This window comes from Planctomycetota bacterium (assembly GCA_033763975.1).
In the GTDB taxonomy this organism is placed as follows: domain Bacteria; phylum Planctomycetota; class Phycisphaerae; order Phycisphaerales; family UBA1924; genus RI-211.
This window is the reverse complement of the sequence record JANRJM010000017.1, coordinates 114,776-172,446: the sequence shown is the minus strand read 5'-3', so window position 1 is coordinate 172,446 and position 57,671 is coordinate 114,776. Positions and strand designations below refer to the sequence as shown.

Here is a 57,671-nt window from a genome sequence, read left to right as displayed (position 1 = left end):
CTTCACGCTCGGCGTGGGGGTGTTCATCGCGCTGATGGCCGTGGGCATGCTGGGGCTGTTCACGGTGCAGCTCCCCGGCGTGGTGTACCTGGTGGACCCGAAGACCGAGTCGGTGCCGGGCTCGTTCCTGTTCGGGGTGATGACCGCGGTGCTCTCGACGCCCTGTACAGCCCCGTTCATGGCCGGCGCCGTCGCGTGGTCGACCAAGCAGCCGGTGTTCGTCACGCTCGCCACCTTCGGCGCGATCGGGCTGGGCATGGCCGCCCCGTACCTCGTGCTCGCGGCGTTCCCGCGCCTGCTGGCCCGCGTGCCCAAGAGCGGCCCGGGGAGCGAACTCGTCAAGAAGACCATCGGGCTGCTGATGGTCGCCGTCGCCGTGTTCTTCCTGGGCAGCGGGCTGGATCCCATGCTCCGCCAGCCGATCGACCCGCCGATCCGCCTGCACTGGTGGCTGATCGCCGCGATCGTCGTTGGCACCGTGATCTGGCTCATCGCGAAGACCTTCCGTCTCACGAAGTCCGCGCCGCTGCGCGCGGGCGTGGCGGTGGGGGGGGTGCTCTTCGCGGGCGCAACGCTGGCCATCGTCCGGGCCGTTACCGACCGGGGCCCGATCGACTGGGTCGCGTACACGCCCGAACGCTTCGAGCAGCAGACCGCCGAAGGGCGCGTCGTGGTCGTCGATTTCACCGCCGAGTGGTGCCTCAACTGCAAGGCGCTGGAGAGCGCCGTGCTGCATCGCCCGGAGATCGTCGGGCTGCTGAACGGGCCCGGCGTCACGCCCATGAAGGTCGACCTCACCGGCACCAACGTGCCCGGCCAGAACAAGCTCAAGGAGCTCAACTGGGTCGGGATCCCGCTGCTGGCGGTCTACGGCCCTGGCCTGCAGCAGCCCATCACCTACGACTCCTACACCCCCGAGATGGTCCGCGAAGCCATCGAGAAGGCCCGCGGGCCCCGGGTGGGCGCCACGGAGCCCGGCAGGGGCGGATAACGCGGTGGCGGGGAGGCTGCCGACACCGGGCGGTGCCGCTCATTGACAGTTGCCTTGTGCCCGGCTAGGTTTTTGCTCGCTCCCGACGGGCAACTGTCCGATGGGAGCCTGACAACTCGCGGGCGTAGCTCAGTGGTAGAGCGCTACCTTGCCAAGGTAGAAGTCGAGGGTTCAAGTCCCTTCGCCCGCTTTTTCGGCGTGACGGCCGCGGTGTACTCGCCGCCCGCTCGCCCCGGATCCTTCACTTCACACGCCGGCGCTCACGACCCAAGACGCGCCTTGGCCGCCGCGATCGCCTGCTTCACCGCCCGCGGCCCCGTCGCGCCGTGCACCTCTCGGGCCGCCAGCCCGCGCGAGAGGCTGATCCGCTCGAACACGTCCGCGTCCGATCGGGGTGCGATGGCCCGCAGATCGTCGAGCGACAGCGCGTCGAGCGCCACGCCCTTCGCCAGGGCCGCCCGCACCGCGCGCCCGGCCTGCTCGTGCGCTTCGCGGAAGGGCACGCCCTTGCCCACGAGGTAGTCCGCGAGGTCGGTCGCGTTCGCGTACCCGCCCGCCGCGGCCCGGGCGCACGCCTCGCGTCGCACGACCAGCGTGTCGAGAATCTTGGGCACTACCCGCAGGCACAGCGACAGGTGGTCCATCGCGTCAAAGAGCGGCTCCTTGTCTTCCTGCAGGTCCTTGTTGTACGCGAGGGGGAGGCCCTTGAGCGTCGTGAGCAGCGCGACCAGGCTCCCCACGATCCGCCCGCACTTGCCCCGCAGCAGTTCCGCGGCGTCGGGGTTCTTCTTCTGCGGCATCAGCGAGCTGCCGCTCGACACGCTGTCGTGGAACTCCACGAGGCCGAACTCCTGCGAGCCGAAGAGGACCAGATCTTCGCCCAGGCGCGAGAGGTGCGTGGCGCAGATGGACGCCGCCGCGAGCGTCTCGAGCGCGAAGTCGCGGTCGCTCACGGCGTCGAGGCTGTTGCGGGACGCCCCGTCGAAGCCCAGGTCTCGCGCCAGCGCGTCGCGGTCGATGGGGTACGCCGTGCCGGCGAGCGCGCCCGACCCCAGCGGGCAGACGTTCGCCCGCCCGCGCGCACCCAGGAACCGGGCCTCGTCGCGCTCCAGCATCTCCGCGTACGCCAGGCACCAGTGGGCGAACAGCACCGGCTGGGCCCGCTGGAGGTGCGTGTACCCGCTCATCACCGTGTCGGCCTCGCGCTCGGCCAGCGTTACCAGCGACGCGCGGCACGCCCGCACCTCCGCCACCCGCGCGTCGAGCGCCCCGCGCGTCCACAGGCGCAGGTCCGTCGCGACCTGGTCGTTGCGGCTTCGCCCCGTGTGGAGCTTCTTGCCGAGCGCGCCCAGCCGCTCGACGAGGCGTCGCTCGACCCAGGAGTGCACGTCCTCGTCGTCGCCCCCGAGGGGCGCCGCGGGGTTGGCGGCGACCTCCGCCGCCAGGTCGGCGAGCGCGGCCCGCAGGGAGGCGCCCTCCGCGGGCGTCAGAACGCCCGCGCGCTCGAGCGCGAGCGACCACGCGCGCGAGCCCTCGATGTCCTGCGGCGCGAGGCGCGCGTCGAAGGCGAGCGAGTCGTTCAGCCGCCGGAAAAGCTCGTCCGGGCCCGATTCAAACCGTCCGCCCCACAGCGCCATGAATTGCCGTCCTTGTGTCCGACTATTGGGCGTTCGCGGAGCGCACCGGGTGCTTCGCGAAAAACTCCGCCAGCCCGGCGCGGGGCACCGGCCCCCCCGTCCCAGCACTCGTCGCCGGACTGCGGCGGTAGTACCCGAGCAACTGCTCGGTGTTCAGCGCGTCCGTTTCGCGCTCGATCGCCTCACGGATCTCGTCACGCATCCGGATGCAATCAAACGCTTTTGTCCTCGCGACCATACCGCACCTCCGCTGGCGAGCAGATGAACACCGGAGCGTACCCCAGAGAACCGTTCACGGCGTTGAACCCGCGCATCCGGTCGAAGTTCACCAGATGGCGGAAGTTCCACGAGACCAGCACGTCCGCGCGATGCACCGTCGCGGTCGCCACATGGATCGCGTCCGCCCGCCACCGCCTGCCCACCACGCCCGCCGCGAGGTACGAGTCGGTGAGGAGCGCCACCGCGTCGGTCGCGGTGCATCGAACACACGCCTCGGGGGCCACCGCCGCGAGAAGGCCACGCACAGGTTCGGGCGCGAGCGACAGCTCTTGCTCGGTGACATCGCCGAGCAGAACAAACTTCGCCACGCTCAACCCGCAGGAAGAACCCGCGGCTGTGCTCCGCGAACTCGTCGTCGAAGACTCCGCCGAAGACGGAAGTGTCCGTGTATGCACGGATCGGCGCGTCGCTCACAAGTTCCCCCGCCGCCCCTGCTCCAGCTCCAGCGCCTCGAACAGCGCCTTGAAGTTGCCCTTGCCGAAGCTCTGGCTCCCGCGGCGGCAGATGATCTCGAAGAACAGCGTCGGGCGGTCCTGCAGGGGCTTGGTGAAGAGCTGCAGCAGATAGCCCTCGTCGTCGGCGTCCACGAGGATCCCCAGATCGTGGATCTTCTTGTGGTCTTCCTTCACCACGTCCTTGCCGTGCGACCTGAGCGTGCCGTTCACGCGGTCCCAGACCTGGTCGTAGTACGCGTCGGGCAGCGTCAGGAAGTCCACGCCCCGCGAGCGCAGCGCCGCGATCGAGTGCAGCTCGTCGTCGGTGCGCAGGGCGAGGTGCTGCACGCCCGGCGTGTTCATGTGCCAGTCCAGGTATTCCTGCACCTGGCTCTTCTTCTTGCCCGGGGCCGGCTCGTTGATGGGGATCTTGATCAGGTTGTTCCCGCTGGCCATCACCTTGGACATCAGCGCCGAGTACTCGGTCGAGATGTCCTTGTCGTCGAAGTGCTTGAACATGCTGAACTCCAGCACGTTCTCGTAGAACTTCACCCAGTGGTTCATCTTCCCCAGCTCGACGTTGCCCACGAGGTGGTCGACGTACTTCAGCCCGCACGGGTGCGAGCGGTTGTGCTGGTTGATCGCCAGCACGCTCGTGCTGGTCGGGCCGGCCGTCTCGTCGATCTTGCGGAATCGCGGCATGAACAGCGCGCCCTGCTTGACCTTGGTCAGTTCGTACGCGCCGGTGCGGCTGACGAACGTGTGCACCACGCGCCCGAACGTGCGGATGCCCGCCATCGTCACGGCGCCGTGCTCGTCGCGGTACGTCTTGGGCTCGTACGCGCTCTCCGCGCCGTTGCGGACGGCCCGCTCCCAGGCACGCTCGGCGTCGAACACCGTGAACGCGATGTCCTTGACCCCGTCGCCGTACATCGCGACTTCCATCGCGGAGGGGTGCTGGGGCGTCAGCCCGCTGGTGAGGATGAAGCGAATGTTCCCCTGCGTCAGGAGGTAGTGGGCCGCGTCACGCGAGCCGGTCGTGAGGTCCGACACCTGCTCGATGTGGAACCCGAAGCAGTGCGCGTAGAAGAACGCCGCCTGCTTCGCGTTGCCCACGTAGAACTGCACGTGGTCGACATCGATGAGCTGGAGCGGGTCGGTCGTGGTCAGGGCGCCCGAGGGGGGCTGCGGCGTGATCGTCGTCATGGCGCGACTCCTTCCTGAGGAATCGTAGAGGCGCGCCGGCGCCGGGTCGCGCGGTGCGGAGAGCCCGGGGCCCCCGACATGCCCTCCAGTGCAGACCGTGCTCAGCGGGGGGGCGGTGCGGGCGGGCCCATGGGCCCGTCGACGGCCGAGATCGTCGCCATCGCGTCCTGCAACGCCGAACGCTGCTCGGAGGTCAGCGCTTCCCCGAATCGCTCCTCGATCGCCGTCACGACGAGCGCGGCGTGGGGCTTGCGCAGCGACGCCGCGAGCCCGCGCAGCCAGGCCCCGACGCCCACGTCCAGCGACGTCGCTTCCTCCACGCGTCCGAGGGCCAGCAGCGCCTCGCAGCGCAGCGCGCTCGCCTCGGCCCGGTCGGGGCCCTCGAACGGCACGGGGTCGAGCACCGCGATCGCATCATCGGGCGTGTTGTCGTCGATGCGCATCCGCGCCAGGGCGAGGGCGCCCCGGCAGATGGCCTCCCGCTGGGCAGGGTCGCTCCATTCCGACAGGCGCCTGCCCTCGGACGTCAGTTCGCGCAGCAGGCGCCGGCGGTCGGCGGGATCCTCCGTCTGGGTCGAGACCGCCCAGAGATCGGCCGCGGGAAGCACCCCCGCGAGGCGCGCCCAGGCGACCGCCGCCACGTCGGGCGCGGGGCGGGGAAGGGCCAGCAGGCGGGCGTACCCCGCGCTGGTCGCGTCGTGCAGCACGAGCGATCGCGAGGCGACGTCGAAGAGTTCAACGTCGGCCTTCGCGGCCTCGAGGATGGCGTCCAGGTGCTCGGGATACCAGACCAGGGCCCGCGCCGCCGCCACCCGTCGCGCGGGCGAGGCACCTCGCAGCAGCGGCGCGATCCTCGCCCGGTCCTCTCGCCCGCCGAGGCTGGCGAGGATGCCCAGAACGGCGGGCTCGAGGGCGTCGTCCGGGAAGGACCGGGCCGCCTGGAGCGCTCGACGCTGGTTCTCGGGGTTGAGTTCGGCCGCCCGGTACAACTGCCACACGGCCTCGGCGGCTTCCTCCCGCGCGGGGCCCTCGCGCTCCATCCAACTGAGGGCGGCCTCGCGCATGCCGGCCGAGGGCCAGCGCGCGGCGGCGAGGAGCAGTGGGGCGGCTGCGTCGGGGTCGGACTCGCGTTGCAGCGCCGTCGTAACAGCGTCGGCCGCCCCGTCCGGGGCCATCTGTCGCACGATCCTCGCCGCACCGCCCCGCAACGCCGGGTCAGGGTCGCGGAGAAGGGCGAGCACGCGCGTGCCAACCTCCGGGCCGAGCGTGCCAGACCCGGAGAGTTCGCGGGCCGCCAGTTCCAGCCCGAGGAGGCGCGCCCCGCCCTCTGGGTTGTCGAGCAACCCCGCGACGAAGGCGCCGCGCTCGGCGGGCGGGGTCAGGGCGTGGAGTCGGCGCTGCGATTCGATCAACTGCTCGCGCAGGCGGGCGTTCTGCTCGCGCAGCGCGTCGGCGCGACGCACGAACGCCGCCGTCACCTGCCGGCGCCACTCCCAGTCGGCCATTTCCTCGGCCGTCGCCAGCCACGACGTCCACCCGCCGGGCGGGGGTGCGCTCAGCCCGCTCAGGCGGAGCAGGGCGGCGGCCGCGGCCGCCCGATCGGTCGCGGGACGCTCGGCCCCCAGGTGCTCCACCAGCAGCCGCGCCGCTTCGCGCGTGCGGATCGACCCGAGGGCATCGAGGAAAGGCGTGCACGCCCCCGCCGGCGCCTGCGCGAGCGCCTCGCCGAGCAGCGACGCGAGCGAGTCCGGCGCGTCGGGACTCGCGGCGATCGCCCCCAGCAGCGCGAGGCACGCGGGCGAACCGGCCTCGCCGAGCACATCCGACATCGACCCGGCCCATGCGGTGTCTTCTCTCTGCTGGAGCAGGCGGGCCGCCGCGTCGACGCGCACCTTGTCGGGCGTTGCGGGGTTCCGCATGAGACCGACGACTGTCGCGAGCGTCGCGTCGGGAGGAACGGAGATGACCTCGCCCGCGCCCGCCGGGCCGGCCGCCTGCGAGGGCGCACCGTGTCCCAGGCCGGCGAACGCGCCCGCCAAGACCAGCGCGAGATGTGCCCGTCGCCTGTTCCGCACCGACGTTCTCCGCCTCGCGCGCCGCGCGCTGTGTGTCTACCGCCCGGCGTCCCGTTGGGTTCGCCATTCGCTGCATCGGTCAGGGCGCGCCGCGATCTTCACCCGGGACGGCTGTTCCCGCGCGCCTCGAGCAACCGGGCCGCCTCGTCCACGTCCTTGTCGCCCCGCCCGGACAGGCACACCACCACGTGCTGATCGGCCTTGAGCTCGCGCGCCGTCTTCACCGCCTGGGCCAGCGCGTGCGCCGTCTCCAGCGCCGGGATGATGCCCTCGGTCCGCGCCAGCAGCGTGAAGGCCTCCAGGGCCTCCTCGTCGGTCGCGGTGGTGTACGTGACCCGTCCGGTGTCCTTCCAGTACGCGTGCTCGGGCCCCACGCCGGGGTAGTCGAGCCCCGCTGAGCACGAATGCACCGGGGCCGTCTGCCCCGATTCGTCCTGCAGCACGTAACTCAGCGACCCGTGCAGCACGCCGGGGGTGCCCAGCGCCAGCGGCGCCGCGTGCTCTCCGCCCTTGGCCGAGATCCCGCCCGCCTCCACGCCCACCAGCTTCACCCCGGCGTCCTCGATGAACGCAAAGAACGCGCCCGCGGCGTTCGACCCGCCCCCGACGCACGCGATCACCGCGTCGGGCAGCTTCTGGAACATCCGGATCGACTGCGCCTTTGTCTCGCGCCCGATGATCGACTGAAAATCGCGGACGATCATCGGGAACGGGTGCGGGCCCACCACCGAGCCCAGCACGTAGTGCGTGTCGTCGCTCGACGCCATCCAGTCGCGCATCGCTTCGTTCGTCGCGTCCTTCAGCGTCCGCGAACCCGAATCGACCTCGACCACCCGGGCCCCCAGCATCTTCATGCGCACGACGTTCAGCCGCTGGCGGCGGACGTCCTCGGCCCCCATGTACACATCGCACGCCAGCCCGAACCGTGCCGCGGCGGTCGCCGTCGCCACCCCGTGCTGCCCCGCGCCGGTCTCGGCGATGACGCGGCGCTTGCCCATGCGCACCGCGAGCAGCGCCTGCCCCATCGTGTTGTTGATCTTGTGCGCGCCCGTGTGCGCCAGGTCCTCGCGCTTCAGCCAGATCCGCGCGCCCTGCTCGCGAGAGAGCCCACGGCGCGCGTGCTCCGTCAGCCGGTCGGCGGCGTACAGAGGCGTGCTGCGCCCCACGAACGTCCGCAGCAGCCCGTGCAGTTCTTCCCAGAACGCCTCGTCGCGCGAGACGCGCTCGTACGTCGCCGTCAACGTGTCGAGCGCGTCGCACAGCGTCTCGGGAACGTACCGCCCGCCGAACGCGCCGAATCTGCCCTGCGGCGTGGGCGCGTCCGACAAGCGCACCGGCGGCGCTGATACATCGATCTGGGCGGGGGGAGGGCTCACGAGCGGAGCGTAGGGTTCGCGACCGGCGTCGGCGCGTCGCGCGGCATGGCCTGCGCGTCGGCCTTGGCCGCCGCCGCCGCCCCGCGCCGTTCGTCCACCAGCAACGTCAGCACCAGTCCGACCCCCAGGAAGCCCGCCAGCACCAGCAGCGCCGCCGGCGTGCCCAGTGTGTCCTTGGCCCACGCGAACGGGAAGGTCAGCACCGCCGCCAGTTTGAAGACCAGCCCCCACACCCCGAACACCTCGGCGGACTTGGATTCCGGCGCCAGGAAGCCCACGAACGCGCGGTTCGCCGTTCCCAGCGACCCCAGCCCGAACCCCAGCGCGTTGCCCACGGCCCACATCGGCCAGGCGGGGTACGCCGCCGGGTCCGCCGCCGCCTCACGCCGGAACGCGTACAGCGCGAACAACCCGACCGACACGATCCAGACGATCAGTAGCAGCACGGTCGACCGCCGGTGCCCCAGCCGGTCCTGCAGGAAGGTGGGGACGAACGTCCCGACGATCCCCGAGACGGTGATGACCGCGACGAAGATCACCAGGTCCGCCTGCTCGAACCCGTACTCGCTCGCGAGCTTGCTCGCAAAGAAGATCACGACGCTCATCCCCGTGCCGTAGAACATCGACGCGACCAGCAGCATCGTGAGGTCGCGGAACGAGGCGACGTTGCGGACCGACGAGCGGAGGCGTTCGTACGCCGCCCCGACGAGGGAGGCCTTGCCCGCGGGCTCGCGGACGTCGGGTTCGCGGAGCCAGATGGCCGTGGGCACCAGCAGGGCGAGGAACCAGACGCCGGCGAAGACGAAGAAGGGCCGCCACTGGGCCGGGTCTTTAAGTCCCAGGCCGATCATGCTCGCCGCGGTGATCACCAGCAGCAGGAGGGCCGCACCGTACGCGCAGCCCCACGAGAAGCCCGAGATCCCGCCCACGCGGTCGCGCGGGCCGAGGAAGGGCAGGAAACTCGCGAGCAGGTTCTCGCCCAGCGCGAAGCAGAGGTTCGCCGGGATGTAGAGCAGCACCGCCAGCCACAACTGCCCGGGCTGCACGAACGCGAGCCCGCACGTGAGCACGCCGCACAGCACGCCGGTGCCGATGAGCATCTCCTTGCGCCACGCGCGTGCGTCGGCGATGGCGCCCAGCACCGGCGAGAGCGCCGCGGTCAGCAGCATGCTGGCGCCGTATGTCAGGGCCCAGAGCCGGTCGTCGATGGCGTCGTCGTTCACCACGACCTTCGCGAAGAAGATCGAGAACAGGAGCGTGTTGATGATGAGCGTGAACGACTGGTTCGCGACGTCGAAACTGATCCACGACCACACCTGGCGTGGGCGGGCGAGTCCTCGCAGCGGGTAGATGTCGCGCAACCACATGGGCCGAGCGTATCGCCGGGTTCGAGGGTGTGCGCCGTGCAAACGGTGCGCGCGGAGCAAAACGAAGCACCGCGCCGGGACGGCCCGGCGCGGCGTGGGGATTCATCGGCCTGCGGGACGGCCCGTCAGTTCTTCGACGGCTTGTCCGCCGAGGCGGCCTGCATCGGCGCGTCGGGGTGCTTCAGGTTGAACTCCTGCAGCAGCGCGTCGATCTTCTCGGCTTCCTTCGCCGGGTCCTCGCCCGGGTGCAGCCCGCGGAAGCGGACCTTGCCCGCGGGGTCGACGATCGCGACGTGCGGGATGCCCTGCACGCCGTACTCGGGGTTGAAGACGTCGGACGTGCCGAAGGCGACGGCCCACGTCATCTCCTGGTCCTTGATGAACTGCTTCATCAGTTCCATTTCGCGCGACGGATCGCCCTCGGTGCTGATGCGCCGGTTCTTGGGGTCCTGGGCCTTGTAGTCGATGTGGAAGCCCTGCAGGCTCGTCACGCCGAGGATGACCACCGGGTACCCGTCGTAGCGGGCCTGCAACTGCCGGATGTTCGGGAAGCTCGCCACGCACGGGCCGCACCACGTGGCCCAGAAATCAAGCACCACCACCTTGCCCTTGAGGTCGGACAGCTTCGTGACCTCCGAGCCCAGCGTCGTCCAGGTGAAGGTGATGTCCGGGGCCTGATGCCCGACGAGTTCGCCCCGCGCGAACGCGCCGTTCAGGTAGTTCTTGGTCCGCACCACGAAGGACCGCATGCGCTCGAGTTCGGCCTTCTTGGCCTTCGCCTCCGCGTCCTCGGGCGAGGCCGCCAGCTTCGCGTCCGCCTGCGCCAGTTCGCCCGCGACCTTGGTGTCGACGCGCCCGTACATCGCGATCGTTTCGGTGCGGATGGTCTCGACCAGCGCGCGGTCGGCGCCGAACTCCTCGTCCGACACGGCCTGGAAGAGCCCGCCCATCGCGAGCGCCGCCCGGACCGGCAGGTCATCCGCCGCCAGCACCGCGCGGGCCGCCTCCAGCGTGCCAGGCTCCTTCAGCTGCGCGGGGCTGAGCATCTGGATCGCGCTGAGAATTCCCTGCCCGTACCCGGCCTTCACCGCGTCGAGGAACTTGGGGTGGCGCATGCCCTGGGCCACCAGCACCGGGAGCTGCTCCTGGTACGCCTTGATGTCCTCGGGCGACATCGAGCGGGGGCGGCTGGAGATCCCGACGAGCAGTTCGGCCGCACGCACGCCGTCCACCGAGTTGTCCGAGGCGAGCTGCGTCAGCCGGGCCTTGGCCTGGCCCCACTGATCCGTGAGCTGCGCAAGCACGCGCTCCTTCTGGAGTTTCTCGATCTGCTCACGCGACGCGTTCGTGAGGTTGATTCCCGAGAACGCCGCACGCGCCGACTCGGGGGACTGGCGGTCCGCCTTGTACTTCGCCAGCGCCGCGTCGATCTCCGCGTCCGTCGGCGCCGTCGCCGCCGGCTGCGCCATCGCGCGCGACTCGACCGACATCCCCACGACGCTCCCCAGGGGCACGCCGATCACGCCCAGCACGCTCGCCACCAACGCGGCACGTTTCATGAATCAGTCTCCTTGGTGTCTTCCGCACACTCAATCCACGGTAGGGCCGTCCTCCCGAACGGGACCCGCGGCCCCAAGATACCGCGCCAGGAACTCGACCTGCACGTTCTTTGCTTCGTGACCAAACTTCCCGAAGCCGGCGTGCTCTTCCGGCGCGCCCGTCTGCGACCACGTCTTCAGACGGATGAGATCCGGATCCGTTCCCGCGCGTTCATACCGGAGGCGCAGCGCCTCCAGGAACGTCGTCAGGCATCCGATCGGTACGATCCGGTCGGTCTCCGCGTGCAGGAACAACGCCGGGATCGGACGGAACGTATCCAGACGCGACATCGCGTCCGCCGCCAGCACACCCTCGCGGGCCATCGAGACCCCCCGCGGCGGTTGCCAGCTCTGGCCGCTCGGGAAGTACAGGCCCTCCAGCCAGCCGGTGGTTCCCTCCACCGCGGCGCACACGAAATCGTGGCCGTCGCACAGCCGACGCAGCGCCGCCATGCCGCCCGCCGACATCCCGCCGATGCCCATCCGGGCAAAGTCGAGATAGTCGCCCCATTCCGGGGCGGCCATGGCGTCAACGACGCGGTCGATCTCCGGCACCATCGCGTTCACGACGTCCATCGACCGCTCGTTCATCTGCATCGACGGATCGAATCGCTCGCCGTGCCCGGGCAGGTCGAGCGCGACCGCGGCGATCCCCGCGCGCACCCAGCGCAAGTACCGACCGGGATCAATCGCCTTGCTGACGGTGCGCCCGTGCATCCAGATCATTGATGGCGCTGGGTGCTCCCAATCCGGATGCGCGATCAACGCCGGTACTCCCCCGAGGGTCGCGCGGCGGGTGCGCCGGGCGAGGTCGGCGGGGAGTTGGGCGAAACGTTCGATCATTCGGATAGTCGACCAACCTCCACCTACAGCGCGAGCACCTGCCCGGGTTCGATGACCTTGGGAAGTTTCGCGTGACGCAGGTCTTCCGGGCCGTTGGCCGTGCGCGGCGAGATCTCCAGCACGCAGTCCGGGCTGGCGTCGGCGCGACGGGGGACCGACACGCCGCAGGCCTCGAGCCACCGGGCGGCCCGCGCGGTCTGCAGGCGTGCGCTGCTCTCGACGCTGTCCACGCCGCTCGCGTTCTTGATGGGCGCGAACTCCTCGACGCGGTCGGTCTCGACGACGATGCTCTTCTGCGCCAGCGCGAGCGCGTCGAACACGAAGCGCTCCAGCTTCACGGCGTTGTTCGTGCTCGGCGACACCTTCTCGCCCGTCGCCAGGTCCACGCAGGGCACCTTCTTCTCGGCCCGGTGGAAGGGCAGGCTGAACGACGGGTTCGTCGCGAGTTTCTCGAGGAACGACACGCCGATGATGTGGATCGCGATCGAACCGGCGTCGAACGCGATCGATCCGTTCGCGTGGCGCTGGTTCGCGAGGGCCGCGGGCATGTCGGAGTACTCGATCACCTCGGTGCGCCCGTCGGCGAGGCAGAAGACGCCGACTTTCTCGGCGGGGTCGGTCTTGCGCACCATCTTGCTGCTCATCTCGGCGGACGAATCCGGCGCGCCCGCGTGCAGGCCCAGAAACAGCGGGTCGAGGACTTTGACGTGCGGGTTGTCGACCTGGAAGTACGACAGGTGCTCGACGCCCCGCGCGATCAGGTCCGCGATCGCCCCCGACACGTGCAGCGCCCGGATGCACCCGCCATGCCCGTCGGGGTTGGTCGCGATCTCGTGCTTGTCGGCCAGCAGCATCCGCCCGTCGGAGATCGACAGCGACGGCATCACGCCCTGCGGAAAGAACCGCACGTCCGCCGCGTCGAGCCCGAAGTGCTTGTTCGCCTCGAAGAACGACGTCGTCGCCTCGTGGTTCAGCGGGCTCGTCATGATGTACCACGGCACGCGCACGCCGTAGCGGTCGCGCGCCCACAGCAGGTTCTCGGCGAAGATCTGGAACAGGGACTTACGAGTCACCGCCCCGGCCGGGAAGCAGCCCTTGGGCCCGTCGTATCCCAGGCGCGAGCCCTGCCCGCCGGCGACGACGAACGCCGCGACCTTGCCGGACTTGATGAGCGCCTCGCCCCGCGCGCGGGCCGCGCTCGCGTCCCAGGGTCGCGCGGCGTCGGCCGCGTCCGCCGGGTAGTACGGCGCGGGGCGGAGGTCCTTCGGCAGCGCGGGCGCCGGCGGGTGCTTCACGAACCGCTCGACGAGGTCCGGCAGCGCGGCGAGGTCCAGCGACTGGATCTGCGCGAGCAGCGCCCCACGCCGTGCGGCGTCGAGTTCGTCCACGAACCGGAGCACGTGGTCCTGGCCGACAGAAGCGAGTCGATCACGCAGGCGGGCAAGGTCGGGCATGGTGGGCCTCCGCGAGGATCGTACAGCCGGAGGGCGGCGCGCTGCGCGAAGGGTCGGACCAGAGAGCGCGCGCGAGCGGGAAGACGTCGGCTGCGTTGTCGGCGTGCGTAGTGACAGGGCGTCGGGGGCGGATGTCCGCGTGCGTCCACTACAGTGCCCGCGATGAACCTCTTGAATGCACCTTCGCGACTGCCGCTGGTTGCTCCGTCGATTCTGGCGGCGGACTTTGCACGCCTGGGCGATGAATGCCGCGATGTGCTGAGCGCGGGGGCGGACCTGCTGCACCTGGACGTGATGGACGGGCACTTCGTGCCGAACCTGACGATGGGGCCGGACCTGTGCCGCTCGCTGCGGCGTGCGCTGCCGGGCGCGTACCTCGACGTGCACCTGATGGTGACCGATCCCGGGGCGTACGTGGAGGCGTTCGCGAAGGCGGGCGCGAACCACGTGTCGTTCCACATCGAGGCGGTGGGAGCGGCGGGGGTCGGGCCGCTGGCGGCTCGGGTGCGCGGGCTGGGGATGCAGGCGGGGCTGGCGATCAACCCGCCGACGCCGGTCGAGGCGATCCTGCCGGTGGTGGGAGAGGTCGACCTGGTGCTGGTGATGTCGGTGAACCCGGGGTTCGCGGGGCAGGCGTTCATCCCCGGAGTTCTGGGCAAGACGCGGGCGGTGCGCGAGCGGCTGCGGCCCGACCAGCGGCTTCAGATGGACGGGGGGATCACGCCGTCCAACGCCGGCGAGGTACGCGACGCGGGCTGCGATGTGCTGGTCGCGGCGTCGGCGGTGTTCGGCGTCGCGCCCAGCGAGCGGGCGGGGGTGATGCGGCGGCTGCGGGGCGAGTGACCGGGGGGGCGGCTAGGCCGCGGGGCGGCGGGGCTCGGCGTACGGCGCGAGTTGGGCGGGAAGGTCGCGCAGGCCGCGGCGGCGGGCTTTCGCGACGGCGTAGCGCAGCGAGCGGTCGACGCGCCGGCGGACGCGATCGGTGATCGGCACGCCGCGGGCCTCCATGGTGCGCAGGGCGTAGTCCCACGCGGCCCATTCTTCGAGGCAGCGGGGCGAGATGGCGCCGACGCCCAGGACGTGATGCCCGATCTCGTGGAGGGCGATGGCGACGGACATCGGGCCGCGGGGGCGGGGGCATTCGATGTAGCGTCGGACCGAGCCATCGCGGTAGCGGAGGACGACGGCGATGCCGGAACTGCCGGAGCGCCACTTGCGCACGCGGATGTTGTGTTCGGCGAGGAGTTCGCGGACGAGGGCTTCGTAACGCTCGGCCGCGGAAGGGCGGCGGGCGGCGGTCTTCGCGGGGCGAGGACGGGCGCGCTTGACGGGCGCGAGTTTGGCCGGCGCGGGCTGGGTCGGCGCGGGCTTGGCCGGCGCGGGCTGGGTCGGCGCGGGCTGGGTCGGCGCGGGCTGGGTCGGCGGCTTGCGCGACGGCTGGCGCAGCACGCGGGCGACGGGCTCGATGAGATCCCACAGCGTCAGCACGACGGGCGGCCTCCTGCCAGCACTTCCTGGGATTCCACGCGCTGTCCGTTCGCGAAATCCCGCCAGGGCACCACCTTCCGCCCCGGCGCCTGCACCTCGAGCAGGCGCACAACCGTACCGCCCGCGCACCCGACCAGCCCCTCGGCACCCGACAGCAGCGTGCCCGGCGCGGCGTCGTGCGCGAGCGCGACGGCGGCGTGGGCGATCTGGGGCGGCACGCCCGCCAGCGACGTCGTGGCGCGCAGCAGTCGCAGCGGCTGGGCGCGGAACGTGACCGCGACGCCCGGCCAGGGCGACAGGCCGTTGATCCGTGCGCGGCATTCCTCCGCGGGGCGGGCGAAGTCCACCCAGCCGTCGGCCTTGGACATCTTGGGGGCGAGCGTGACGAGTGATTCGTCCTGCGTGACGGGCGCGAGCGTGCCGGCGGCGTGGGCGGCGAGGACCGAGTCGACGAGCGCGGGGCCGTCGGACGCGAGTTGGTCGTGCAACTGCCCGGCGGTCGCGTCGAGCGGGACGGGGCGGCGTGACTGCGCGAGCACGAGCCCGGCGTCCATGCGGTCGGCGAGGGTGATGACCGAGTTGCCGGTCTCGGCGTCGCCGGCGAGGACGGCGGCGTTGATCGGGGCGGCTCCGCGCCAACGCGGGAGGAGCGAGGCGTGGAGGTTGATGGCGAAGCGGTCGGCGAGCAGGGCGGGCCCGAGTTTCTGGCCGAACGCGATCACGACCCAGGCGTCGGCGGGCAGCGCGCGGATGGCGTCGCGGATGTCGGGGGTGTTGCAGGACTGGGGCGTGAGGACGGGCACGCCGGGGAGGTGCTCTCTCGCCCAGGCGGCGATCGGAGTCGGGGTGGGCGCGCCGCCGCGGCCGGCGGGCTTGTCCGGCTGAGAGACGACGCCGCGGATGCGTCCGGCGGCGGCGAGGTGTTGCAGCGTGGGCAGGCCGAACGCGCCGGAACCGAAGAAGACAACGCGTGCGGGCGGGGCGGGGGCCGGGTCGATGCTGGCGGGGTTCATCGGCGGGCGGGCCCTTCGAACTCGGCCTCGAGGTCCTTGAGTGCGGAGCGGTTCTTGAGGCGGTGGATGGGGGGCATGCGGTCGATGATGAGCACGCCGTTGAGGTGGTCCATCTCGTGCTGCCAGCAGCGGGCGAGCAGGCCGCTGGCGCGCCGGGTGATGGGCGTGCCGTGCTCGTCGAGCGCGGAGATCGTGACGGACCGGGGGCGGAGGACCGCGCCGTGAATCTCGGGGAGCGAGAGGCAGCCCTCGTCGAAGGGTTCGAGGGGGCCCTCGGGGTCGGAGAGGACGGGGTTGACGTAGACGCGAGCGGCCTGATCGGCCAGAAGCGGGGAGGCGTCGGCGGGGCGGTCGGCGGTGGGTGGGACGAAGGTGACGAAGAGGCGCCAGGGCAGCCCGACCTGCGGTGCGGCGAGGCCGATGCCCTCGTGCTCGTGCATGAGTTCGATCATGCGTCTGGCGACGGCGCGGAGCTCGTCGGAGACGGCGACGTCGACCGCGGCGCGGCGGAGGACGGGGTCGGGGTAGTGAACGACGCGCAAGAGAGAGGGATCCGCCGGCATCGGGCGATGGTATGAGTGGGCGGGGCGGGGCGCGACATGGGGCGCGCCAGACCCTATCATGGGGACTTGAGCACGGGCCGCGCCGGCCGCGCGGGCCCTCTGGCCGGGGCGCGGGCGGCGCCCGGGGCACGCGCCGAACGGCGCGGGGAAGGACGCAACGAGTGGGTCTGTTCGGAAACAAGAAGGACGAAGCGCGCAAGGACGAGCCCAAGAAGGACGAGGGTGCGAAGCCCACGTCCGAGCCGGGCGGGGTGCTCGAGCCGCAGCCGGAGAAGGCGCAGAAGTTCTTCTCGCACGCCCGGGCGGTGCAGGAGACGGGGAACGCGGAGTACGCGATGCAGCTCTGGCTGAGCGGGCTGCGGTTTGACCCGGGGAACATGCCCGGGATCGAGGGGTTCTTCGGCGCGGCGGCGGCGTTCCTCTCGGACCCCGCGAGCAAGAAGGGGCTGAGCAAGGAAGTCTCGCGCGTTGTGTCGGGAAAGAGCGAGATCGACCGCTACCTGCTCGGGCTGCTGGAGTGGTCGATGCGCCCGGCGGACGCGGTGCTCGCGGTGCGGGCGCTGGAAGTGACCGCGCGGATCAAGCTCGAGGAAGTCGCGGTGTGGGTAGGAATCCGGGCGACGGCGTCGGTGATGCGCGAGAAGAAGCCCCGCAAGGACCTGCTCCTCAAGGTCGCGCAGGCGCTCGCGAGCGTGGGCGCGGCGAACGAGGCGATCCAGGCGGCCGAGCACGCCCAGCGGATCGACCCCACGGACGGCGAACTGGCGGCGTACATCCGCAGCCTGGCGGCGCAGGCGACGATGTCGCGAGGCGGGTATGACAAGACGGGCCAGGCCGGGGGCTTCCGCGCGAACATCCGCGACGCCGACAAGCAGCGTCACCTCGAGGAGGCCGAGCGGATCGTGAAGACCGAGGACACGATCGAGCGCCTGCTGTCGGCGGCGGAAGACGAGCACATCAAGCGTCCGGGGGACGTGCCCTCGATCGAGAAGTACGCGAAGCTGCTGCTGGAGCGGGGGCGTGCCGCCGACGAGGAGAAGGCGCACGGGCTGTACATGCAGGCCTTCGAGATCAGCAAGGCGTTCCGGTGGCGCGAGCTCGCGGGTGGCATCCGCATCCGCCAGGCGCGGCGCAAGACCCTCGAACTGCGCCAGATGCTGGACAAGGCTCCCGACAGCGAGATGCTGACGCGCATGCACGACCAGGCGAAGCGCGAGGCGATCGAACTGGAGGCGAGCGAGTACAAGCTCCAGTGCGAGGCGTACCCGACGGACCTGACGCGCAAGTTCGAGTACGGCAAGCGGCTGTTCCAGCTCGGGCAGCACCAGGAGGCGATCGAGGTCTTCCAGGAGGCCCAGCACGAGCCCCGCAACCGCGGCGCGGCGCTGAGCCTGCTCGGGCAGTCGTTCCTCCGCATCGGCTGGAACGACGAGGGCATCGGCGCCCTCCGCACCGCGCTGGACATGAAGGACCTGCTCCCCGAGGTCAACCTCGAACTGCGCTACTGGCTCATGAGCGCGCTGCAGGCCAAGGCCGAGGCGGACCGCGATCTCGAGGCCGCCCAGGAGGCCGACCGGCTGGCGTCGTCGATCGCGCTCCAGCAGATCGGGTACATGGACATCCGGGCGCGGCGCGACTCGATCAAGAAGCTGCTCTCGGAGCTGCGGTCCGCACGCACGCAGGGCGCCTGAGCACGCCCGAGAGCGCGGAGTGCCTGTGCCGCCCGTCGTCGCGATCATCCCCGCCCGCCTCGGCTCGACGCGATTCCCGCGCAAGGTGCTCGCGGCGGAGACCGGCTGGCCCCTGATCCGCCATGTGTGGGCACGGGCGCGTCAGGCGTCGAGCGTCGAGCGCGTCGTCATCGCGACGGACTCGGACGAGGTCGCGCGCGTCGTGCGGGGCTTCGGGGGCGAGTGCGTGCTGACGGGTGAGCACGCGAACGGGACGAGCCGCCTGGCCGAGGCGTCGCGCGTGCTGGGCCTGCCCGACGACGCGATCGTGGTGAACGTGCAGGGCGACGAGCCGGAGATGGAGCCGGGGGTGATCGATGCGGCGGTGGGGGCGCTTCGAGAATCGCGCGTCGACGCCGCCACGGTCGCGTCGGCGTTCGCGCCCGGCGAGGACCCGGCGGACCCGAACCTGGTGAAGGTCGTGCTCGCGGGCGACGGCACGGCGTTGTACTTCTCGCGAGCGCGGATCCCGTTCGTCCGTGAGGGCGGCGAGGCGACGCCGCCGCTGCGCCATGTCGGGCTGTACGTGTACCCGGCGGGCGTGCTGCGTCGGTACGTGGAACTGCCGATGTCGCCCCTCGAACGCTGCGAGATGCTCGAGCAGCTCCGTCTGCTGCACCACGGGCTGCGGATCGCCGTCGCGGTGCGCGAGGTGCGATCGGGCGGCATCGACACGCCCGAGCAGTACGCCGCCTTCGTGCGCCGGCACGGCGCGGCGCGGGTGTGAGGACGCCCCGCACCCGGCGGGGCGAACTTCAGGGCGTGCCGGCCGGCTGGCCCAGCTTCGTGCGCAAGTCTTCGATCCAGCGTTGGGCCGTGCGACGATCGTCCGGCCCGCGGGCGGCGGCGGCCCGGGCCGAGAGCACGTCCAGCCCGCGCGGGTCGCCGATGGCGACGAGCGCTTCGCCGGCCGCCCGGCGCGACCGCATCTCGACGTCGCCGAGCATCGACGACGCGAGCTCGAGCGCGAACGGGACGTCGTGCTTCGCGAGCGTGCCGACGGCCTTGATGGCCTGGGCCCGCGTGCGCGAGTCGTGCCCGGGCTTGGCGAGCTCGCCCGCCCGGCGCAGCGCCCAGCGTGAATCGATGGACACGAGCGCGTCGAGCGCGGCGTTGCGGAGCAGGTCGCCCTGCGAGTTGGTTTCCAGCGCCTTCACCAGCAGGTTCTCGTGCTCGAGCGCCTGGCACTTGCCCAGCCCCCGGATCGCTTCGGCGCGGACCAGAAGGCTCTTGTCGATCGCGGCACGCTCGGCGAGCTGCCCCAGGATGCGCTCGCGCATTGCCGGGTCGGCGTCGTCGCCGGCGCGCGACAGGATGTCGGCGAGCGCGGACGTCGTCGCCTCGCGCACCTCCCAGTGGTCGACGGCCGAGGTGGCGACGGAGCGCAGATCGATGTCCGCCCGCCGCGCCAGCAGGGCGCGAACGCACTCGACCCGCAGGGGCGTGGGCTGCGAGGCGCTCTGGACGACGCGCACGAGGGCCTGCGTGCCGGCAACGGAGCCGGAACTGCCGTGCGCGAAGGTGCCCAGCACGCGAGCGCCCTGGATGCGGGCCGGCAGCGTGGGCCCGCTGGTGAGCAGCGCCATCGCGCCCGGCTCGTCGAGGCGCAGGTCGACGCGACAGAGCACGGCGAGGTCAGGGTCGATCGCGATCCACGCGGGGGGCGTGGCGGCGGGCAGCGTGAGCGTGGCGGTGCGCCCGCGGACCTGGACGGCGCCCGAGAGCGGTACGCCCGCGCTGGTATTGTCCGCGCCCGCGGCCGGCCCGACGACGACGGGGAGATCGAACTCGAACGCCGGGTTGTCGGGGTCGATGTTCTGCGTCTGCTCGACGGTGAGGGTGAGGGTGCCGTCGGCCCAGGCGGGCGTGACGGTGATCGCCGGCACGCCGGGGCGGAAGACCCACTGGGCGAAGAACTGCTCGAAGGTCTCGCCGCTGACGTCTTCGAAGGCGCGTCGGAGGTCGCTGGTCTCGACGGTGGAGAGCCTGTGCCGGTCGATGTAGGTCGCGAGCGCCTTGAAGAAGACCTCGTCGCCGAGCTGGGTGCGCAGCATGTGCATCACGCTGGCGCCCTTGCCGTACGGGTTGGCGGGGCGGGAGAAGGTCTCCCACGCCTCGCGGTAGACCTTGCTGGCCATGCCCTGGGCGGCGGGGGCTTCGGGGCGGTCGTTGAGGATGAGGGTGTCGTACGTCTCGCGGACGCGCGCGAGGTACGCGTCGCGCCCGTCGCGCTCCTCGAACCACAGGGTGTTCATGAACGTGGTGATGCCCTCGTTGAGCCAGATGTGCTCCCACGAGTTGCAGGTCAGGAGGTCGCCGAACCACTGGTGGGCGAGTTCGTGCGCGATGAGCCCGTCCTGGTCGTGGTCGAGGAGCGAGCCCGGGGTGAGCACGACGTTCTCGTGCAGCGTGGTGGCGCTGGTGTTCTCCATGCCGCCCCAGCCGAAGTTCCACACGACGACCTGGTCGTAGCGGGCCCAGGGGTAGGGCTCGTCGAGCACCTTCGCGAAGTACTCGATCATCGCGCCGGTGCGACCGAAGGTCGCGGGCACGTCGGCGGCGCGCCCGAGCGGGGCGTAGACCTTCGCCGGCACGGGCGAGCGCGCGAGATCGACAACATCGAACTTGCCGACCACCAGCGACACGAGGTACGGCACGTGGGGCTGTTCCTGGCTCCAGTGGAACGTCTCGTAGGGGAGCAGTTCGGTCGAGCCGTCGGCGCGGTCGCGCGTGCGGATGGCCTTCGTGTGCGAGACGAGCCGCCCGTTCGACGAGACCATGAAGTCGCGCGGCACGGTGACGACGAGCTCGGTCGTCAGCCGGTCGTTGGGGTAGTCGTGGCACGGGAACCAGTAGCTGTTCGTCTCGGTCTGCCCCTGCGTGTGCAGTTGCGCGGGGCGCCCGGGCCAGGCCGGGCTCTCGGGCGTCCACAGCAGGCCCAGCGGCGGGTTCTCGACCCGGTAGGACGTCACGAGCGTGACCTCCTGCCCGGCGGGGGCGGGCGGGTCGAACGTGACGCGCAGGTGCGAGCCGTCGGCCTCGAAGGTCGTCTCGTACCCCGCGGCGCTCACCGACTCGACCGCGAGCGCCTTGGCGTCGATCTGCAGCGTGCCGAGCGTGTCGCCCACGGGCACGAAGGTGAGCGTCTGGCGCGCCGAGAACGCGGGCGTGTTCATGTCCTCGATCACGACCTCGAGGCGCATGTGCCGGAAGTCGGCCGGAACGTCGGGCGGGTACGAACGCACGTCGTGCGAGGGGTGCTGGGGCGTGGTGTGGAACGGCGAGCCGCAGATGCACCCGCCGTCGCCCCCGGCGTACGCGGGCGAGGCGAGCGACAGGACCACGGCGGAGGCGAGCAGTGCGGGATGACGATGCATGGACTGGTGGCTCCTGGCGTGCTTGGCGGTGTGGCTGGCGGTGTGGCTGGCGGGCGGCGGTGCTTCCCGCCGGGTGGATTCTTCGCGGCGGGAACGGCCCGCGCCGCGTCTTATCCGCCGTCCTGTGTCTCGAGCGGCGTGCGGATGGTCAGGCGGCACGCCTGCGTGATCTCGGGGTCGATGCTGACCTGCCGGGGGCGCCCCGCGAGCGTGAACGTGCGCTCCGCGCTCGCCTCGGCGAGCGGCATCCGCACCCACTGGATCGTGCCGTCTTCGTACGTGATCCGCACCGGCAGGTCGAGGCGGTACGCCGGGTTCAGCCGGTCGATCACCTGCGTCTGTTCGAGCATGATCTTCAGCGTGCTCGACGCGCCGTCCCACGCGTAGTCGGCGGCGAGCGCCGGCAGCCCCGGGCGGTAGACCCACTGGTCGAAGAACTGCTCCAGGCTCTTCCCGCTCGCGCGCTCCAGCGCGCGGCGGAAGTCGCTCGTCTCGACGGTGCCGAACTTGTGACGCTGGATGTACGCGCGCACGCCGGCGAAGAACGCCGCGTCGCCGATCTTCATCCGCAGCATGTGCAGCACGACCGCGCCTTTCGAGTACACGTCGTCGGCCTTGCCGAACACGTCGTCGGGGTTCTCGTAGCGGTTCGACGCCATCGGGGGCTGCTCGGGCGCCCGCCCGCGGTTCTGCGAGCGCTGCTGGCGGACGTATCCAACGACCGCGCGGAGGTAGGCCCGCTTCGCCTCGGCCGGATCATCGCCGGCCTTGTGCTCTTCCCACAGGCATTCCGCGTAGCTCGCCCACCCCTCGTTCAGCCACAGGTGCTCCCACGAGTTGCACGTGAGCAGGTCGCCGGTCCACTGGTGGGCCAGTTCGTGCGCGATGAGGTCGTCGCGTGAGCCCGGGCGCGAGCCCCGGCTGGTCGTGTCGGTCAGCAGCGTGCAGCCGGTGTTCTCCATGCCCCCGGCCGCGAACTGGCGCACGCACACCTGGGCGTACTGGTGCCAGGGGTACGGCTCGGCGAAGAGGGTCTCGAAGAACGCGACCATCGCGGGCGTGGCGCCGAAGATCGGCTCGATGTTGTCCGCGTCGCGGTGATCGACGTACACGGGCATGGCCAGCCCGGGGCGGGCGGACTCTGAGCCCCCGACGTCCCGCACGTGCCACTTCCCGATGGCGAGCGTGACGAGGTAGTTCACGTGGGGCTGTTCCTGCGACCAGTGCCAGCGGACGCGGCCCGAGGCCGAGGCCTCGCGCGATACGAGCCGCCCGTTCGACACCACGTCGTACCCGTCCTCCACGTCGACGAGGATCTCGGTGGTCAGGCGCTCGTTGGGAAAGTCGTGGCACGGGAACCACATGGAGTTGAGCTGGGCCTGGCCCTGGGCGTGGACCATCGGGAACCGGCGGCTCTCGCTCTCGGCGTCTGGTCGCGGGCGGGCCCAGGTGAGCCCCTCGCCCCGGTTTTCGGAGAAGTCCAGCGTGTAGGCGATGGTGACCGTCGCCTCCTGCCCGGGCGGCAGCGGGGCCGGAAACTCAACCCGCAGGGTGCCCTGCCCGAGCGTGAACGCCGCGGGGGCGCCGTTGAACAGGACCGACCCCACCTGCGGCCCGCGGCAGTCGAGTTCCAGGAAAGCCCGCGCCCGACCGACGGGGGTCAGCCGCAGTGTCTGGACGCCCTCGAGCCGGGCCTCCTGCATGTCGGGGAACGCGAGTTCCAGGCGCATGTGGAGGAAGTCGAATCGCCGGGGAGTCGGCCAGACGGCGTTCTGGCGTCCGGTGATGGGGTCGATCCGGGGGTCGGGCGCGGGCGGGTCGTCCTGCGCGGCCGCGCTCCCGCAGGTGGACAGACACACGAGGATTGCGCCCAGCAACTCGCACCGACTTCGCATCGACGGCGTCTCCTGTCACCCCTATTCGCCCGCAGAGCGTACGGGGGCATCGGTTCGCGCCGAATCCTGTCGATTCCCGACGCGCGTCGCGCGCGGTTGTGGTACGATCGGACATGCCCCCCGCGCCGGAGAGCGACGAGTCGAAATCGAACCAGAGCGCCGCACGCTCGCCGGGCGTGCCTCCCGAGATGACCCGCGGCCATCGTCCCTCCTCGCTCACCGAGCAGGTCGAGGGCGGCGGCGGCGACTCGGAGTTCTACAGCCCCATCCCCGAGGGGTACGTCCGGGGGCAGCACAAGTACGTCATCGTGCTCGGCACCGTGATGTCGGGCCTGGGCAAGGGCATCTTCACCAGCAGCCTCGCGAAAATGCTCAAGGACAAGGGCCTCGTCGTCGCCCCCATCAAGATGGAGGGCTACCTCAACATGGACTCGGGCACGCTGAACCCGTACCGCCATGGCGAGGTCTTCGTGCTCGACGACGGGACCGAGTGCGACATGGACCTGGGCACCTACGAGCGCCTGCTCGACCAGAGCCTCTCGCGCTGGAACTTCACGACGTCCGGACGCCTGTTCGGCGAGATCCTGGAGCGCGAGCGCCGGGGGGCCTATCTCGGGCGCGACGTCCAGTGGATCCCGCACGTCACGGGCGAGGTGAAGCGCAAGCTCCGCGAACTGGCCCTGCGGGGCGACGGCGTGCGCTCGGCCGACGTGGTCTTCGTCGAGGTCGGGGGAACGGTCGGCGACTACGAGAACGGCGTGTACATCGAGGCGATGCGCGAACTGGCCTTCGAAGAAGGGCCCGGCAACGTCTGCTTCGTCGCGCTCACGTACATCATCGAGCCCCCCGCGCTGGGCGAGCAGAAGAGCAAGGCGGCCCAGCTGGGCATCAAGGCGGCGCTGGAGGCCGGCATCCAGCCGCACCTCATCGCCTGCCGCGCGAGCCGCCCCGTCTCGCCCAAGGTGCTGCAGAAGATCGCGATGTTCAGCAACGTCCCGCTGAAGCGTGTGTTCTCGCTGCACGATCGCGAGAGCATCTACACGATCCCCGAGGAACTGCGCCACGACCGGATCGACCGCGAGATCCTCTCGATCCTGCATCTGCACGAACGCGTGGACACCGCGCACGAGGACGTCCCGCGTGAGAAGTGGATGCACTTCGCCCGGCGGCTGACGGCCCCCAAGGCGCGCGAGGTCCGCGTCGGCGTGCTGGGCAAGTACGCGGGCCTGCGCGACGCCTACGCCAGCATCGACAAGGCGTGCGAACATTGCAGCGCGCACCTGGGGTGTCGCGTGCACCTCGACTGGCTCGAGACCACGAACGTCACCGACGCCGACGTGGGCGCGCTCATGGACGGGCTGGACGGCGTCGTGGTGCCGGGCGGGTTCGGCACGCGGGGCGTCGAGGGGAAGATCGCCGCCGTGCGCTACTGCCGCGAGAAGGGCATGCCCTACCTCGGCATCTGCCTGGGCTTCCAGGTCGCGGTGATCGAGTTCGCCCGCAACGTGCTGGGCCTGCGGGGCGCACATTCCACGGAGTTCGCGCCCGCGACGCCCGACCCGGTCATCAGCGAACTGCCCGAGCAGAAGCGCATCGAGGGGCTCGGGGGCACGATGCGCCTGGGCGCCCAGGATGTGCAGATCATGCCCGGCACGCTCGCGCACTGGCTCTGCGGCGGGCGCGCGCTGGTGCGCGAGCGGTTCCGCCATCGCTACGAGGTCGAGCCCGCGTACATCGAGCGTCTCGAGGCCGGCGGGCTCGTGTTCTCGGGGCGCCACCCGACGCGCCCCATCATGCAGGTGCTGGAACTGCGGCGTCCCGGCGACCCCGGCGCTCGGGCGGGCGCGCCCACGCACCCGTTCTTCATCGGTGCGCAGTTCCACCCCGAGCTCACCAGCCGCCCGCTGCGCCCGCAGCCGCTGTTCATGGGCCTCATCGCCGCGGCGATCCAGGGCAAGTACGGCCCGACGATCGACCCCCGCGACCCCTGGGCCGCGGACCTGCGCCGGTGGATGGTGAGCGGGCACGAGCGCCCGCAGCCGGTCTGACGCTCACACGCCGCGCTCCAGCCAGTCCGCGGCGTCCCACAGAATCACGGCGCTGAACACGTCCGGCTCGCTCCTGCCCGCGAGCGCGTTGTGCAGCAGCGTCTGGGCGTACATGTCCGCGTCGGGGTCGCTCGCCCCCATCGAGGCGAACACGTGCACGCCCCAAGGCCGCCCCGTCGCGTTGTCGGGCTGGATGTGCTCGATGAGCCAGCGTGCGGCGGCGTGCAGCCGCGCCTCCGCGGGCCCGCCCTTCGTCGCCAGCCACGACAGCGCGTGCAGCCCGCATAACTCGCCCTCGGTCCAGACCTCGATCGGCCCGTCGTGCGATTCCGGGAAGAGCGGCCCGTCGTCGCGCGAGAACGCCGGCCGCCGGTCATCACCCGCCGCCACCGCGCGCCAGAGCCGGAGCCAGCTCTCGGCGTCGGGCGGGAGGCCGGGGAGCGCGTCCACGTGCTCGGCAGGCAGCCCGAGCACGCGGGCGAGCAGGTACGGGTCGACCGCGCGTCGATGCCCGGCGCTGTCCGCAAATCCCCGCGCCCACGTCGCCGGCTCGCCGACTCCCGCGAGCGGGGTGCCGACCAGCCCGCGCCGTGCGGCGCCGCGGAGCAGGGAAACCCATCGTTCGTCGCCCACGTGATCCGCTCCGGGCGTCGCCGCCTCTACCATCGCCCCGTGATTGTCGCAACCTCGCTCGAGGAGTTCGACCGCTGGCGGCTTTCGGACGCCCCGTGCGTGCTCGTTCCCACCATGGGCGCGCTGCACGAGGGGCACGCGTCGATTATCCGCCAGGGCGCCGCCCTCGCCGCGAAGCACCCGGGCGGCGCGTGCGTCGTGACGATCTTCGTGAACCCCACGCAGTTCAACGATCCCGCCGACTTCGCGCGCTATCCCAAGACGTTCGACGCCGACGTCGCGTTGTGCGAGGCGGCGGGGGCCGGCGTGGTGCTCGCCCCGCCCGTGAACGAGGTGTACCCGCCGGACCACGCGCCGCGCGTGCCGCCCCTGCCGCGCGTGGCGACGGCGCCCGGCCTGGAAGACCGCTTCCGCCCCGGACACTTCGCGGGCGTGTGCCAGGTGGTGGCGCGGCTGTTTGACCTCACCCGCCCCGTCGAGGCCGTGTTCGGCGAGAAGGACTGGCAGCAACTGCGCGTCGTCGCGGCGATGGCCGAGCGGACGCACCCCGCCGTGCGGATCGTCCCCGGCGAGACGGTGCGCGAGCCCGACGGGCTGGCGATGAGCAGCCGAAACCGGTTTCTGTCGCCCGCCGAACGCCAGAGGGCGGCCGGCGTGTCGCGCGCGCTGCGGGAGTCTCTGCGAGCGCCGACGGCGCAGGAGGCGGAGACGACCATGCGGGGGGTGCTGGCGGAGGTTGGGGCCGACGTCGAATACGCCGTTGTGCGCGACGCGCTCACGCTGGAGCCAGGCGGCCCGGAGCCCAGCACACCCGGGGCGGCACCGGCGATGCGGGCGCTGATCGCGGCCCGGTTCGGCGCGACGCGCCTCATCGACAACGCGCTCTGGACGCCCGGCGCCGGCGGGGTGCCCCTCGCCCGGCATCCATAGACTCATCGCCCCACGAGGAGTGACCCTGTGCATCGCACCCCGCTGTACCAGTTCCATCTCGACCACAAGGCCCACATGGTGGACTTCGCCGGCTGGGAGATGCCTCTCACCTACTACGGCCTGATCGACGAGCACAAGCAGGTCCGCGCCTCGGGCGGGATCTTCGACGTCTCGCACATGGGGCGCGTGAAGTTCGCCGGGCGGGGGGCACGCAAGTTCCTCGAACGTGTGTGCACCCGGCGCATCAGCGACATGCAGCCCGGCCAGTGCCGCTACTCGCTGGTGTGCAACGACCAGGGGGGCGTCCGCGACGACGTGATCGTCTACCGCCTGGACGACGACGAGTTCCTGATGGTGGTGAACGCGAGCAACCGCGAGAAGATGCTCGGACACTTCGAGACGCTCCGCACGGCGTGGGACCTGTCGTTCAAGATGGACGACCAGACGATGGACACCGCGATGGTCGCGCTCCAGGGCCCGAAGGTGGTCGAGATGGTGGGGCAGTACAGCCGCGAGATCCCCACGCTGAAGCGGTACCGGTTCGCGCTCAAGAACCTGCTGATCGCGAAACTGATCGTGAGCCGCACCGGCTACACCGGCGAGGACGGGGTCGAGGTCATCCTGCCGTCGGGCGCGGTGGGGCTGGCGATGAAGTACCTGCTGCAGGGGACGGACATGAAGTCGGCCGGTGCGGCGCTGCGTCCGGCCGGGCTGGGCGCACGCGACACGCTGCGGACCGAGGCCGGCATGCCCCTCTACGGGCACGAACTGGGCGAAGACATCAACGCCCTCTCGTGCGGCGTGGACTTCGCCATCTCGCTCGACAAGGACCAGGGCGAGCGGGGCGAAGTCTTCGTGGGCATGGAGGCGCTCAAGAAGACGCAGGAGGCCGGCGGCACGCCCCGCACGCTCGCGGGGTTCACGATCGAAGGCCGCCGCGCCGCGCGACAGGGCGCCAAGGTGCTGCACGCGGGGCGCGAGGTCGGGGTGGTGACAAGCGGATGCCCGAGCCCGACACTGGGCAACTGCATCGCCATGGGATTTCTCGATCGGACGCTTACGGCACCCGGGACCGAGGTCGAGCTCGACACCGGCAAGGGCGTGCTGCCCGCGAAGGTCGCGCCGCTCCCGTTCTACAAGCTGCCCAAGGCGTCGTAATCCGGCGTTTCCCGCGGCGTGCACCGGGCCGCCCGCGCGAGATACTCCACGCCGAGAGATGTCGCCCCGCGCGCGTCTATCGTTGCTCCGTGCGGCGTGTGTACCTCGACAACGCGGCGACCAGCTTCCCCAAACCACCCGGCGTCTTCGACGCGATGCTCGCGTACGGGCGGGGCGTGGGCGCTTCACCCGGGCGGGGGCAGTACGCCGAGAGCCGCGAGGGCGCGCGGGTCATCCGTGAATGCCGCGAACGCATCAACCGGCTGATCGGTGGCGAGAGCGCGGCCCACGTGGTCTTCACGCTCAACACCACCGACGCGCTGAACCTGGCGATCAAGGGCGTCGTGCGCGGCGCGCGCCTGCGGGGCGTGGCCCACGGCTCGATCCGCCTCGTCACCACCGCCATGGACCACAACTCGGTGCTCCGCCCCTTCCAGGCGCTCGCCGACGAGGGCGTGCGCATCGACCACGTGCCCGCGGCCCCCGACACGGGGCTGGTGGATCCCGCGGACGTTGCGCGCGTGCTCGACGACGGGCCGCGCCCGCTGCTGCTCGCGGCGAACATGGCCAGCAACGTCGGGGGGAGCATCCAGGACGTCGCGCGATTCGGCGAACTTTGTCGAGCGCGGGGAGTGCTGTTCCTCGTCGACGCGGCCCAGGCCCTCGGGCACCTGCCGGTGGGCGTGCAGAGCCTGCACGCCGATCTGCTCGCCTTCCCCGGGCACAAGGGCCTCTTGGGCCCGCAGGGCACCGGCGGGCTGTACATCCGCCCCGCGATCGAAGAACAACTCGCGACGACGCGCGAGGGCGGCACGGGATCATGGAGCGAGTCGGACGATCACCCCTCGTCCATGCCCGAGCGGTTCGAGGCGGGCAGCCACAACACCATCGGCATCGCCGGTCTCTCCGCCGCCGTCGCGTGGCTGCACGAGCGGGGCCTCGACGCGATCCGCACGCACGAACTCGCGCTCATCGACCGCACGCTCGAGGGCCTGCGCGACCTGGGCGTGCGCCACGCGTCATGGCCCGAACGCGACGCGCCCGGGGCGTCGTTCCGCCTGCTCGGGCCGCCCGAGGCTTCGCAGCGCGTCGGCGTCTTTACGCTCGTGCACGACGAGCTCGACCCCGCGGAGATCGCGGGCGTGCTCGAGGCCCGCTTCGGCCTGCTCGTCCGCGCCGGGCTCACGTGCGCGCCGGGCGCGCACCGCACGTTCGGTACGCTCGAACGCGCCGGGGGCGTGCGGTTCTCCTACGGGCCGTTCGTCACCGAGGCCGACGTCGACGCGCTCCTCGCGGCTCTTGCACAGATTGCGGCGTCGGCGTCGGGCGCGTCGTTCGATCCGCCGCGTGCCGCCCGCACGGCCTGATCAGCGCACACCGGCCCGCCGCACCGCTATCGGACGCGGGATTCGCTTTCGACGCACCCCCGGACCGCCGACGTATGGGAGGGCAACCCGCCCGAGGAGTTCCCATGCGCAGACTCGCCGCCGCGCTCATCGCGCTCGCACTCGCCCTCACCGCTCGCGCCCAGGGTCCGATCTCGTCCGGGTTCACGTACCAGGGCGAGATCGTCCGCGACGGCGTGCGCATCACGGGCCTGGCGGACCTGCGCGTGGCGCTCTTCGACCGGGCCGCGGGCGGCACGCAGATCGGCCCCATGCTCACGCTCGTCAACGTCGCGGTCGTCGAGGGGCGCTTCAACGCGACGCTGGACTTCGGCCTGGCGCCCTGGGACGGCAACGCACGCTTCATGGAGATCGCGGTGCGTCATCCGTCGGGCAGCGGCGGGTACACGACCCTCACGCCCCGCCAGGTGCTGACCGCCACGCCCTACGCGCTGTTCGCGGTGCAAGGCACGGGCGGCATCGAAGGCCCGCCCGGTCCGCCCGGGCCGGCCGGACCTCAAGGACCACAAGGCCCCGCCGGGTGGCCCGGCGCGCAGGGCCCACAGGGCCCACAAGGCCCGCAGGGTGCGACCGGCCCGGCGGGTGCGACCGGTCCCGCAGGCCCGGCGGGCACGCAGGGCCCGGCGGGTCCGGCCGGTGCATCGCCCTTCACGCTGAACGCGGGCAACGCGGTGTTCACGAGCGGCAATCTCGGGGTCGGCCTGACTTCCCCGCAGTACCCGCTGCACGTTGAGACCTCCCAGCCGCGCGGCGGCTACGTCTACTCCACCTCGACCAGCGGCGCGGGCTTCGGGCTCTTCGCGCGGGCGAACAGCGCGCAGGCGATCGGGCTCGTGGGCATCAACAGCGCCACGTCCGGCGCGAGCATCGGCATCCAGGGCGAGAGCGTCAGCCCCACCGGGCGGGGCGTCTTCGCCTACGCGAGCGCCACGACCGGCGACGCGTGGGGGCTCTGGGGTGTTTCCGCCAGCACCGAGGGTACCGGCGGGGTGGGGCACGCCACCGCCAGCACGGGCGTCACGACCGGCCTGCTCGGCCGCGTCGACTCGAGCACCGACGAGGCGACGGGCGTGTACGGCGCCGCCTCCGCGTCCGCGGGCGTCACCACCGGCGTCTGGGGCGTCATCTCCAGCAGCACCGCCGGCGCGGCGGGCGTCTTCGGCTACGCCGCCAACACCACCGGGCAGACGTACGGCGTGCTGGGCATCTGCGACAGCGCCGAGGGCTTCGGCGTGGTGTGCATCGGCGATTCGATCACCACCGGCAACAAGCAGTTCCGCATCGACCACCCGCTCGACCCGGCGAACAAGTACCTCAACCACTTTGCGCTCGAGGGCCCGCGCCCGTTCAACCTCTACCGGGGCAACGTCACGCTCGACGCGAGCGGCGGGGCGGTCGTCGAGCTGCCCGCGTACTACGAGTCGATCAACCACGACGAGACGTACAGCCTCACGCCGCTCGGTGCGCCCATGCCGGGCCTGCACGTCGCTGAGACTGTGCGCGACGGGCGGTTCCGTATCGCCGGGGGCCTGCCGGGCGGGCGCGTGTCGTGGGGCGTCACCGGCGTGCGCCACGACGCCTGGGCCCGCACGCACGGCGCGCAGGACGAGCTCGAGAAGCCGGCGTCGCTGCGCGGGACCTACCTGCACCCGGAGCTGCACGGCGCGCCGCCCGCGCAGGGCGAGTTCCGTCGGTCGCGCCCGCTCGCGCCGTTCCCCGGAGCAGGCGGTGGACAGTGACGATCATCGCTACACTGGTGCTCAACTGGTCGACGCATCGCGGCGAGCGTGTTGCGTGCGTCGGCCGGCACGCTCGGGGCGCACGCCGGGTCGCGTCGAGCCTGTCTCGTGTCGGGGCGGCTAACCCGGGGCAGGGCCACGGTTAACATGAAGAAGCTGTACGTCGGCAATCTCCCTTACAGCACGAACGACGCAGAACTCCGCCAGATCTTCGAGGAGCGCTGGCAGGTCGCCTCGGCGCAGGTTGTCATGGACCGCGAAACAGGGCGCTCGCGCGGGTTCGGGTTCGTCGAGATGCCCAACGACGCCGAAGCCGCACAGGCCATCGAGGCGCTGAACGGCGCCGACTTCGGCGGCAGGCCGCTCGTCGTGAACGAGGCCAAGCCCCGCGAAGGCGGCGGCGGGCGCGGGTTCGGCGGCGGGGGCGGCGGGCGCGGGTCTGGCGGGGGCGGCGGGCGGGGCGGCTGGTAAGCCCCTCACCGGCTCCGCGTGCGATTGCGCAGCACCCGCGCAGGATCGAGCACGACCCGGAAGGTCGGCAGCGGCTGCGTCTCCAGCATCTCGAGCTTGCTGATCCGCCCTTGCACCGTCGCGACATCGCCCTTCTGCACGCCCTGGTCGTTCGCGGGCACCACGGCGATGACGTAGAACCCGCTCGAGAGCATGCCGCCCTGCGCGTAGAACAGCCGCAGCGCGACGCCCGAGCGCTCGTCGGTGACGTCGACGACTTCGCCCTCCCAGCCGCGATTGGGCGTCCACGTGCCGACGTACGAAGCCTCGATCGCGCGCCGGTCGGCCTCGCGACGCACGCCGACGATCGACCCGACGACCATGCCCGGCTCAACATCGTCCTCGAGGATGCGTGCGTCCGCCGGGGGCTCGACGGGCGGCGGCGGGGGCGCGGGCTTCAGCGCCTCCGCGAACTTGTCCTTGCTCTTCACGAACGCGAGCACGCCAACGCCCGCGAAGAGCCCGACCGCCACGACGCCCATGCCGATGACCACCGCCTTGCCCATGGTTCCGCCCTCCCGAGCCGCGGGGGCGAGCATACCGCGCCGCCGTCCGCGCACCGGCCCGCCCGAGGCAGGGCCGATTACTCGGGCGGCAAGGGCGTGAGCCCGAAGACGTTGCGGATCGTCCAGCGCCCCGCGTAGATGAGGGGCGTGAGCGCGACGGCGATCACGAACTTGAGCACGTAGCCGGTCGCGGCGGTCTGGGCCGTCCACTCGAGCGAGGGCGTCTCCTGGCCCATCCACCGCTGGAGGAGTTGGAAGAACACGAAAGTCACGATGATGCTGTCGAAGAACTGCGAGACGACGGTGCTCCCGCTGGCCCGGAGCCAGACCAGCCGCCCGCCGGTGAGGCGCTTGAACACGCCGAAGAGGTAGATGTCGAGCAGGTTGCCGAAGAGGAAGGCGACGATGGACGCGATGTACATCAGGGCCGCGGCCCCGAATACGTTGTCGAACGATGCCTGCGTCGCCGTCCCGGGGATCCCCTCCAGCACGGGCACCTTTCGCGCCACCCAGAGCAGCGTCCACGCGAGCCCGGCCATCGCGAACGCGACGTACGCCGCACGCCGGGCCGCCTTGCGCCCGAAGTACTCGTTGATGAGGTCGGTCAGGAGGAACGTGACGGGGAAGGCGAGCATTCCCGCGGTGTGCTCGACGGGGATGATCCGCCCGAACGCGGGCACCTCGAACCGGAAGAGCTTGACGCCCACGACGTTCGCGAGCAGCAGGGCGGTCAGGTTCGCCGCCGCGAGCCAGACGAACACCCGCTGCGGGACGGTGAACGCGTGCGGCTCGTGGGTCATGCGGGGCCTCGCGGTGGGACATCGCGCCGGCCCGGCGGCCGCCGTACGATCCATGCTACTCGACCCGGATGGTTCGGTGCAGTTCCCAACGCGGATGCGGAACCCATGACAACCACGCTCAACGTCGCGACGACCGAGTTTGAAAAGAAGGACCGGTGCGCCGACCTCCCGCACCGCCCGCGCGTGCTGCTGGGCAAGATGGGCCTCGACGGGCACGATCGGGGCGTCAAGGTCATCGCCCGCGCGCTGCGCGACAGCGGCGTGCACGTCATCTACAGCGGGCTCTGGCAGACGCCCCGCAGCCTCGCCATCTCCGCGCGCGACGAAGACTGCGACGTCATCGCCGCCAGCATGATGAGCAACTCGCACCTCGTGCTCGGGCCCCGGCTGGTGCAGGAACTCGCCCGCCTCGGACGCCCGGACCTGCCCGTCTACATGGGGGGCATTCTCCCGTCCGAGGACGTCGCCAAGCTGCTCGACCTGGGCATCAAGCGCTGCTTCACCACCGGCGTCGGCCTGCTCGACATCGTCAACGCCGTCCGCGATGCCGTCCGCCCGCGCCTGCCCGTGCTCGAGGCGTCATCCACGCCCGCGGCCCAGCTCGCCCGCGATATCTCCGTGCTGCACGACAGCGGCGCCGTCCGCCCCGGGGCGCCCCGCCGGCGCCCGCGCCGGGTCATCGGCGTCACGGGCTCGCCCGGCGCCGGCAAGAGCACGCTCGTCGCCCAGATGGCGGGGGAGTACACGCGGCGCTCGCGCGCCGGCGACCCGCTGTGCCCCCGGCGGTGCGCGGTCGTCGCGTTCGATCCCATGAGCCCCATCACCGGCGGCGCGCTCCTGGGCGACCGGCTCCGCGTCGACTTCAACGCGCTCGACGAGGGCGTGTACTACCGCAGCCTGGCCATCCGGGGCGAGGACTACCACGCACTGCCGGAGATCATCGAGCTCATCGGCGGGGCCTTCGCCGGCCCCGACGCGGTCGAACTGCTCTTCGTCGAAACTGTCGGCGCCGGGCAGAACGAGACGCGGATCCGCGGCTTCGTCGATCGCACGGCGGTGGTGCTCACGCCCGGCATGGGCGACGCGGTGCAGATGGACAAGGCCGGCATCCTCGAGATCGCCGACATCTTCGTCTGCAACAAGGCCGACCACCCGGGCGAGAACGAGCTCGTCCGCGACCTGCGCGACGTCGCCGGCCGGCGCGGGATCGTTGAGACTGTCGCCACGAAGGGGCAGGGAGTGCCCGAGTTGCTCGAGTTGCTCGCGGCCCCGTGAGCGGGGATCGCCAGGAGGACGCCGTTCGTGGACGCCCCGCAGCCTTCGCCCAGTGTCGAGCAGCCCCCGGCCGACGCGTCCCTCGCCGCGCACGTCGAGGCCGCCCTCATGTGCGCGGACCGTCCGCTCCCGCCCACCCGGCTGGCCGAGGCGGTGGGGCTGCTGACGCCCGCCCCCGACGACGCGCCCGCCGAGGGGACGCGCGCCCGCGTGCGCGACCAGGCGCGCGACGGCGCCCTGGCCCAGATCGAGGAGTGCGTGGAAGCGCTGAACACCTCGTACGAGCGCACCGGGCGGTCGTTCCGCATCGAGAAGGTCGCCGGCGGGCTGCGGGTGCTCACCCTCCCGGCGTTCGCCCCGACGATCGCGGCACTGCACCGCGCCCGCCAGTCGTCGCGCCTCTCGCGCCAGGGGGTCGAGACGCTGGCGATCATCGCGTACCGCCAGCCCGTGACGCGGGCGCAGCTCGAGGCCATCCGGGGCGTGTCGTGCGGGGAAGTGCTGAAGAACCTCATCGAGCGCCGGCTCGTAACGGTGCAGGGGCGTGCGGAGGAGCTGGGGCGTCCGCTCCTCTACGCCACCACCAGGTCGTTCCTCGATGCCTTCGGGCTCGCGTCGCTGCAAGACCTGCCGACCATCGCGGAACTCAAGCCGAAGGCGTGACGCGTGCTGGGCATGTCTCGAACCGCGGCCGGCGGAGCCCTCCCGGGGGACGAACCCGCGCGCGTGGTGCGCCGGCGGTACCACTTCCATATTCCCGGGGTCGCGTACGCCGCCACGGTCATCGTGATCGTCCTGGGCGCCGTCAACGGGCAGAACAACCTGCTCTTCTGGCTGTTCGGGCTCGGGGTCGCGGGGCTGCTGATGTCGGGCGTGCTGAGCGGCGCCGCCCTCATGGGCCTGGAACTCTCGCGCGATGTGCCCTGCGCGGGCACCACCGGCGAACCCTTCGAGATCCGCTACCGCCTGCGAAACTCCAACCGCCTCATCCCGGCGTTCGCCCTCACGATCGAGGAACTCCCGGGCCCGGACGGCGCGGCCTCCTGGCCCGCGCGATTTGCGCCCCTCACGAGCGTCTGTCCCCACGTGCGCGCCGGCGGCGCCGCCGACTCGGTCTTCATCGTGACGCCCCGCGCCCGCGGGCGCGCGACGTTCGCCCGCGTGCGCGTCTCGACGACGTTTCCTTTCGGGCTGACCCGCAAGAGCGTGACCTTCGAGCAGCCGGGCGAGGCGATCATCCGTCCGCGGGCCGCCCGGATCGACGGCGCCGTTCTTCCGCGCAGCATCGGGCGGGGTGAGTCTCCGCGCGCCGTGCGGCGCGGGCGCACGGGCGATGAGTTCTACGCGCTGCGTGAGTACACCCCGGGCGACAGCATCCGCCGGATTTCCTGGCGGGCCAGCGCCCGCCTGGCCCGCCCGGTGGTTCGAGAACTGGCGGAGCGCCCCGGCACGCGCGTGTGGATCGCGGTCCGATTCGCGAGCGAGGGCGCGCACGCCGAGGCCGTGGTCTCCGCCGCCGCGGGCCTGGTGAACGTCGCCCTCGCGCGGGGGCTCGAGGTCGGGGTCGACGCGCTGGGCGGTTCGTCGCGCGTGGCGCCGGCGGCGAGTGCTCGGCACGCGGGCGCCTGCCTCGACGCGCTCGCGCTGGCCGAGCCGGGCCTGTCCGCGCCGACGCCCGCGCCGTCCGGCGACGCGGTGCTGCTCGTGACGGACGACCCCGGCGCGATCGACGCCTCGAACCTCGCGGGCGTGTTCACGCCGCAGGCGCTGGGCGTAGACCCTGACCCCGAACCGCCGGTGCGCACGATGAGCGTCGGCGGGCTGCGCCGGGGCCTGCTGGAGCGTCTGGGGCTGGGGGCACGCGCATGAGCGCCGTCGTCGCCGATGGGCCGCGCCGCGGCATGCTCGCCCGCCGGGTGCAGGTCGGGGTGCTGGCGGTCGTGCTGCTCAGCCTGCTGACGTTCGGCATGGCCGAGGGTGACGCGCTGGTGACGTCCGGGCTCATCATCGGCGCGCTCGCCGGCTGGTGCTTCACGGAGTTGGGCCCGGCGCGCCGGGGCCTCCCGCGATGGGCCGCGACGATCATCCTGTTCGGCGTGCTGGTCGGCGCGGTCGTGCGGTCGATCGAGGGCGCCCCGCCGGTGTCGGCGTTCTCGACGTTCCTGGGCGCGATCATCGTGCTGAAGCTGTGGGAGCAGCGCGAGGCGCAGGACTACGGGCAGTTGCTCACGCTCAGCGTGTTCCTGGTCATCGGGGCGGTGCTCACAGCGACCACGCTGTGGGTGGGCGTGGCGATCGGCGTGCTCACCCCGCTCCTGGCGTTCGCGGTGATGGCGTACCAGGTGTACGTGGCGCAGGTCCGCGCGATCCGCTCGTCCGGGCAGGAACGCGATCCCCAGGGCGTCCCGTGGCGCCCGCTGCGCCCCGGCATCGTCGGCCTCATCGCGTTCATGGTCGTCGGCGGGTATCTCATCGCCGGGGGCGTGTTCGTCATCGTGCCCCGCGGGGTGGGCTTCCAGCAGTTCGCGGCGATCTCGACCACCACCACCGGGCGCCAGACCGGCTTCACCGATCGCGTCGACATCGGGCGCGGCGGCCTCATCAGCGAGTCGCAGGCGACCGTGATGGAAGTGCGCATCCGGTCCGACAGCGCGGCCAGCGAACGCCCCGCGTTCGCCCCGCGGTACTTCCGCGGACGCGTGCTCGACGAGTACCAGGCCGGGGTCTGGTCCGCTTCCATCGCGCAGGACGTGACCCGGATCGAGCGCCGCGAGCCCGGCCAGCGCCTGCGACTGCGCAGCGATCGGCGCGTCACGGGCATCGTGCTGCAGGAGTTCCGCCCGCGCGGCACGGTGGCGCGCACGCCCGTCTTCATGCTCAACCGCCCCGTCAGCGCCCAGGTCACCTCGCGCGAGCAGGGCGAGGTTGAGTTCACGGTCGACGACCGATGGAAGGTCGTCTCGCTGCGCACCGCCGCGACGCCGGTCCTGCGCTACCACGTGCGCTCGCTCCCGGAGACGCAGGAGGTCCCCGACGACGACTGGGCCCGGCGCGCCGTCACGCCGCCGCCGCCGGGCGTGATCGAACTCGCCCGCGACATTCTGCGCGAGGCGGCGATCGAGGCCGACCCCGCGAAGCGCCCCGTCCAGGACGACGTGATGGTGGCACGGGTCTTCGAGCAGTATCTGCGGCTGAACTTCGAGTACTCGCTCGACACGCCCGCCCCGCCGCTGCGTGCCGAGGCGACCGAGCACTTCCTGCGGACCACGCGGCGCGGGCACTGCGAGCACTTCGCCTCGGCGCTCGCGCTGCTCTGCCGTGCCGCGGGCATCGAGGCCAACGTCATCGCCGGGTACATGACCAGCGAGGTCGACCCCGAGACCGGCGCGTACGTCGTCCGCCAGGCGCACGCGCACGCCTGGGTCGAGGTGCGCGCGGGCTTCGACGTCTGGCGCACGTTTGACGGCACGCCCACCGCGGAGGTGCAGCGACTGACCAACCAGGGGGGCGTGCTCTCCCGCCTTGACCGCTGGCTCGACGCCGTCGAGAACACCTGGAACTCGCGCATCGCCACCTTCGACCACGCGGCCCAGTCGCGGCTGCTCGGGCGGCGGACCCGCCCGGGCGAGCCGTGGAGCGCGGGGTGGATCGAGGATCTGCGCCGGCGCGTGCAGGGCGACGGCGGAGATTCCGGAGAGGCGCGCCCGAGCCTGGTGCGTCGGGTGGGCCTGCCCGCGCTGGGCGCCGCGGTGGTGGTGGGGGTGTTCCTGGCGGTGCGCGGCGCGCTCCGCCGGGCCGGGCGGAACAGGCGCACGCCCTACGCCGGGCTCGACCCCGGGGCCGCACGCCTGGTTTCACAGGTCGAGCGCGCCTTCGCCCGGCGCATGCCCCGAGAACCCGGGGCGACGCTGCTGGACTGGGGGCGCCAGGCCCGGGCGCCCGCGGAAGAGCTCTTCGCGGTGCAACTCGTGTACGCCTGGGTGTTCGCCGGGCGGCCGCCCGCGCCGGACGATCTCCGCCGCGCGATGGCGACGCTGCGCGCCGGTTCTCGGCCGTGAGGTCCGTACAGGCCGCCGCTCGGCGCAGACGGACGACGCGCCCCGCTGAAGCGCCGCCCGACGCCGCACGATGCTGGGTGGGGGCACGCCCCCTTCACGGAGACGCCCGGTGCCAGCCAACCGATCCAGAACCGAACGATGGCGCGAACTGCTGGAGTCCATCGCCCAGCGGGGCGGCGGGCTGGAGATCACGGTCGCGCGCGACGGGCAGGACCGCGGCGCCGACCTCATGTGGCGGGTGCGTCTCGTGCGCGTGCAGCCGGATTCGCTCGTGGTGGAAGCTCCGGCCGCCGCGGGCAAGCCCTACGCCCTCGCCTCGGGCACGCCGCTCGTGTGCGTCATGACCGTCGGGCAGAACCGCTGGATGTTCCGCTCCGCCGTGATGGGCGAGACCGGCGCGCTCGCGCGCATCGCGATGCCCGACCACGTCGATCGCTGCGCGCGGCGCGAGTTCCTCCGCGTGCCTACCGCCCAACTGCGTCTGCCGACGGTCGAGTGCTGGCCCCTGCTTGATCCCATCACCGTTGTGCCCGCCGAGGCCGCCAACCGCGAGCGCATCATCTCGATGCAGGGCGACGATCCCCGCCCGCTCGCCTTCACCGAGGACATCCTGCCCGAGGTGGGCCCGAAGTTCGGCGCCGCGCTGATGAACATGGGCGGCGGGGGCGTCGGGCTGGTCGTCAACAAGAACGAGGCGTCCAACGCCTCGAGCATCCGCCTGCTGTGGCTGCGCATCGACCTCACGCCCGAGATCGCCGCCCCCATCGCGATGACGGCCCGCGTCGTGCACACGCACCTCGACAGCGAGCAGAACCTCTACGTAGGCGCCGCGTTCGATTTCGACTTCAACCCCGCGCACCGCGCGTTCATCGTCGATCAGATCGGGCGGTACATCCGCGTCGCCCTGCCGACGCGTGCCGCCGCCTAGACGGCCGCACAGACCGTCTCGGAGTCCGTCGCGCAGGGGTGCAACCCCCGTCGTGCTACCGACGCACCCGCACCTCGACCCGGGCATTGTCCGCGATGACGCGGCATTCGTGCTCGCCGCCGTTCAGCACGCCCCGCCACTCCCCGTGCGTGCCGCTCGCGCCGGTCAGTTCCTCTTCCGGCGCGAGGAACGAGGTCATGCCGATCCCGCTCGTGAGCGCGAACACCCCGCGCGAACCCGCCGGCAGGTCGAGGTGCACCTGGCCGGAGGCGGAGCGGACCAGCAGCGGCGCGTCGAGCGGCTCGGCCAGCGAGACCGACACGTTCCCCCCCGGCGTCACGTCGGACCCGCTCTGCACATCGATCGCGCCCGCCGCGCCGATCACCCGCACGCCCCCGGCGATGTTGCGCACGCGCAGCCCCGCGCATCGCGGCACGCGGATCACGACGTCCGCCGCGGCATCGCCCTCGTCGACCGCGAGCACCCGGAAGATCGGGTGCGGCTCGGCCGCCTCGACGCTCGTGGCGGCCCACGACGCCGCGACGCGACGCCCCTCCGGGCCGTCGGTCATGGCGACGACCTGCGGCTCCTTCAGCGCATCGTCGAACTCGATGAACACGCTGCCGGCGCCGGCGTCGACATCGACCGCGACGGGGCGCGACCAGTCGACACCGGGGGGCAGCGGGGCGAGGGCCAACTGGCCGTGGGGGGGAAGGGAGGCGCAGCCGGAGGTGACGGCGACGGCCAGGGAAAGCACGGAGAACATTCGGGACATGCGAGGGTTCCTGCGGGGATCCACCGAGACGAAGAACATGCTACCATCGTGTTCGCTGGTCGGACGGGGGTATAGCCCTCTCACGCCCGGCGGGTCGGATGAATCACGAGCAAGTCACCACACGGCGCGTCGCCCTTCATGTCGGATGAATGATGCTGTCGCGTTCAATCGGCGCTCCCGTGTGGAGAAGGATTGACAAGCACGCCTCACGAATGGCGGGCACAGCGGTCCCTCGGCCTCCGGGCCGGGCGTTTCGACGCCGCTCGCCGCGTTGCGTTCGGGCACAGACACCCGTTTCTGCGAGTCTGCGCGGGGCGTGTGTGTGAGTGTGGTGTGAAGAGCGCGTGATGAATCCCGCCCGGCCGGAATGAGAGCGCCTCCCGCGTTCGTCGCGTCGGGCGGAGAACTCGCATGGTGCAGGTCGGCGGCTTGGTGCTGGGCGTTTCGGACGGGGCGGTGTTCGGCATCACGGTGCTGGCGCTGCTGGCGGGGGCGGCGGGGGGGTTCTTCCTCGCCCGGCTGCTGGGCGCCAAGGCGATCGCGAAGGCGTCGGACGAGGCGAAGGCCGCCGCGGCGCGGATCGAGGCCGAGGGGCGGGCGGCGGCGGAGCGGGCACGGCTGGAGGCCGACAAGGCCGTCCTCGAGCGCAAGCAGAAGGCCGAGAGCGAGATCGAGGCGACGTGGGAAGAGGTCCGCGACGCGGAACGCCGGCTCGCGAAGCGCGAGGACGCCTTCGACCGCAAGGAGGAGGCCGTGCTCGCCAAGGAGCAGCACCTCGCGCGCGAGGGCGAGACCATCCGCCGGCGGGAAGAGCGTCTGACACAACGGGAGCAGGAGGTCGAGAAGACGCTGGCCGCCCAGATGGAGGCGCTCACCCGGGTCTCGGGCATGACGCGCGAGGGCGCCCGCGAGGTGCTGATCGCCCGCGTTGAAGACGAATCGCGCCACGAGGTCGCGAAGATCACGCGCAAGGTGATCGAAGAGGCCGAGGAGGACGCCAAGAAGCGTGCGCAGGAGATCACGCTCATGGCGATCCAGCGCTACGCGGGCGAGCACTCGAGCGAGAGCACGGTGCGCAGCGTGGCGATCCCCAGCGACGACATGAAGGGGCGCATCATCGGGCGCGAAGGGCGGAACATCCGCGCGATCGAGAAGGCGACGGGCGTGGACATCATCGTGGACGACACGCCCGGCGTCATCGTGGTGTCGTGCTTCGACAAGATCCGCCAGGCCGTCGCGGTCGAGGCGCTCGAGCGACTCGTCGCCGACGGACGCATGCACCCGACCCGCATCGAAGAGGTCGTCGAGAAAGTGCGCGGCGAGGTGAACGAGAAGGTCCTCAAGGCTGGCAAAGACGCTGCCCTCGAGGTGAACCTGCGGGGCCTGCACCCCAAGGTCGTCGAGGCCATGGGCAAGCTCCACTACCGCACGAGCTACGGGCAGAACGTGCTGCGCCACTCCGTCGAGGTCGCGTACGTCGCCCAGGTCATCGCCGATCAGTTGGGGCTGGACGGGACCATCGCCCGGCGCGCGGGGTTTCTGCACGACATCGGCAAGGCGATGGACCACGAGATGGAGGGCGGGCACCCGAAGATCGGGATGGACTTCGCGCGCCAGTTCGGCGAGCGCGAGCCGATCCTCAACGTCATCGGCGGGCATCACGCCGACATCCCCGCCACCAGTTTCTACACGCCGATCGTCATGGCCGCCGACGCGGTGAGCTCGGCCCGCCCCGGCGCCCGGCGCGAGAGCATCGAGCGGTACGTGCAGCGTCTGACGCAGTTGCAGGACATCGCCCTCGCGTTCAAGGGCGTCACCGAGGCGCACGCCATCCAGGCGGGGCGCGAGGTCCGCGTCATGATCGACGCCGCCAAGGTCGACGACGACGAGGCGTTCCTGATCGCCCACCAGATCGCGAAGAAGGTCAGCGAGGAAATGACCTTCCCGGGCGAGATCCGCGTCACCGTGCTGCGCGAGACCCGCGCTATCGAGTACGCGCGGTAGAATCGCGGCCCCCGTGGGGTGAGGAGGCGCTCATGCACCAGATCAAGTTGTTCGAGGGCAGCGAAGACGCGATGCGCGCGCTGGAGAACGAGATCAACGAATGGCTCCGCACCAGCGGCGCAAAGGTGGTCCAGGTCTTCGGCAACATCGCGCCGCAGTCGGTCCTGCCGTCCTCGGAGTCCCGGGCCGGGCTGGCGGCCGACGGGGGCATCCGCCGGTTCGCGCCGTCCGACATCCTCGTCTGCGTCCTGTACGAAGTTTGACGCGGGCGGTTACGGGCGTCGGGCTCCCCACGCCCAGCCCAGCGACGGATCCAGGACCGTTACGTTCGCGCGCGCGAGCAGCGACGACGCGAGTTCTTCCATGGCCAGCCGGTCCATCCGGGCACGCAGGCGCGCCTCGAACGCCGCCAGTTCGTCGGCCCCCGGGGTGCGTGCAGGCGTGCGCGACTCGACCAGCAAGATGGCGTAAGCGCCGTCCACGGCGATCACCGGCCCGACCTCGCCCGGAACCTGCGACTCCAGGGCGGTGCGGAGCCCGGGCGGCCACGCCGGATCCGCCGGGCTGGCGTCCGGCAGGAGCCCGCCGGCACCGGCGGTCGAGCCGCGGGACTCTGCCGCGGCCCGCGAGGCGAACTCCCAGATCAACCCCGCGCCAACCGCACGGCGCAGTTCGTCCGCCAACGCAACGGCGCGGCGTCGGTCGGGAACCACGATGACCCGCGCCCGCACGCGCGGGCCGAACTCCAGCGCGAACGCGGCGTCGTGGTCGGCGTCCGATATCTGCCGTCCGGCGGCCAAGGCACGTAGCGCGGCGGAACGGTGAAGCGATGCGGGGAAGTTCTGGGGGCCCAGCCCGCGCGCGCGCCGCAGGCCCGTGAGCAGTTCGGCGATCTGCGAGCCGTCGGCGTCGGACGCGCTGGCCACGCCGCTGGCGAGAAGCGAACGCTCGCGTTCGAGATCGTCGGGTGAGATGGAAACTCCGCGGCTGCGAAGTTCGGCGGCGAGCGCGCGATCGAGGATGAGGTCGGCGAGGGCCGCGGCGCCGGCGTACTCCGCCAGGGTTGGGTGCAGTTCGGTGGCGTAAACCGGAACACCGTTGACGAGCGCGAGGGGCGCCCCGTTGCCGGCGGCGGGGTATGAGGAGGGTGGCGCCGGCGCACCGGGCGAGGCGTCTGGGGCGGCGCACCCGCCAAGGAGAATCGAGGCGCAGACGTACGCCCCGATGGCGAAGATGGTTAGGGAACGCCGCATGGGGAGAGGATTCCTTCGGGTGGAGGGACGAAGAAGACCGGCCGAAAAACAAAGAGAATATGGGGCTTGACAGGTGAATCCGGACGAAGTACCTTGCGTAGATGCAGCGGTCGGATCCGGGCCCACTCGGCGCCCCCCGGCTAATGGACTGATTCTGGTTGCGTTGCTCGAAACAGTTCGTTGATCGGATGTCCGGCCTGGAAAAGCGGCTGGACGGGCGTTGCGTCGCGTGGTAGTCTCGGGGTACGGGGTGTCTGCTCGCCTTCGGCGCGGGCAGACGAGAAGCCGCGAAGAGCGGGAGATCGAACGGAGGCCCTCAGATGTTGCGTTTGGACCATCGTCGGGGATTCACGCTGATCGAGTTGCTGGTGGTGATCGCGATCATCGCCCTGCTGATCGGCATCCTGCTGCCGTCGCTGGCGGAGGCTCGCCGCGCCGGCAAGCTCTCGATCTGCCTGGCGAACATGCAGCAGTTCGGAGTGGCGACGCAGAGCTACTCGACTGATTACCAGGACAAGCTGTGGTCGTTCACCGTGACGCCCGCGTCGGCCGACCGGCTGGCGTACCCGGACCTGCAGGCGCACGCGGGCGGTGGCGACCTGCCGGCCGCGGCGGCGCAGGCGACGGACATCGTGCGTCGCCGGGCCGGGCGGGACGACGTGGCGCCCCCGGACTCCTGGATTCCTCACGTGCTGTACAACCACCTGGTGCTGCAGGACTACCTGGCCCAGCGCCTTCCGGAGCGCATGGTGGTGTGCCCCGAGGACAAGTTCCGCCTGCAGTGGCAGACGGACCCGGTGAACTACGCCATGATGAGCCCCGTGCCCGACGGCGCGAGCGCCACCTGGCGCTGGCCCTACAGCAGCAGCTACGAGACCGTGCCGTACTCGTACGCCCCGGACCGCCCGCTCGGCACCAGCGCGAGCAACTCCGTGCGTCAGGGCAGCACGCACCGCACGTACTTCGGGCCCACCGCGAGCAACGTGCTCGGCAAGCGCCGCCTGAGCCAGGTCGCGTTCGCCTCGCAGAAGGTCCACATCATGGACTCGAACGCGCGCCACTTCGGCAAGCGCTGGTGGTACTACGCGGCGGCCAACGCCCGCGTGCCGCTGCTCTTCTTCGACAACGCCGTCAAGCTGCGCGTCACCGGCGCGCTGCGCACCCCCGGCGATGCGAACGACGGCTGGGACCCCGTCTCTCCGCGCAACATGCTCATCGTCACGTTCTACAGCTACGACCCCGAACTGTGGGAAGCCCCCAAGATCAACGGCGGCTACCAGGGCGCGGGCGGCCCGGACAACGTCGCGGGCTTCTACCGCTGGACGCGCGCCGGCCTGAACGGCGTCGACTTCGAGGGCTCTGAGGTCAACACCACCGGCTGGTAATCCTCTCCTCGACTGTTCGGCACGAGTTGCTCACCCAACCCCCGCCCCACGGCGGGGGTTTTTCTTTCCCGAGGCGCGTGGGGTGCGATCCGGATATCCTGCGCTCCCTCGGAGGACCACGCGTGATCGTGCTCGTCGCAGACAAGTTCGAACAGGCCGGGCTCAACGGGCTGGCCGCGCTCGGGTGCACCGTCGTCAATCAGCCCGGCATCGGCACCGACAAGCTCGGGGCGGCCCTCGCCGAAAGCCGCGCCGATGTGCTGATCGTGCGATCAACCAAAGTGCCCGCGTCGGTGATCTCCGGCGCGTCGTCGCTGCGGATGATCGTGCGGGCGGGGGCGGGCGTAGACAACATCGACGTCGGGGCGGCGAGCGCGCAGGGCGTGAAGGTCTGCAACTGCCCGGGCATGAACGCCGTCGCGGTCGCGGAGCTCACGATGGGGCTGCTGCTGTGCTGCGACCGGCGGATCGCCGACCAGACGGCCGAGCTGCGCGCCGGGCGCTGGAACAAGAAGGAGTTCTCGAAGACGGGCGCTGGCGGCGCCCGCGGGCTCATGGGCCTGACGCTGGGCGTGGTGGGCGTGGGCGCGATCGGGCAGGAGGTCGTGAAGCGCGCGACGGCGTTCGGCATGCGCGTGGTCATCTGGAGCCGCGGCATCACGCCGCAGCACGCGGGGGCGCTCAACGCGGAGTTCGGCGGGACGGACACGCCCGCGCTGCTGGCGCTCGCGTCGCGCGCCGACGCGATCAGCGTGCACCTGCCGCTGGCCGATACGACGCGCCGCCTGTTCAACAAGGCGTTCTTCGATGCGATGAAGCCCGGGGCGTACTTCATCAACACGAGCCGGGGCGGCATCGTCGACGAGGCGGCGCTCCGCGAGGCGGTGGCGGCCAAGGGGCTGCGCGTCGGGCTCGACGTGTACGAGAATCAACCGGCCGAGAGCGAGGGCGCGTTCGATCCGGCGACCGCCCGCCTGTCCGGCTTTGTCGGCACGCATCATTCCGGCGCGAGCACGGAGCAGGCGCAGAACGCCGTCGCCGTCGAGACGGTGCGCATCGTGCGGTCCTTCAAGGACACGGGGCGCTGCCTCAACTGCGTGAACGAGTGAGCCGGGCGGGGCGATGCCACGCCCCGCTCACCGCGCTGGCGATCGGTGACGAGGTCAAGCACGCGTCGGCGTTTTGCGAACTCCGCGACGCGTCACCTCGTACGCCTCACGCATGATCGAGCACGACGAGGCTGGCGGGTCAGACGCGAAGCGACAAGCCGAGCACGTCAACGAGCCGGACATCACGCGCGCCGCCCAACCCGGAGGCCGGCGGCGTGCGCCGCGCGGGATCCGCGTGCTGGCCTGGCTGGTGGCCGGGTTGGCGGCGTGCTGGGTGCTGTTCGCGTGGCTCTGGCCCGACATGGGCGACGAAGGCCGCGTGGTGGGCGCCCTGAACTGGCTGGCGTTCGCCGGACGGACGTTCTCGCTGCACACGGCGATCGCGCTGGGCCTGCTCTCGCTGCTCATGATGCTCCGACGCGTCCGCTTCGCCGGGGCGCTCACGCTGACGCTCGCGCTCTGGTGCGCGGTCCCCACGCTGTGGTCGCTGCGCCCGCGCGGGGCGCCCCCGCCGCCCGGGGGCGAGACCTTGAGCGTCTACAGCGTCAACGCGCAGATCGGGTATGTGGACCCCGTGCGCCTGCGCGACGACATCGAGCGGCTCGACGCGGACATCGTGGTCATCATCGAGCACCACCCGCGCCTGCACGCGGTGCTGCCCGCGCTGCGCGAGCGCTACCCGCACGTCTTCGAATCGCTGCGCGACGACGCCTTCGGCATGGCGGTACTCTCGAAGCGCCAGTTCGCGGACGTCCCGCGGGCCTACCCCGACCTCGGCGTCGCGCTCACCGAGCCCCAGATCCGCTGCGTGGTGCGCGTCGATGGGCGCGAGGTCGTTGTGCAGGGCGTGCACACGCTGCCCCCGGTATCGGTGGAGCACCTGCGCGAGCAGCGCCGGCTGATCCGGGCGCTCGCGGCGTGGGCGGCGAACGAGCCGCGCCCCGTGATCCTGGCGGGAGACTTCAACTGCACGCCCGAGTCGCAGGGCGCGGGATGGCTGCGAGGCGCCGGGCTGCGTGAGGCGTGGGACGCGCGGGGCTTCGGCCCCGGAAACACGTGGCCCGTGGACGCGGGGCTCTTCTCGGCGGTCGGCGTGAAGATCGACCACGTGTTCGTCGGTGGGGGGCTGGCGGTCTGGCACGCGGAAAAAGGCGGCAAGACCGGGTCCGACCACAGGGGGTTGCTGGCGCGCGTCGGGTTTCCGTGATGCGGCCGGGCGTGCTCGGGCGCATCGCCGGGACGACGGATTGGGCGCGCCGGGGGTACACTTTCCGCATGACAACCGCCCCCGCACCGTCGATGGGTGTACCCGCCGTCAAGCAGACCGCCTCGGGCCGCGTGTTCAACTTCTCGGCCGGGCCGGGGTGCCTGGCCGACGAGGTGCTCCGCCAGGCGCAGCAGGACATCTGGAACATCGACGCCACGGGCGTAGGGATCCTCGAGCACAGCCATCGGGGCAAGACGTTCGACAAGGTGCTGGCCGACGCGGAAGAGAACTGCCGCAAGATCGCGGGGATTCCCGCGAACTACAAGGTGCTGTTCCTGACGGGCGGGGCGACGAGCCAGAACTTCCAGGTTCCGGCCAACATCCTGCCCGACAACGGGGTGGCGGCATTCCTGACAACCGGGTACTGGGCCGAGCGGACGTGGGAAGAGAGCAAGGTCTATTCGAACCGCTGCTACGAGGCGTTCGACGGGCGGCCGACAAAGCACACGCACTGCCCCGCGGACAGCGAGATTACGTACGCGGACCGCCCGGTGTACGTGCACATGTGCTCGAACAACACGCTGTACGGGACGCAGTGGCGCAACGCGGACGGTTCGATCCGTTTGCCGCGGGTGCCCGAGGGCGTGCCGCTGGTGTGCGACATGAGCAGCGACATGTACAGCCGCCCGATCGACGTGACGAAGTTCGGGATCATCTACGCGGGCGCGCAGAAGAACGTGGGCGTGGCGGGCACGACGGTGGTGATCATCCGCGAGGACCTGCTGAAGCCGGTGCGGACGCTGCCGTCGATGCTGCGGTACGACGTGATGGCGAAGGACCAGAGCCGCCACAACACCCCGCCGGTGTTCGCGATCTATCTGAGCGGGCTCGTGTTCAAGTGGATTTTGGCGCAGGGCGGGCTGGAGACGATCCACCGGAACAACGTGGCCAAGGCGAAGGTGATCTACGACGTGCTGGATTCCACGCCGTTCTACAAGGGGCACGCGCGGCCCGACTGCCGCAGCCTGATGAACCTGACGTTCCGGTGCCCGACGGAGGCGCTGGATGACCAGTTCGTGAAGGAGGCCGGGAAGAACGGCATGGACCAGTTGAAGGGGCACCGCAACACCGGCGGGATGCGGGCGAGCATCTACAACGCGTTCCCGATGGACGGGTGCCGGGCGCTGGCGGAGTTCATGCGGGACTTCGCGAAGCGCAACGGGTAGGCCGGGGGCTGTTCACGGAGTCTTAGCGCTGCCGGCGGCGGTGCGGACGTTGCCCTTGCGCGGGCCCGGGCGTACTCTGGGCGTCGGAGTTGACGAGAGAGATCCGCTAGAAACCGACCGAGCCCCCCGTGGCGCGTGCCGCGCGGGAATGCTCATCACCCGGCCGAGAGACCCGGGTGCGGTGTAGTCCGTTCACGAGGAGACAAGACAATGCGTATGGAAGTTCTGGCCGCGCTGGCGGCGTGCGGGTTCGCGGCGGTGGCGCACGCCGGCACGGCGACGATCAGCATCAACGAGATCCGCGTCGATCAGACCGGGGCCGATAACGACGAGTACTTCGAACTGGCGGGTGCGCCGGGCACCTCGCTCGCGGGGCTGTGGTACGTCGTGATCGGCGACGGCACGGGCGGCAGCGGCGTGGTGGAGTCGGTCACCGACCTGTCCACGTACTCGATCGCCGCCGACGGGTACTTCTCCGCTGGCGAGTCGACCTTCACCGGCGATTACGGCTCGCTTGACGCCGTGCTCGGCGGCCCCAACCCGCTGAACTTCGAGAACACCGACAACGTCACGCACCTGCTGCTGGCGAACTTCACCGGCGCGGTGAACGTCGACCTCGACACGAACGACGACGGCGTGCTCGACTCCACCCCGTGGGGCAGCATCGTCGACTCGATCGCGCTCGTCAACGGCGCGGGCGACCGGGTCTACAGCAGCACCCAGGTCGGCCCCGACGGCACCTTCCACCCCGGGCACGTCTACCGCTTCCCGAACTTCTCGGGCGCGTGGAACATCGGCCAGTTCAACCCGGTCGACGGGCAGGACACGGCCGGCTCGGCGAACGTCCCCACCCCCGGCGCGATCGCGCTGACGGGCGTGGCGGCGCTGGTCGCCTTCCGCCGTCGCCGCTGAACGCGGGCGAAGATCACGAGTTGACCACGAACCCCGGGCGCCGCGCCCGGGGTTTTTCGTTCGATGCCGCACGTGCCCGAGCAACGAGCAGCCAGGCCGCGGGTGGCGTCAGGCCAGTCGGCGCCGGCAGGCCTGGACGACCTCGGCGAGCGTGATCCGTTCCATGAGCGCGCGCGAGGCCGCGTCCTTATGCGAGAAGCGATCGCGCGCGGAGGCGTGCTGGATGACGTCGCCCGCGCGTCGGTAGGGCCCGACGCGATGCACGCGTGTGGGGCCGAACAGGGCCACGAGCGGGCGATCAAACCCCACCGCCATGTGCAGGGCGGCGGAGTCGTTCGCGACGACCAGCGACGCGTGCTCGATGATGCCCATGAGCTGCGCGATCGACGTGCGTCCCAGCAGGTCGACCACGCGCGGGTGGCGCTGCGCGAGCGCGAGGCACGCGGGGACTTGTGCGCGCTCGGAGCCGCCCCCCACCAGCGCGACGGGTGTGCCGGCGTCCGCGAGCACGCGCGCCAGCGCGGCGAAGCGATCGTCCGCCCACTGCTTGGCGGGCCAGCGCGAGGTGGGGGCGAGCACGGCGTAGCGGCCCGAGGCCAGCGGCCCGTGCGCGAGGTGCGCGCCGCGCGCTTCGGGCGGGGTGAAGAGGCGCATCGCGAGGGCATCGCGCCGGGGCACGGCGCCGGCCGCCCGCGCGAGGGTGAGCATCCGGTCGACCGTGTGCGTCTCGATGTCGCCGGGCACGCGCCGCGTGTACGCGAGCCGGGCGCCTTCGCGCGCGTCGGCGTGCCCGACGCGATGGGGCGCGCCGGTGGCCAGTGTCATGAGCCCGCTGCGGGCCAGCCCCTGCGCGTCGATCACGACGTCGTAGCGACGGGCGCGCAGCGACCGAAGGAACGCGACGACGCGCGCGGGGCGGGAGAGCCGGAACTCGCGACGAGGGAAAGGCACGACGCCCGACAGCGCGGGGTGGGCGCGAACGACGTCCGCGAAGGTGTCCTGCACCAGCCAGTCGATGTGCGCGCCCGGGAATGCGTCGCGCAGCGAGACCAGCACGGGCACGGTGCGGGCGACGTCGCCGAGCGCGGACGGGCGGATGAGGAGGATGCGCTGAGGCGGCACGGGGCGGAGCGTACACACGCGCGGGCGGGGGCGAGCGTGCGCCAGGCCTTTCGGGCGGGCTCTACGCGCTGACGGCCGAGAGGACTTCCTCCAGCGTGGTGACGCCCGCCCGGACCTTGTCGTAGCCGTCGGCGAGGAGCGTGCACAGTTCGTCCCGGCGGGTGGCCTCGGCGACGATGAGCGGCGCGGGGCTGCGCTCGGTGATCAGGTGGCGCACCGCGTCGCTCATGCGCAGCAGTTCGTACACGCCCAGTCGCCCGCGGTAGCCCGTGTTGCGGCAGTTGCGACAGCCCGTGCCCCGACGCAGTTCGACCCCATCGGCGAGCGCGAAGCTCTCGGGCAGGTCGGCGGGATCAGGGCGGTAGGACGCGGCGCACTCGCGGCAGACCCGCCGCACGAGACGCTGGGCCATCACGCCCTCGAGCGACGAGGAGACGAGGAACGGCTCGACGCCCATGTCGAGCAGGCGTGTGGCGGCGCCGGCGGCGTCGTTGGTGTGCAGGGTCGAGAAGACCAGGTGCCCGGTGAGCGAGGCCTGGATGGCCGTCTCGGCGGTTTCCTTGTCGCGGATCTCGCCGATGAGCACGACGTCGGGGTCGTGGCGGAGGATGGACCGCAGGCCCGCAGCGAAGTCGAGCCCGACCTTGTGGTTGACCTGGATCTGGTTGACGCCCGGGACGTGGTACTCGACCGGGTCCTCGACCGTGATGATCTTGACCTCGTCGGAGACGATGCGGTTGAGCGAGGCGTACAGCGTCGTGGACTTGCCCGAGCCGGTGGGCCCCGTGACGAGCAGAATGCCGTGCGGGCGCGCGATGAGCGTGTCCCACTGCGACAGCACGCGGTCGGGCATGCCCAGGTCGTTCAGCGACATGAGCACCGCGGTCTTGGAGAGCACGCGGAGCACGACGCCCTCCCCGAACAGCATCGGGATGACGCTCACGCGCAGGTCGAACTCCTGCGGGGGCTGGCCCGGCGGACGCGCGCGGAACGAGATGCGCCCGTCCTGCGGGCGGCGCTTCTCGGCGATGTTGAGGTTCGCCATGATCTTCAGGCGGCTCAAGATCGCGGCGGCGAACCGCGAGATCGTCGGCGGGACGTTGGCCCGCTGCAGCACCCCGTCGATGCGGTACCGCACGACCAGGTCGCGCTCGTAGGGCTCGATGTGCACGTCGGTGGCGCGCTCGACGACGGCCTCGGTGAGCAGGTCGTTCACCAGGCGGATGACCGAGGCTTCCTGCGCCTGCTCGACCTCGTCGGTGGGCTTGAGCTCGACCGCGCCCCGGTCCAGGCCCGAGGACATCGCGTCGAGCGTGTCGCCCCCGACGCCGTAGTGGGCCCGGATGAACTTGGAGAGTTCCTCCTCGTCGGCGAGGACGAGCTCGATGGGCGAGTTCGCGGTGAGGCGGAGCTCGTCGACGATGCTGGCGTCGTAGGGGTCGGGGGTCGCGACGGTGAGCACGCCCCCCTCGCGCGAGATGGGCACGCAGCGGTGCTTGAAGACGAGCTTGGGCGGGATCGCGTTGAGCACGCCCGGCTCGACGGTGAGCGTGCCGGGGTCGATGACGGGCATGTGGAACTGCTCGGCGACCGCGCTCAGCACCTCGCGCCCGCTGGCAAAGCCCAGGCGCACCAGCACGCGGTCGAACCGCTCGCCCGTGCTGGCCTGTTCGGCGAGGGCGCGGTCGAGCTGGTCGTGGGTGAGGACGCCGCGGGAAACAAGGATCGAGCCGATCGGCATGCGTCGTCCATCGTACGCCGCGGGGCCGGCTCGCCCAAGCGCGACGTGCGGCAGCGGCGAGTTATCGCCCCGTCGGCCCGGCGTGGGGCGCGGGATACACGGCGCTCGTGCGGTCGGTTTCCCAGACCGTCATGGACCGGAGCGTGACGCGCGGGGCGGCGTCGCGGAGCGCGCGGTCCAGCAGCTCGAAGCACACCTTCGCGATGTTCTCCACCGACGGGTTGACCCCGCCGGGCGTGCGGAACTCCGGGGCGTCCTCGTTCAGGTTCTTGTGATCGAAGCGCTGGATGATGACGTCCTCGACGAGGCGCTCCAGTTCCGGCAGGCGCAGCACCGGCGTCTGCCCGACCGGCACCTCGACGCACGGCTCCACCTGGTAGTTGTGCCCGTGCCCGTTGGGGTTGTTGCACTTGCCGAAGACACGCCGGTTCTCCTCGGGCGACAGCTCCGGGCAGTGCAGGCGGTGCGACGCGGCGAAGTCGAACCTCTGGCGCAGCAGCGCGACATCAGGGGCAGCCATGCGGACCTCCACGGAGTAGTACGGCGACAACCGCCAGCACACGCCCGACACGTGCCCGTGCAGGGCGGCGTGCAACGCGGGGACCGCCCCGGCGAGCGCGTGCTCGGGCGGGTCCGACGGACGCGCGCGGGCGGCCTCTTCCAGGCGGGGGATGACCGTCGCCCGCACGGCCCGGTCGATCTGCTGGATATCGATGAGGTAGCCCAGCCGGGGGTCAACCTCGCCCGCGCACGCGACGGCGAGCTCGTAGAACGCGCCGACCCCGTCCATGGCGGGGCGCCCGGCGTAGCCGTTGCGCGAGTCCTCGGGCTGCGAGGGGCTGATCGAGAACCGGACACGACGGACGAGTTCGACCACGCGGGAGGGTAGGGAATCGGAACGGGGAAATCGTGCGAACAATGAGGCGTGCGACGAAGCGGCGGGAGCGACGGTCGGACGCACGGGAGGATGCACATGCGAACGCGGAACTGGCTCTGGATGATCGTGGCGGGCGCGGGCGGGGTGTCGATGCTGGGCGCGGCCGCGCAGCCCGAAAAACCCGCGACGCCCCCCACGCAGGCGCCCCCCACGCAGGCACCCGCGGCGACGCCCCCGCGCCCCGAGGCCACGCCGCCCGTTGCCCCCGACGCCGCGCCGGCGGTGCCCGTGTCGGCGTACGTGCTGGGGTACAAGGTCCCGGACATCGACGGGGTCGAGCGCGACCTGTCGCAGTACAAGGGTAAGGTCGTGATGATCGTGAACACCGCGAGCAAGTGCGGGTATACGTGGCAGTACGGCACGCTGGAGGCGATGTACCAGGCGCACAAGGACAAGGGCTTTGTGGTCCTGGCGTTCCCGTCGGGGGACTTCAAGGAGCAGGAGTTCGCCGAGAACCGGGACATCAAGGCGTTCTGCACCGCCGAGGACAGCAAGTACAAGGTGACCTTCCCGCTGTTCGCCAAGATGCACGTGAAGGGCAAGGACGCGCACCCGCTGTTCCGCCAGCTCGCGATGCAGCCCGGCGCAAACGGCGGGGAGCCCTCGTGGAACTTCACGAAGTGGCTCGTGAACCGCAAGGGCGAGGTCATCGCGAAGTTCGACACGCGGATCAGCCCGGACAACGACCAGGTGAAGGCGGCGATCGAGGCGGCGTTGAGCGAGAAGCAGTCCGACGCCAAGTAGACCCGGCGGAGAACGGGTAGAGTGTCCGCGTGCCGCTCTTTCAGTACGTCGCCCTGAGCCCGGGCGGGCAGCGAGTGACCGGCGTGCTCTCCGGCGCGAGCGAGCAGGCGGTGCTCGCCGAGCTGGAGTCTCGCCAGTTGACGCCCGTGGAGATCCGCACGCGCGCGGAGGCGGGCGGGTCGGGGCGCGCGCGTCGTGTGGGCGGGCGACGCCTCGGCGAGGCGTACGAGCAACTGTCCGACCTGCTGGGGGCGGGCGTGCCCCTGCTGCGCGGGCTGAAGCTGCTCGGCGGGCAGAAGTCGCGCGGCCCTGTCGGGCAGGTCTTCCGCGATCTGGCCGAGGCGGTGGAGAAAGGCGCCGACTTCGCGGCGGCCATGGAGCAGGCTACGGGCGTCTTCCCCACGGTGCACGTCGCGATGATCCGCGCGGGCGAGCGGGGCGGCTTCCTCGAGCAGGTGCTCGCGCGCCTGGGGCGGCTGGTCGTCAAGCAGGCCGACCTCACCGGCAAGGTCATCGGCAATCTCATCTACCCGGGCGTGCTCTGCGTCACGGGCGTGGGCATCGGCGCCGTGATCTTCGGCGTGTTCGTGCCGAAGTTCCGCGGCATGTTCGCGCGGCTCGGCGACGACCTGCCGGGCGTCACCAAGTTCGTCTTCTTCCTGAGCGACGTCGTGACGGCGTACGCCCCGGTGACCGGCGCGCTGCTCGTGGCGCTCGCGATCGGGGCCTGGCGACTGAGCCGAAACCCGCGCGCGCGGCGGTGGGGCAGCCGGGCGCTGCTGCGCATCCCGGTCGTGGGCAACATCGTCCGCGGGTTCGCGACCGCGCGCTTCTGCGGGCTGCTGGGCACGATGCTGAGCAACAGCGTGCCCCTGCTGAGCGCGCTGCAGATCGCACGCGACGGCGTGGGGCATCGGCTGCTGGCCGAGGCGGTGGACGAGGCGGCGGAGGCGGTGCGCCGTGGCGAGGCGCTCTCGCCCCCGCTGGCGCGGAGCGGGATGTTCGAGGAGCAGGTGGTCGAGATGCTCGCGGTGGGCGAGTCGGCGAACAACCTCGACGAGGTGCTGGTGAAGGTCGCCGACACGATCGAGTCGCGCCTCGACCGCCAGCTCATGGTCGCGGTGCGGCTGATCGAGCCCCTGCTGCTGCTCATGCTGGCGGGGGTGGTGGCGATCGTCGCGTTCGCGCTGCTGCTGCCGATGAGCCAGTTGAGCTCGGCGGTGTAGACCGAGGGGCCCTCCCGAGTCCGGGGCGAGCGTGCGGGCGGGGTATCATGCAGCGGCGGGGCCGGTCGGCCGGCGCCCGATGTGCACACGCAGGGAGGTCCAGATGAGGAACGGACGTGGTGTTCTCCGCCGCATGCGGCGGGCCTTTACGCTCATCGAGGTCATGATCGTGATCCTGATCGTGCTCGCGCTGGGCGGGCTCGTGGCGTACAACCTGCTCGGCAAGAAGGAAGAAGCCGACGACAAGCTCGTCGAGATCGACATGAACACGCTGAAGCGGGCGCTCAAGGACTTCCGCTTCACGCACAACCGCTACCCGACCGACGACGAGGGGCTCGCGGTGCTCTGGAACAAGGAAGCCACCAGCGACGAGGAAGTCGTCAAGAAGTGGACCAAGCTCCTCGAAGAGCCGATGCCCACCGACCGCTACGGCAACCAGTGGGGCTATCGCCAGCAGTCCGAGCACTCCGAGGAGAGCATCTACGACATCTGGTCGTACGGGCGCGACAAGCTCGAAGGCACCGACGACGACATCGTGTCGTGGAAGAAGGAAGGCGAAGAGGACGACATGGGCGGGTCATCGCCGACGCCGCCCCCGTCGGGCGGCTGACGGAGGACGCCCATGCGGGGGTCGTGCCGGAGGTGCGGGGCGGTGACGCCGCGTCGGGCCACGCCCCGGCGCGCGTTCACGCTGCTCGAGGTCATCATCGTCATCCTCCTGCTCCTGGCGATGGGAGCGCTGATCCTCCCCACGCTCGTCTCGGCCGGGCGTGAGAGCGCGATCCGCGACGTGCGCGAGCAGCTCGCGGCGGGCGTGCTCGTCGCGCGGGCGGAGGCCCGCCTGCGGGGCGTCGTGACCGAACTCTCGGTCGACGAGCGACGCCTTGTCGTGTGGGCGCACGGCCAGGGCGGTGCACGCCCCGCCGAAGACCTGGGCGAGGTCCCCGACATCCTGCAGTTCGATCTCCCGGCGCCGGACGAGTCGTCGCTGGACGCGTCCGAGGAGGCGACGGACCCCGACGCGCCCGCGCGGGCGTACGTGCTCGTGCGGTTCTGGCCCGACGGCGTGGGCGAGCTCGTCGAGCCGTGGGCGCTCGACGTGGCCGGCGCGTACGTGCTCCGCCCGCGCCTCAACGCGTGGACGGGCGCGCTCGAGTACGACGAACTGCCCGCCGGAGATGGCGACGAAGCGGCCCTGACGGACGACGAGGAGACGCCCGAGCCGGCGGCTGACGAGCCGCCCGCCGAGCGCCCGGCGCGCGACGCGCCGTCGGCCGACGCGCCCAAGGCGCCCGTCGAGAAGGCGCGCAAGACCCCGGCCGAGAAGGCGAAGGAAGGCCCGGCGTTGCAGGAGCCGGGCGACGAACCCACGGAGGAGGACGAGGATGCGCCGGGAGGCACGCGCTGAGCGACGCCCGCGGGGCGGCTCGATCTTGCTGGAGTGCCTGCTGGCGCTCGCGCTGTTCGTCGGCGCGGGGCTCACGATCTTCGGCATGATCGACCTGGCCGCGGGCTCGGTCGCGCGTTCGCACGCGCAGCTCCGGGCGGCCGACGTGGCCCGCAGCGCGATGAGCCGCATCGAGGCGGGGATGGCGTCGCCCGAGACGTTGACGGGCCCGGTGCGGGCCACGGACCTGGGATTGACGGACGCCGGCGGCGCGGGCGACGACACGCCGACGCTGTGGGAACTGGACGTCTCGACCGAGCCGCTGGGCGTGGGTGGGCTCACCAAGGTCACCGTGCGCGCGTTCCGTCTGGAGGCCGAGGGGTCGGATCGGGAGACGGCGTCGTTCACGCTTGTGGAGGCGCTGCGCCTCACGGGGAGGACGCCGTGAGGAGGGGTTTCACGATCGTCGAGGTGCTGGTGTCGCTCGGGCTCATCCTCGGGCTGACGGCGGCGCTCTACGCGTTCGTCGACGACGTCATCGCGCGCCGCGAGCGTCTGCTCGAACGCTGTCGCTCCGACGGCGCGGCGAACGCGGTGATCGATCGCATCGAGAGCGACCTCGTCTCGACGTTTGTGCAAGACGCCGACGGCAGCGCCGGGCTGCGCGGCACGCGCACGTCGCTGCGGATCGTGCGGCGGCGCGTGCCCGCCGGCGCGGGCGACGCCGCCCGAACCGGCAGCGAAGTCTCGTTCGACGACGCGACCGGGCGGGTCATGGGGTCGTTCCTCGCCGAGGCCGGGCAGGCGCCAGCGGAGATCGGCCGAATCTCGCGCCTTCGGCTGCGGTACTACGACGGGCGCGAGTGGCTCGCCGAGTTCGACAGCGCGGCACGCGGCACGCTGCCGGTCTGCGTCGAGATCCGGGCCTGGCTCGGGCCCGCGCCGACCCCGGTCCCCGCGGATGGCTCGTCCGACCGCCCGCTCGCGCCGGGCGAGGACACGACCGACCCGACCGCGGACGGTGCGCCCGCGGAACAACCCGAGGCGGCTCCGCCCGACGAGGACGAGGACGAGAGCGCGTGGGGCCTGCCGGATCGCATCCGCGTCATCGTGATCCCCGACGCGGGCGGCGCCGACGCCGCGCCGGACGAGGAGGGCGCGCCATGATCGCCCGTACGGCCGGTTCCGGGCGTGCGACGTCACGCGGCGTCGTGCTGATGCTCACGCTCGTGGTGATCACCATGGGTGCGCTCGCGGGCACGACCATGCTCGTGCGATCCGACGCCGAACGCAGCGTCAGCGTCGCGAGCGCCGAGGATCTGCGCC

Annotated in this window: 52 protein-coding genes and 1 tRNA gene (2 of these 53 running past the window's edge); 30 read left to right on the top strand and 23 right to left on the bottom strand. The window is 71.5% G+C overall.

The features are described from left to right. Together SFY69_11320 and SFY69_11315 are read left to right on the top strand one after the other, a co-directional pair. Positions 1-991, top strand: the 3' portion of a protein-coding gene (locus tag SFY69_11320) for a cytochrome c biogenesis protein CcdA (GenBank protein ID MDX2132629.1). 908 nt of this gene lie to the left of the window's left edge; 991 of the gene's 1,899 nt are visible here — the last part of the coding sequence; its start codon lies off the left edge, out of view; the stop codon is at positions 989-991. A gap of 118 nt (positions 992-1,109) precedes the next feature. Beyond that, positions 1,110-1,181: transfer RNA gene (locus tag SFY69_11315), tRNA-Gly, on the top strand. Positions 1,182-1,251: 70 nt separating this feature from the next. On the opposite strand, the gene argH is transcribed toward SFY69_11315, so the two are convergent. The 10 genes from argH to SFY69_11265 all read right to left on the bottom strand — a co-directional run bounded on the left by argH (position 1,252) and on the right by SFY69_11265 (position 13,260). Beyond that, positions 1,252-2,628: an argininosuccinate lyase gene (argH, locus tag SFY69_11310; protein ID MDX2132628.1), complete on the bottom strand. Its 1,377-nt coding sequence runs from the start codon at positions 2,626-2,628 to the stop codon at positions 1,252-1,254. 22 nt (positions 2,629-2,650) lie between these two features. Next, a complete protein-coding gene (locus SFY69_11305; GenBank protein ID MDX2132627.1) occupies positions 2,651-2,830 on the bottom strand; it encodes a hypothetical protein in 180 nt (59 codons plus the stop codon). Positions 2,831-2,840: 10 nt separating this feature from the next. Further along, positions 2,841-3,215: a hypothetical protein gene (locus SFY69_11300; GenBank protein MDX2132626.1), complete on the bottom strand. Its 375-nt coding sequence runs from the start codon at positions 3,213-3,215 to the stop codon at positions 2,841-2,843. Positions 3,216-3,317: 102 nt separating this feature from the next. Further along, positions 3,318-4,547 (bottom strand): 4-hydroxyphenylpyruvate dioxygenase, encoded by a 1,230-nt coding sequence (hppD, locus tag SFY69_11295; protein MDX2132625.1) that lies wholly within the window; start codon positions 4,545-4,547, stop codon positions 3,318-3,320. Between the two features lie 101 nt (positions 4,548-4,648). Further along, the gene (locus SFY69_11290; protein ID MDX2132624.1) at positions 4,649-6,622 is read right to left on the bottom strand and encodes a hypothetical protein; all 1,974 of its coding nucleotides are present in this window, start codon (positions 6,620-6,622) and stop codon (positions 4,649-4,651) included. Positions 6,623-6,720: 98 nt separating this feature from the next. Continuing rightward, positions 6,721-7,977, bottom strand: a complete 1,257-nt coding sequence (trpB, locus tag SFY69_11285; protein ID MDX2132623.1) for a tryptophan synthase subunit beta — start codon at positions 7,975-7,977, stop codon at positions 6,721-6,723. A 17-nt stretch (positions 7,978-7,994) separates the two neighbouring features. After that, positions 7,995-9,365: an MFS transporter gene (locus SFY69_11280; protein ID MDX2132622.1), complete on the bottom strand. Its 1,371-nt coding sequence runs from the start codon at positions 9,363-9,365 to the stop codon at positions 7,995-7,997. A gap of 125 nt (positions 9,366-9,490) precedes the next feature. After that, positions 9,491-10,924 carry a TlpA disulfide reductase family protein gene (locus SFY69_11275; protein MDX2132621.1) on the bottom strand — a complete coding sequence of 478 codons (1,434 nt, stop codon included), beginning with the start codon at positions 10,922-10,924 and terminating at the stop codon, positions 9,491-9,493. A gap of 30 nt (positions 10,925-10,954) precedes the next feature. After that, positions 10,955-11,626 (bottom strand): prolyl oligopeptidase family serine peptidase, encoded by a 672-nt coding sequence (locus SFY69_11270; protein MDX2132620.1) that lies wholly within the window; start codon positions 11,624-11,626, stop codon positions 10,955-10,957. 203 nt (positions 11,627-11,829) lie between these two features. After that, positions 11,830-13,260, bottom strand: coding sequence for a UDPGP type 1 family protein (locus SFY69_11265; GenBank protein ID MDX2132619.1), 1,431 nt, complete (start codon positions 13,258-13,260; stop codon positions 11,830-11,832). Positions 13,261-13,422: 162 nt separating this feature from the next. On the opposite strand from SFY69_11265, the gene rpe reads away from it, so the two are divergent. Beyond that, positions 13,423-14,103 carry a ribulose-phosphate 3-epimerase gene (gene rpe, locus SFY69_11260; protein ID MDX2132618.1) on the top strand — a complete coding sequence of 227 codons (681 nt, stop codon included), beginning with the start codon at positions 13,423-13,425 and terminating at the stop codon, positions 14,101-14,103. 12 nt (positions 14,104-14,115) lie between these two features. Here the strand turns inward: rpe and SFY69_11255 are convergent, their stop codons facing one another. The 3 genes from SFY69_11255 to def are packed head-to-tail and all read right to left on the bottom strand — an operon-like array spanning position 14,116 to position 16,324. Beyond that, entirely contained in the window at positions 14,116-14,748 is a 633-nt protein-coding gene (locus SFY69_11255; protein MDX2132617.1) for a hypothetical protein, read from the bottom strand. Beyond that, a complete protein-coding gene (fmt, locus tag SFY69_11250) occupies positions 14,742-15,761 on the bottom strand; it encodes a methionyl-tRNA formyltransferase (GenBank protein ID MDX2132616.1) in 1,020 nt (339 codons plus the stop codon). Before fmt ends, SFY69_11255 begins: the two co-directional genes overlap by 7 nt. Further along, entirely contained in the window at positions 15,758-16,324 is a 567-nt protein-coding gene (gene def / locus SFY69_11245) for a peptide deformylase (protein ID MDX2132615.1), read from the bottom strand. Before def ends, fmt begins: the two co-directional genes overlap by 4 nt. 161 nt (positions 16,325-16,485) lie before the next feature. Here def and SFY69_11240 point away from each other — a divergent pair, with 161 nt between their 5' ends. Both SFY69_11240 and kdsB read left to right on the top strand, forming a co-directional pair. Beyond that, positions 16,486-18,015, top strand: a complete 1,530-nt coding sequence (locus SFY69_11240; protein MDX2132614.1) for a hypothetical protein — start codon at positions 16,486-16,488, stop codon at positions 18,013-18,015. Positions 18,016-18,040: 25 nt separating this feature from the next. Then, positions 18,041-18,781, top strand: a complete 741-nt coding sequence (gene kdsB, locus SFY69_11235; GenBank protein ID MDX2132613.1) for a 3-deoxy-manno-octulosonate cytidylyltransferase — start codon at positions 18,041-18,043, stop codon at positions 18,779-18,781. Positions 18,782-18,809: 28 nt separating this feature from the next. On the opposite strand, the gene SFY69_11230 is transcribed toward kdsB, so the two are convergent. Next, positions 18,810-21,431, bottom strand: coding sequence for a M1 family aminopeptidase (locus SFY69_11230; protein MDX2132612.1), 2,622 nt, complete (start codon positions 21,429-21,431; stop codon positions 18,810-18,812). Between the two features lie 110 nt (positions 21,432-21,541). After that, entirely contained in the window at positions 21,542-23,326 is a 1,785-nt protein-coding gene (locus SFY69_11225; GenBank protein MDX2132611.1) for a M1 family metallopeptidase, read from the bottom strand. A 113-nt stretch (positions 23,327-23,439) separates the two neighbouring features. Here SFY69_11225 and SFY69_11220 point away from each other — a divergent pair, with 113 nt between their 5' ends. After that, positions 23,440-25,374 (top strand): CTP synthase, encoded by a 1,935-nt coding sequence (locus SFY69_11220; protein ID MDX2132610.1) that lies wholly within the window; start codon positions 23,440-23,442, stop codon positions 25,372-25,374. Between the two features lie 3 nt (positions 25,375-25,377). On the opposite strand, the gene SFY69_11215 is transcribed toward SFY69_11220, so the two are convergent. After that, positions 25,378-26,007 carry a hypothetical protein gene (locus tag SFY69_11215; GenBank protein ID MDX2132609.1) on the bottom strand — a complete coding sequence of 210 codons (630 nt, stop codon included), beginning with the start codon at positions 26,005-26,007 and terminating at the stop codon, positions 25,378-25,380. Between the two features lie 39 nt (positions 26,008-26,046). Here SFY69_11215 and SFY69_11210 point away from each other — a divergent pair, with 39 nt between their 5' ends. The 5 genes from SFY69_11210 (at position 26,047) to SFY69_11190 (ending at position 31,711) form a co-directional block, all read left to right on the top strand. Then, on the top strand, positions 26,047-26,937 hold the full coding sequence (locus SFY69_11210) for a pantoate--beta-alanine ligase (GenBank protein ID MDX2132608.1): 891 nt from the start codon (positions 26,047-26,049) through the stop codon (positions 26,935-26,937). A gap of 27 nt (positions 26,938-26,964) precedes the next feature. Further along, the gene (gene gcvT / locus SFY69_11205; GenBank protein ID MDX2132607.1) at positions 26,965-28,095 is read left to right on the top strand and encodes a glycine cleavage system aminomethyltransferase GcvT; all 1,131 of its coding nucleotides are present in this window, start codon (positions 26,965-26,967) and stop codon (positions 28,093-28,095) included. Positions 28,096-28,184: 89 nt separating this feature from the next. Beyond that, positions 28,185-29,462: an aminotransferase class V-fold PLP-dependent enzyme gene (locus SFY69_11200; GenBank protein MDX2132606.1), complete on the top strand. Its 1,278-nt coding sequence runs from the start codon at positions 28,185-28,187 to the stop codon at positions 29,460-29,462. Between the two features lie 104 nt (positions 29,463-29,566). Continuing rightward, positions 29,567-31,240 (top strand): hypothetical protein, encoded by a 1,674-nt coding sequence (locus SFY69_11195; protein ID MDX2132605.1) that lies wholly within the window; start codon positions 29,567-29,569, stop codon positions 31,238-31,240. A 147-nt stretch (positions 31,241-31,387) separates the two neighbouring features. Next, a complete protein-coding gene (locus SFY69_11190; protein ID MDX2132604.1) occupies positions 31,388-31,711 on the top strand; it encodes an RNA-binding protein in 324 nt (107 codons plus the stop codon). A 5-nt stretch (positions 31,712-31,716) separates the two neighbouring features. Here the strand turns inward: SFY69_11190 and SFY69_11185 are convergent, their stop codons facing one another. Further along, entirely contained in the window at positions 31,717-32,256 is a 540-nt protein-coding gene (locus tag SFY69_11185) for a hypothetical protein (GenBank protein MDX2132603.1), read from the bottom strand. Between the two features lie 77 nt (positions 32,257-32,333). Continuing rightward, the gene (locus tag SFY69_11180; GenBank protein ID MDX2132602.1) at positions 32,334-33,056 is read right to left on the bottom strand and encodes a queuosine precursor transporter; all 723 of its coding nucleotides are present in this window, start codon (positions 33,054-33,056) and stop codon (positions 32,334-32,336) included. A gap of 105 nt (positions 33,057-33,161) precedes the next feature. On the opposite strand from SFY69_11180, the gene SFY69_11175 reads away from it, so the two are divergent. The 5 genes from SFY69_11175 to SFY69_11155 all read left to right on the top strand — a co-directional run bounded on the left by SFY69_11175 (position 33,162) and on the right by SFY69_11155 (position 39,317). Then, the gene (locus tag SFY69_11175) at positions 33,162-34,331 is read left to right on the top strand and encodes a cobalamin-dependent protein (protein MDX2132601.1); all 1,170 of its coding nucleotides are present in this window, start codon (positions 33,162-33,164) and stop codon (positions 34,329-34,331) included. Between the two features lie 27 nt (positions 34,332-34,358). Next, a complete protein-coding gene (scpB, locus tag SFY69_11170) occupies positions 34,359-34,994 on the top strand; it encodes an SMC-Scp complex subunit ScpB (GenBank protein ID MDX2132600.1) in 636 nt (211 codons plus the stop codon). A gap of 12 nt (positions 34,995-35,006) precedes the next feature. Then, positions 35,007-36,200: a DUF58 domain-containing protein gene (locus SFY69_11165; GenBank protein MDX2132599.1), complete on the top strand. Its 1,194-nt coding sequence runs from the start codon at positions 35,007-35,009 to the stop codon at positions 36,198-36,200. Further along, complete coding sequence (locus SFY69_11160; GenBank protein MDX2132598.1) at positions 36,197-38,389, top strand: DUF3488 and transglutaminase-like domain-containing protein; 2,193 nt, start codon at positions 36,197-36,199, stop codon at positions 38,387-38,389. Before SFY69_11165 ends, SFY69_11160 begins: the two co-directional genes overlap by 4 nt. Before the next feature lie 109 nt (positions 38,390-38,498). Further along, a complete protein-coding gene (locus SFY69_11155; protein ID MDX2132597.1) occupies positions 38,499-39,317 on the top strand; it encodes a hypothetical protein in 819 nt (272 codons plus the stop codon). A gap of 55 nt (positions 39,318-39,372) precedes the next feature. Here SFY69_11155 and SFY69_11150 read toward each other — a convergent pair whose 3' ends face one another. Continuing rightward, a complete protein-coding gene (locus SFY69_11150; GenBank protein ID MDX2132596.1) occupies positions 39,373-40,092 on the bottom strand; it encodes a hypothetical protein in 720 nt (239 codons plus the stop codon). A 411-nt stretch (positions 40,093-40,503) separates the two neighbouring features. On the opposite strand from SFY69_11150, the gene rny reads away from it, so the two are divergent. Both rny and SFY69_11140 read left to right on the top strand, forming a co-directional pair. Beyond that, positions 40,504-42,096, top strand: coding sequence for a ribonuclease Y (gene rny, locus SFY69_11145; GenBank protein ID MDX2132595.1), 1,593 nt, complete (start codon positions 40,504-40,506; stop codon positions 42,094-42,096). A gap of 32 nt (positions 42,097-42,128) precedes the next feature. Next, complete coding sequence (locus SFY69_11140; GenBank protein MDX2132594.1) at positions 42,129-42,359, top strand: hypothetical protein; 231 nt, start codon at positions 42,129-42,131, stop codon at positions 42,357-42,359. A gap of 9 nt (positions 42,360-42,368) precedes the next feature. Here SFY69_11140 and SFY69_11135 read toward each other — a convergent pair whose 3' ends face one another. Beyond that, positions 42,369-43,349, bottom strand: coding sequence for a peptidylprolyl isomerase (locus SFY69_11135; GenBank protein ID MDX2132593.1), 981 nt, complete (start codon positions 43,347-43,349; stop codon positions 42,369-42,371). Positions 43,350-43,669: 320 nt separating this feature from the next. Here SFY69_11135 and SFY69_11130 point away from each other — a divergent pair, with 320 nt between their 5' ends. The 5 genes from SFY69_11130 (at position 43,670) to SFY69_11110 (ending at position 49,188) form a co-directional block, all read left to right on the top strand. After that, positions 43,670-44,734 (top strand): prepilin-type N-terminal cleavage/methylation domain-containing protein, encoded by a 1,065-nt coding sequence (locus SFY69_11130; GenBank protein MDX2132592.1) that lies wholly within the window; start codon positions 43,670-43,672, stop codon positions 44,732-44,734. Positions 44,735-44,856: 122 nt separating this feature from the next. Next, positions 44,857-45,843, top strand: a complete 987-nt coding sequence (locus tag SFY69_11125; GenBank protein ID MDX2132591.1) for an NAD(P)-dependent oxidoreductase — start codon at positions 44,857-44,859, stop codon at positions 45,841-45,843. A 112-nt stretch (positions 45,844-45,955) separates the two neighbouring features. Beyond that, on the top strand, positions 45,956-47,050 hold the full coding sequence (locus SFY69_11120) for an endonuclease/exonuclease/phosphatase family protein (GenBank protein MDX2132590.1): 1,095 nt from the start codon (positions 45,956-45,958) through the stop codon (positions 47,048-47,050). 68 nt (positions 47,051-47,118) lie between these two features. Next, a complete protein-coding gene (serC, locus tag SFY69_11115; protein ID MDX2132589.1) occupies positions 47,119-48,276 on the top strand; it encodes a 3-phosphoserine/phosphohydroxythreonine transaminase in 1,158 nt (385 codons plus the stop codon). A 210-nt stretch (positions 48,277-48,486) separates the two neighbouring features. Beyond that, positions 48,487-49,188, top strand: a complete 702-nt coding sequence (locus tag SFY69_11110; protein ID MDX2132588.1) for a hypothetical protein — start codon at positions 48,487-48,489, stop codon at positions 49,186-49,188. A 108-nt stretch (positions 49,189-49,296) separates the two neighbouring features. Here the strand turns inward: SFY69_11110 and SFY69_11105 are convergent, their stop codons facing one another. The 3 genes from SFY69_11105 to SFY69_11095 all read right to left on the bottom strand — a co-directional run bounded on the left by SFY69_11105 (position 49,297) and on the right by SFY69_11095 (position 52,928). Beyond that, a complete protein-coding gene (locus SFY69_11105) occupies positions 49,297-50,310 on the bottom strand; it encodes a glycosyltransferase family 9 protein (protein ID MDX2132587.1) in 1,014 nt (337 codons plus the stop codon). Between the two features lie 61 nt (positions 50,311-50,371). Beyond that, positions 50,372-52,051 carry a GspE/PulE family protein gene (locus SFY69_11100; GenBank protein ID MDX2132586.1) on the bottom strand — a complete coding sequence of 560 codons (1,680 nt, stop codon included), beginning with the start codon at positions 52,049-52,051 and terminating at the stop codon, positions 50,372-50,374. Between the two features lie 61 nt (positions 52,052-52,112). After that, positions 52,113-52,928 (bottom strand): 6-carboxytetrahydropterin synthase, encoded by an 816-nt coding sequence (locus tag SFY69_11095; protein ID MDX2132585.1) that lies wholly within the window; start codon positions 52,926-52,928, stop codon positions 52,113-52,115. Between the two features lie 96 nt (positions 52,929-53,024). On the opposite strand from SFY69_11095, the gene SFY69_11090 reads away from it, so the two are divergent. The 7 genes from SFY69_11090 to SFY69_11060 form a co-directional block, all read left to right on the top strand. After that, a complete protein-coding gene (locus SFY69_11090) occupies positions 53,025-53,732 on the top strand; it encodes a glutathione peroxidase (protein ID MDX2132584.1) in 708 nt (235 codons plus the stop codon). Between the two features lie 29 nt (positions 53,733-53,761). Then, entirely contained in the window at positions 53,762-54,958 is a 1,197-nt protein-coding gene (locus SFY69_11085) for a type II secretion system F family protein (protein MDX2132583.1), read from the top strand. Between the two features lie 103 nt (positions 54,959-55,061). Continuing rightward, positions 55,062-55,568: a type II secretion system major pseudopilin GspG gene (gene gspG / locus SFY69_11080; GenBank protein ID MDX2132582.1), complete on the top strand. Its 507-nt coding sequence runs from the start codon at positions 55,062-55,064 to the stop codon at positions 55,566-55,568. 42 nt (positions 55,569-55,610) lie between these two features. Continuing rightward, the gene (locus tag SFY69_11075) at positions 55,611-56,366 is read left to right on the top strand and encodes a hypothetical protein (protein MDX2132581.1); all 756 of its coding nucleotides are present in this window, start codon (positions 55,611-55,613) and stop codon (positions 56,364-56,366) included. Continuing rightward, positions 56,344-56,793 (top strand): hypothetical protein, encoded by a 450-nt coding sequence (locus SFY69_11070; protein ID MDX2132580.1) that lies wholly within the window; start codon positions 56,344-56,346, stop codon positions 56,791-56,793. The genes SFY69_11075 and SFY69_11070 overlap by 23 nt, the downstream gene beginning before the upstream one ends. Next, positions 56,790-57,512 carry a prepilin-type N-terminal cleavage/methylation domain-containing protein gene (locus SFY69_11065; protein ID MDX2132579.1) on the top strand — a complete coding sequence of 241 codons (723 nt, stop codon included), beginning with the start codon at positions 56,790-56,792 and terminating at the stop codon, positions 57,510-57,512. The genes SFY69_11070 and SFY69_11065 overlap by 4 nt, the downstream gene beginning before the upstream one ends. After that, positions 57,509-57,671, top strand: the 5' portion of a protein-coding gene (locus tag SFY69_11060) for a helix-hairpin-helix domain-containing protein (GenBank protein ID MDX2132578.1). The gene runs 1,424 nt beyond the window's last position; 163 of the gene's 1,587 nt are visible here — the first part of the coding sequence; the start codon lies at positions 57,509-57,511; its stop codon lies off the right edge, out of view. Before SFY69_11065 ends, SFY69_11060 begins: the two co-directional genes overlap by 4 nt.

Coding starts and splice junctions, on each gene's coding strand:
- SFY69_11305 (MDX2132627.1), bottom strand. CDS start 2,830: ATGCGTGACGAGATCCGTGAGGCGATCGAGCGCGAAACGGACGCGCTG.
- SFY69_11225 (MDX2132611.1), bottom strand. CDS start 23,326: ATGCGAAGTCGGTGCGAGTTGCTGGGCGCAATCCTCGTGTGTCTGTCC.
- rpe (MDX2132618.1), top strand. CDS start 13,423: ATGAACCTCTTGAATGCACCTTCGCGACTGCCGCTGGTTGCTCCGTCG.
- SFY69_11195 (MDX2132605.1), top strand. CDS start 29,567: ATGCGCAGACTCGCCGCCGCGCTCATCGCGCTCGCACTCGCCCTCACC.
- hppD (MDX2132625.1), bottom strand. CDS start 4,547: ATGACGACGATCACGCCGCAGCCCCCCTCGGGCGCCCTGACCACGACC.
- SFY69_11220 (MDX2132610.1), top strand. CDS start 23,440: ATGCCCCCCGCGCCGGAGAGCGACGAGTCGAAATCGAACCAGAGCGCC.
- SFY69_11175 (MDX2132601.1), top strand. CDS start 33,162: ATGACAACCACGCTCAACGTCGCGACGACCGAGTTTGAAAAGAAGGAC.
- fmt (MDX2132616.1), bottom strand. CDS start 15,761: ATGAACCCCGCCAGCATCGACCCGGCCCCCGCCCCGCCCGCACGCGTT.
- SFY69_11100 (MDX2132586.1), bottom strand. CDS start 52,051: ATGCCGATCGGCTCGATCCTTGTTTCCCGCGGCGTCCTCACCCACGAC.
- SFY69_11150 (MDX2132596.1), bottom strand. CDS start 40,092: ATGTCCCGAATGTTCTCCGTGCTTTCCCTGGCCGTCGCCGTCACCTCC.
- SFY69_11140 (MDX2132594.1), top strand. CDS start 42,129: ATGCACCAGATCAAGTTGTTCGAGGGCAGCGAAGACGCGATGCGCGCG.
- def (MDX2132615.1), bottom strand. CDS start 16,324: ATGCCGGCGGATCCCTCTCTCTTGCGCGTCGTTCACTACCCCGACCCC.
- SFY69_11180 (MDX2132602.1), bottom strand. CDS start 33,056: ATGACCCACGAGCCGCACGCGTTCACCGTCCCGCAGCGGGTGTTCGTC.
- SFY69_11275 (MDX2132621.1), bottom strand. CDS start 10,924: ATGAAACGTGCCGCGTTGGTGGCGAGCGTGCTGGGCGTGATCGGCGTG.
- SFY69_11160 (MDX2132598.1), top strand. CDS start 36,197: ATGAGCGCCGTCGTCGCCGATGGGCCGCGCCGCGGCATGCTCGCCCGC.
- SFY69_11280 (MDX2132622.1), bottom strand. CDS start 9,365: ATGTGGTTGCGCGACATCTACCCGCTGCGAGGACTCGCCCGCCCACGC.
- SFY69_11135 (MDX2132593.1), bottom strand. CDS start 43,349: ATGCGGCGTTCCCTAACCATCTTCGCCATCGGGGCGTACGTCTGCGCC.
- SFY69_11185 (MDX2132603.1), bottom strand. CDS start 32,256: ATGGGCAAGGCGGTGGTCATCGGCATGGGCGTCGTGGCGGTCGGGCTC.
- SFY69_11070 (MDX2132580.1), top strand. CDS start 56,344: ATGCGCCGGGAGGCACGCGCTGAGCGACGCCCGCGGGGCGGCTCGATC.
- SFY69_11120 (MDX2132590.1), top strand. CDS start 45,956: ATGATCGAGCACGACGAGGCTGGCGGGTCAGACGCGAAGCGACAAGCC.
- serC (MDX2132589.1), top strand. CDS start 47,119: ATGACAACCGCCCCCGCACCGTCGATGGGTGTACCCGCCGTCAAGCAG.
- gspG (MDX2132582.1), top strand. CDS start 55,062: ATGAGGAACGGACGTGGTGTTCTCCGCCGCATGCGGCGGGCCTTTACG.
- SFY69_11165 (MDX2132599.1), top strand. CDS start 35,007: ATGTCTCGAACCGCGGCCGGCGGAGCCCTCCCGGGGGACGAACCCGCG.
- SFY69_11230 (MDX2132612.1), bottom strand. CDS start 21,431: ATGCATCGTCATCCCGCACTGCTCGCCTCCGCCGTGGTCCTGTCGCTC.
- SFY69_11130 (MDX2132592.1), top strand. CDS start 43,670: ATGTTGCGTTTGGACCATCGTCGGGGATTCACGCTGATCGAGTTGCTG.
- SFY69_11090 (MDX2132584.1), top strand. CDS start 53,025: ATGCGAACGCGGAACTGGCTCTGGATGATCGTGGCGGGCGCGGGCGGG.
- SFY69_11190 (MDX2132604.1), top strand. CDS start 31,388: ATGAAGAAGCTGTACGTCGGCAATCTCCCTTACAGCACGAACGACGCA.
- SFY69_11110 (MDX2132588.1), top strand. CDS start 48,487: ATGCGTATGGAAGTTCTGGCCGCGCTGGCGGCGTGCGGGTTCGCGGCG.
- SFY69_11265 (MDX2132619.1), bottom strand. CDS start 13,260: ATGCCCGACCTTGCCCGCCTGCGTGATCGACTCGCTTCTGTCGGCCAG.
- argH (MDX2132628.1), bottom strand. CDS start 2,628: ATGGCGCTGTGGGGCGGACGGTTTGAATCGGGCCCGGACGAGCTTTTC.
- rny (MDX2132595.1), top strand. CDS start 40,504: ATGGTGCAGGTCGGCGGCTTGGTGCTGGGCGTTTCGGACGGGGCGGTG.